The 57,514-nt window shown below is 44.5% G+C and carries 60 protein-coding genes, 1 tRNA gene and 1 pseudogene (2 of these 62 only partly in view); 40 read left to right on the forward strand and 22 right to left on the reverse strand.

The features are described 5' to 3' along the window. The 13 genes from K2Q13_RS04090 to K2Q13_RS04150 all read left to right on the forward strand — a co-directional run. Nucleotides 1–814, forward strand: the 3' portion of a protein-coding gene (locus tag K2Q13_RS04090; RefSeq protein ID WP_292919392.1) for a hypothetical protein. Its footprint begins 935 nt before the window's first position; the window shows 814 of its 1,749 coding nt (coding positions 936–1,749); the start codon falls outside the window, past its left edge; its stop codon occupies nt 812–814. A gap of 65 nt (nt 815–879) precedes the next feature. After that, a complete protein-coding gene (locus tag K2Q13_RS04095; RefSeq protein ID WP_292919393.1) occupies nt 880–1,092 on the forward strand; it encodes a hypothetical protein in 213 nt (70 codons plus the stop codon). Continuing rightward, nucleotides 1,089–1,328, forward strand: coding sequence for a hypothetical protein (locus K2Q13_RS04100; RefSeq protein ID WP_292919394.1), 240 nt, complete (start codon nt 1,089–1,091; stop codon nt 1,326–1,328). The genes K2Q13_RS04095 and K2Q13_RS04100 overlap by 4 nt, the downstream gene beginning before the upstream one ends. A 1-nt stretch (nt 1,329) precedes the next feature. Continuing rightward, entirely contained in the window at nt 1,330–1,701 is a 372-nt protein-coding gene (locus K2Q13_RS04105; RefSeq protein ID WP_292919395.1) for a hypothetical protein, read from the forward strand. Nucleotides 1,702–1,838: 137 nt separating this feature from the next. Then, the gene (locus tag K2Q13_RS04110) at nt 1,839–3,386 is read left to right on the forward strand and encodes a hypothetical protein (protein ID WP_292919396.1); all 1,548 of its coding nucleotides are present in this window, start codon (nt 1,839–1,841) and stop codon (nt 3,384–3,386) included. A gap of 1 nt (nt 3,387) precedes the next feature. Next, nucleotides 3,388–4,578 (forward strand): hypothetical protein, encoded by a 1,191-nt coding sequence (locus K2Q13_RS04115; RefSeq protein WP_292919397.1) that lies wholly within the window; start codon nt 3,388–3,390, stop codon nt 4,576–4,578. Between the two features lie 8 nt (nt 4,579–4,586). Continuing rightward, complete coding sequence (locus K2Q13_RS04120) at nt 4,587–5,198, forward strand: glycoside hydrolase family 19 protein (RefSeq protein WP_292919398.1); 612 nt, start codon at nt 4,587–4,589, stop codon at nt 5,196–5,198. Beyond that, nucleotides 5,185–5,652, forward strand: coding sequence for a hypothetical protein (locus tag K2Q13_RS04125; RefSeq protein ID WP_292919399.1), 468 nt, complete (start codon nt 5,185–5,187; stop codon nt 5,650–5,652). The genes K2Q13_RS04120 and K2Q13_RS04125 overlap by 14 nt, the downstream gene beginning before the upstream one ends. After that, a complete protein-coding gene (locus tag K2Q13_RS04130; RefSeq protein ID WP_292919400.1) occupies nt 5,640–5,840 on the forward strand; it encodes a hypothetical protein in 201 nt (66 codons plus the stop codon). Before K2Q13_RS04125 ends, K2Q13_RS04130 begins: the two co-directional genes overlap by 13 nt. Then, nucleotides 5,764–6,153: a hypothetical protein gene (locus K2Q13_RS04135; RefSeq protein ID WP_292919401.1), complete on the forward strand. Its 390-nt coding sequence runs from the start codon at nt 5,764–5,766 to the stop codon at nt 6,151–6,153. The genes K2Q13_RS04130 and K2Q13_RS04135 overlap by 77 nt, the downstream gene beginning before the upstream one ends. 9 nt (nt 6,154–6,162) lie before the next feature. Further along, a complete protein-coding gene (locus tag K2Q13_RS04140) occupies nt 6,163–7,338 on the forward strand; it encodes a hypothetical protein (protein ID WP_292919402.1) in 1,176 nt (391 codons plus the stop codon). After that, nucleotides 7,335–7,625 carry a hypothetical protein gene (locus K2Q13_RS04145; protein ID WP_292919403.1) on the forward strand — a complete coding sequence of 97 codons (291 nt, stop codon included), beginning with the start codon at nt 7,335–7,337 and terminating at the stop codon, nt 7,623–7,625. Before K2Q13_RS04140 ends, K2Q13_RS04145 begins: the two co-directional genes overlap by 4 nt. A gap of 6 nt (nt 7,626–7,631) precedes the next feature. Continuing rightward, nucleotides 7,632–8,156, forward strand: a complete 525-nt coding sequence (locus tag K2Q13_RS04150) for a DUF4224 domain-containing protein (protein ID WP_292919404.1) — start codon at nt 7,632–7,634, stop codon at nt 8,154–8,156. 28 nt (nt 8,157–8,184) lie between these two features. Here the strand turns inward: K2Q13_RS04150 and K2Q13_RS04155 are convergent. Next, a tRNA-Leu gene (locus tag K2Q13_RS04155) sits at nt 8,185–8,271 on the reverse strand. A 118-nt stretch (nt 8,272–8,389) separates the two neighbouring features. On the opposite strand from K2Q13_RS04155, the gene queA reads away from it, so the two are divergent. The 15 genes from queA (at nt 8,390) to yut (ending at nt 23,013) form a co-directional block, all read left to right on the forward strand. Next, complete coding sequence (queA, locus tag K2Q13_RS04160; RefSeq protein ID WP_292919453.1) at nt 8,390–9,424, forward strand: tRNA preQ1(34) S-adenosylmethionine ribosyltransferase-isomerase QueA; 1,035 nt, start codon at nt 8,390–8,392, stop codon at nt 9,422–9,424. Continuing rightward, a complete protein-coding gene (gene tgt / locus K2Q13_RS04165; protein ID WP_292919405.1) occupies nt 9,421–10,506 on the forward strand; it encodes a tRNA guanosine(34) transglycosylase Tgt in 1,086 nt (361 codons plus the stop codon). Before queA ends, tgt begins: the two co-directional genes overlap by 4 nt. A 43-nt stretch (nt 10,507–10,549) precedes the next feature. Next, entirely contained in the window at nt 10,550–11,008 is a 459-nt protein-coding gene (gene yajC, locus K2Q13_RS04170) for a preprotein translocase subunit YajC (RefSeq protein ID WP_292919406.1), read from the forward strand. A gap of 85 nt (nt 11,009–11,093) precedes the next feature. Continuing rightward, entirely contained in the window at nt 11,094–13,172 is a 2,079-nt protein-coding gene (secD, locus tag K2Q13_RS04175; RefSeq protein ID WP_292919407.1) for a protein translocase subunit SecD, read from the forward strand. A 24-nt stretch (nt 13,173–13,196) separates the two neighbouring features. Continuing rightward, complete coding sequence (secF, locus tag K2Q13_RS04180) at nt 13,197–14,135, forward strand: protein translocase subunit SecF (RefSeq protein ID WP_292919408.1); 939 nt, start codon at nt 13,197–13,199, stop codon at nt 14,133–14,135. 328 nt (nt 14,136–14,463) lie between these two features. Beyond that, nucleotides 14,464–14,892 (forward strand): hypothetical protein, encoded by a 429-nt coding sequence (locus K2Q13_RS04185; protein ID WP_292919409.1) that lies wholly within the window; start codon nt 14,464–14,466, stop codon nt 14,890–14,892. 184 nt (nt 14,893–15,076) lie between these two features. Continuing rightward, nucleotides 15,077–16,444 (forward strand): hypothetical protein, encoded by a 1,368-nt coding sequence (locus tag K2Q13_RS04190; RefSeq protein WP_292919410.1) that lies wholly within the window; start codon nt 15,077–15,079, stop codon nt 16,442–16,444. 40 nt (nt 16,445–16,484) lie between these two features. Next, a complete protein-coding gene (locus K2Q13_RS04195) occupies nt 16,485–17,432 on the forward strand; it encodes an urease accessory protein UreD (protein WP_292919411.1) in 948 nt (315 codons plus the stop codon). Between the two features lie 97 nt (nt 17,433–17,529). Next, nucleotides 17,530–17,832, forward strand: coding sequence for an urease subunit gamma (locus K2Q13_RS04200; protein WP_106706367.1), 303 nt, complete (start codon nt 17,530–17,532; stop codon nt 17,830–17,832). Between the two features lie 34 nt (nt 17,833–17,866). Further along, nucleotides 17,867–18,175, forward strand: a complete 309-nt coding sequence (locus K2Q13_RS04205; RefSeq protein ID WP_292919454.1) for an urease subunit beta — start codon at nt 17,867–17,869, stop codon at nt 18,173–18,175. Between the two features lie 32 nt (nt 18,176–18,207). Next, nucleotides 18,208–19,914, forward strand: a complete 1,707-nt coding sequence (ureC, locus tag K2Q13_RS04210) for an urease subunit alpha (protein ID WP_292919412.1) — start codon at nt 18,208–18,210, stop codon at nt 19,912–19,914. 136 nt (nt 19,915–20,050) lie between these two features. After that, complete coding sequence (ureE, locus tag K2Q13_RS04215; RefSeq protein ID WP_292919413.1) at nt 20,051–20,575, forward strand: urease accessory protein UreE; 525 nt, start codon at nt 20,051–20,053, stop codon at nt 20,573–20,575. 12 nt (nt 20,576–20,587) lie between these two features. Next, nucleotides 20,588–21,265, forward strand: a complete 678-nt coding sequence (locus tag K2Q13_RS04220; protein ID WP_292919414.1) for an urease accessory UreF family protein — start codon at nt 20,588–20,590, stop codon at nt 21,263–21,265. A 17-nt stretch (nt 21,266–21,282) separates the two neighbouring features. Then, nucleotides 21,283–21,918 carry an urease accessory protein UreG gene (gene ureG, locus K2Q13_RS04225; RefSeq protein ID WP_292919415.1) on the forward strand — a complete coding sequence of 212 codons (636 nt, stop codon included), beginning with the start codon at nt 21,283–21,285 and terminating at the stop codon, nt 21,916–21,918. A gap of 111 nt (nt 21,919–22,029) precedes the next feature. Next, entirely contained in the window at nt 22,030–23,013 is a 984-nt protein-coding gene (yut, locus tag K2Q13_RS04230) for an urea transporter (protein WP_292919416.1), read from the forward strand. 74 nt (nt 23,014–23,087) lie between these two features. Here yut and nikR read toward each other — a convergent pair whose 3' ends face one another. Further along, on the reverse strand, nt 23,088–23,549 hold the full coding sequence (gene nikR / locus K2Q13_RS04235) for a nickel-responsive transcriptional regulator NikR (RefSeq protein WP_292919417.1): 462 nt from the start codon (nt 23,547–23,549) through the stop codon (nt 23,088–23,090). Between the two features lie 76 nt (nt 23,550–23,625). After that, nucleotides 23,626–25,704 (reverse strand): TonB-dependent receptor, encoded by a 2,079-nt coding sequence (locus K2Q13_RS04240; protein WP_292919418.1) that lies wholly within the window; start codon nt 25,702–25,704, stop codon nt 23,626–23,628. Between the two features lie 128 nt (nt 25,705–25,832). On the opposite strand from K2Q13_RS04240, the gene K2Q13_RS04245 reads away from it, so the two are divergent. The 3 genes from K2Q13_RS04245 to K2Q13_RS04255 are packed head-to-tail and all read left to right on the forward strand — an operon-like array spanning nt 25,833 to nt 28,430. Beyond that, nucleotides 25,833–26,801 carry a metal ABC transporter substrate-binding protein gene (locus K2Q13_RS04245; RefSeq protein ID WP_292919419.1) on the forward strand — a complete coding sequence of 323 codons (969 nt, stop codon included), beginning with the start codon at nt 25,833–25,835 and terminating at the stop codon, nt 26,799–26,801. Next, a complete protein-coding gene (locus K2Q13_RS04250) occupies nt 26,779–27,597 on the forward strand; it encodes a metal ABC transporter ATP-binding protein (protein WP_292919420.1) in 819 nt (272 codons plus the stop codon). The genes K2Q13_RS04245 and K2Q13_RS04250 overlap by 23 nt, the downstream gene beginning before the upstream one ends. Beyond that, complete coding sequence (locus K2Q13_RS04255) at nt 27,597–28,430, forward strand: metal ABC transporter permease (RefSeq protein WP_292919421.1); 834 nt, start codon at nt 27,597–27,599, stop codon at nt 28,428–28,430. Before K2Q13_RS04250 ends, K2Q13_RS04255 begins: the two co-directional genes overlap by 1 nt. 87 nt (nt 28,431–28,517) lie before the next feature. On the opposite strand, the gene K2Q13_RS04260 is transcribed toward K2Q13_RS04255, so the two are convergent. The 4 genes from K2Q13_RS04260 to K2Q13_RS04275 form a co-directional block, all read right to left on the reverse strand. Beyond that, a complete protein-coding gene (locus K2Q13_RS04260) occupies nt 28,518–29,216 on the reverse strand; it encodes an SDR family oxidoreductase (RefSeq protein WP_292919422.1) in 699 nt (232 codons plus the stop codon). Nucleotides 29,217–29,296: 80 nt separating this feature from the next. After that, complete coding sequence (locus K2Q13_RS04265) at nt 29,297–30,073, reverse strand: sulfite exporter TauE/SafE family protein (RefSeq protein WP_292919423.1); 777 nt, start codon at nt 30,071–30,073, stop codon at nt 29,297–29,299. Between the two features lie 102 nt (nt 30,074–30,175). Beyond that, nucleotides 30,176–30,703 carry a cupin domain-containing protein gene (locus tag K2Q13_RS04270; protein WP_292919424.1) on the reverse strand — a complete coding sequence of 176 codons (528 nt, stop codon included), beginning with the start codon at nt 30,701–30,703 and terminating at the stop codon, nt 30,176–30,178. A 148-nt stretch (nt 30,704–30,851) separates the two neighbouring features. Next, nucleotides 30,852–32,183 carry a DUF2254 domain-containing protein gene (locus tag K2Q13_RS04275; protein WP_292919425.1) on the reverse strand — a complete coding sequence of 444 codons (1,332 nt, stop codon included), beginning with the start codon at nt 32,181–32,183 and terminating at the stop codon, nt 30,852–30,854. Between the two features lie 663 nt (nt 32,184–32,846). Between K2Q13_RS04275 and K2Q13_RS04280 the strand changes: the two genes are divergently transcribed. From K2Q13_RS04280 to K2Q13_RS04290, 3 genes are all read left to right on the forward strand, one after another. Further along, on the forward strand, nt 32,847–35,030 hold the full coding sequence (locus K2Q13_RS04280; RefSeq protein ID WP_292919455.1) for an OsmC domain/YcaO domain-containing protein: 2,184 nt from the start codon (nt 32,847–32,849) through the stop codon (nt 35,028–35,030). A gap of 320 nt (nt 35,031–35,350) precedes the next feature. Next, the gene (locus K2Q13_RS04285; RefSeq protein ID WP_292919426.1) at nt 35,351–35,587 is read left to right on the forward strand and encodes a hypothetical protein; all 237 of its coding nucleotides are present in this window, start codon (nt 35,351–35,353) and stop codon (nt 35,585–35,587) included. Between the two features lie 596 nt (nt 35,588–36,183). Further along, nucleotides 36,184–36,390 carry a cold-shock protein gene (locus tag K2Q13_RS04290; protein WP_292919427.1) on the forward strand — a complete coding sequence of 69 codons (207 nt, stop codon included), beginning with the start codon at nt 36,184–36,186 and terminating at the stop codon, nt 36,388–36,390. Between the two features lie 212 nt (nt 36,391–36,602). Here K2Q13_RS04290 and K2Q13_RS04295 read toward each other — a convergent pair whose 3' ends face one another. Next, nucleotides 36,603–37,091 (reverse strand): RNase H family protein, encoded by a 489-nt coding sequence (locus K2Q13_RS04295; RefSeq protein ID WP_292919428.1) that lies wholly within the window; start codon nt 37,089–37,091, stop codon nt 36,603–36,605. A gap of 101 nt (nt 37,092–37,192) precedes the next feature. Here K2Q13_RS04295 and K2Q13_RS04300 point away from each other — a divergent pair, with 101 nt between their 5' ends. Then, nucleotides 37,193–37,450: a hypothetical protein gene (locus K2Q13_RS04300; protein ID WP_292919429.1), complete on the forward strand. Its 258-nt coding sequence runs from the start codon at nt 37,193–37,195 to the stop codon at nt 37,448–37,450. Between the two features lie 68 nt (nt 37,451–37,518). After that, nucleotides 37,519–37,844 (forward strand): annotated as a pseudogene (locus K2Q13_RS13295) (tyrosine-type recombinase/integrase); the annotation flags it as partial. A gap of 113 nt (nt 37,845–37,957) precedes the next feature. Here K2Q13_RS13295 and oadA read toward each other — a convergent pair. From oadA to K2Q13_RS04315, 3 genes are all read right to left on the reverse strand, one after another. Next, entirely contained in the window at nt 37,958–39,784 is a 1,827-nt protein-coding gene (gene oadA, locus K2Q13_RS04305; RefSeq protein ID WP_292919430.1) for a sodium-extruding oxaloacetate decarboxylase subunit alpha, read from the reverse strand. A gap of 30 nt (nt 39,785–39,814) precedes the next feature. Next, nucleotides 39,815–41,233, reverse strand: coding sequence for an acetyl-CoA carboxylase biotin carboxylase subunit (locus K2Q13_RS04310; RefSeq protein WP_292919456.1), 1,419 nt, complete (start codon nt 41,231–41,233; stop codon nt 39,815–39,817). Between the two features lie 375 nt (nt 41,234–41,608). Next, the gene (locus K2Q13_RS04315; RefSeq protein ID WP_292919457.1) at nt 41,609–42,013 is read right to left on the reverse strand and encodes a YchJ family metal-binding protein; all 405 of its coding nucleotides are present in this window, start codon (nt 42,011–42,013) and stop codon (nt 41,609–41,611) included. A gap of 67 nt (nt 42,014–42,080) precedes the next feature. Here K2Q13_RS04315 and dinB point away from each other — a divergent pair, with 67 nt between their 5' ends. Together dinB and K2Q13_RS04325 are read left to right on the forward strand one after the other, a co-directional pair. Then, nucleotides 42,081–43,235, forward strand: a complete 1,155-nt coding sequence (dinB, locus tag K2Q13_RS04320) for a DNA polymerase IV (RefSeq protein ID WP_292919431.1) — start codon at nt 42,081–42,083, stop codon at nt 43,233–43,235. 82 nt (nt 43,236–43,317) lie between these two features. Next, nucleotides 43,318–43,983: a CAAX prenyl protease-related protein gene (locus K2Q13_RS04325; protein WP_292919432.1), complete on the forward strand. Its 666-nt coding sequence runs from the start codon at nt 43,318–43,320 to the stop codon at nt 43,981–43,983. A 36-nt stretch (nt 43,984–44,019) separates the two neighbouring features. Here K2Q13_RS04325 and K2Q13_RS04330 read toward each other — a convergent pair whose 3' ends face one another. Continuing rightward, a complete protein-coding gene (locus K2Q13_RS04330; protein ID WP_292919433.1) occupies nt 44,020–44,736 on the reverse strand; it encodes a flagellar brake protein in 717 nt (238 codons plus the stop codon). Nucleotides 44,737–45,143: 407 nt separating this feature from the next. Between K2Q13_RS04330 and K2Q13_RS04335 the strand changes: the two genes are divergently transcribed. After that, the gene (locus K2Q13_RS04335; protein ID WP_292919434.1) at nt 45,144–46,526 is read left to right on the forward strand and encodes a porin; all 1,383 of its coding nucleotides are present in this window, start codon (nt 45,144–45,146) and stop codon (nt 46,524–46,526) included. 54 nt (nt 46,527–46,580) lie between these two features. Here K2Q13_RS04335 and rluD read toward each other — a convergent pair whose 3' ends face one another. Further along, a complete protein-coding gene (gene rluD, locus K2Q13_RS04340; protein ID WP_292919435.1) occupies nt 46,581–47,612 on the reverse strand; it encodes a 23S rRNA pseudouridine(1911/1915/1917) synthase RluD in 1,032 nt (343 codons plus the stop codon). Between rluD and K2Q13_RS04345 the strand changes: the two genes are divergently transcribed. Continuing rightward, complete coding sequence (locus tag K2Q13_RS04345; protein ID WP_292919436.1) at nt 47,611–48,417, forward strand: outer membrane protein assembly factor BamD; 807 nt, start codon at nt 47,611–47,613, stop codon at nt 48,415–48,417. The genes rluD and K2Q13_RS04345 overlap by 2 nt on opposite strands. A 37-nt stretch (nt 48,418–48,454) precedes the next feature. On the opposite strand, the gene K2Q13_RS04350 is transcribed toward K2Q13_RS04345, so the two are convergent. The 9 genes from K2Q13_RS04350 to K2Q13_RS04390 form a co-directional block, all read right to left on the reverse strand. After that, complete coding sequence (locus K2Q13_RS04350; RefSeq protein WP_292919437.1) at nt 48,455–48,889, reverse strand: universal stress protein; 435 nt, start codon at nt 48,887–48,889, stop codon at nt 48,455–48,457. 104 nt (nt 48,890–48,993) lie between these two features. Next, a complete protein-coding gene (locus K2Q13_RS04355; protein ID WP_292919438.1) occupies nt 48,994–49,866 on the reverse strand; it encodes an alpha/beta hydrolase in 873 nt (290 codons plus the stop codon). A 202-nt stretch (nt 49,867–50,068) separates the two neighbouring features. Continuing rightward, nucleotides 50,069–50,617: a FecR family protein gene (locus K2Q13_RS04360; RefSeq protein WP_292919439.1), complete on the reverse strand. Its 549-nt coding sequence runs from the start codon at nt 50,615–50,617 to the stop codon at nt 50,069–50,071. Between the two features lie 156 nt (nt 50,618–50,773). Next, on the reverse strand, nt 50,774–51,571 hold the full coding sequence (locus tag K2Q13_RS04365) for a response regulator (RefSeq protein ID WP_292919440.1): 798 nt from the start codon (nt 51,569–51,571) through the stop codon (nt 50,774–50,776). A 684-nt stretch (nt 51,572–52,255) separates the two neighbouring features. Continuing rightward, nucleotides 52,256–52,774, reverse strand: a complete 519-nt coding sequence (locus K2Q13_RS04370) for a hypothetical protein (RefSeq protein ID WP_292919458.1) — start codon at nt 52,772–52,774, stop codon at nt 52,256–52,258. 606 nt (nt 52,775–53,380) lie between these two features. Further along, entirely contained in the window at nt 53,381–54,265 is an 885-nt protein-coding gene (locus tag K2Q13_RS04375; RefSeq protein ID WP_292919441.1) for a prephenate dehydrogenase/arogenate dehydrogenase family protein, read from the reverse strand. 25 nt (nt 54,266–54,290) lie between these two features. Continuing rightward, entirely contained in the window at nt 54,291–55,409 is a 1,119-nt protein-coding gene (gene hisC, locus K2Q13_RS04380) for a histidinol-phosphate transaminase (RefSeq protein WP_292919442.1), read from the reverse strand. Between the two features lie 78 nt (nt 55,410–55,487). Continuing rightward, nucleotides 55,488–56,558, reverse strand: a complete 1,071-nt coding sequence (pheA, locus tag K2Q13_RS04385) for a prephenate dehydratase (protein WP_292919443.1) — start codon at nt 56,556–56,558, stop codon at nt 55,488–55,490. 40 nt (nt 56,559–56,598) lie between these two features. After that, nucleotides 56,599–57,514, reverse strand: the 3' portion of a protein-coding gene (locus tag K2Q13_RS04390; protein WP_292919444.1) for a 3-phosphoglycerate dehydrogenase family protein. 281 nt of this gene lie beyond the right edge of the window; the window shows 916 of its 1,197 coding nt (coding positions 282–1,197); its start codon lies off the right edge, out of view — the gene reads right to left on this strand; its stop codon occupies nt 56,599–56,601.

Raw genomic sequence — 57,514 nt, forward strand, 5'->3', positions numbered from 1 at the left:
TTCAATAACGCCAGGGACAGAAAAAACCATAATCACCATAGCAAGCGCGAGCGGAGCGAATGGAACATCTCTGGCCGTTCTATCAGCTACCAAATTATTGCTTGCATACATGTACGGCGGCGCGTCATCAATATCAGAAAAAGTTCTCGATATCTCAGGCAGCACGATTGTTGATGGCACTGAGACCGTGGCCGATGCGTCATCATTCAATGTGGCATCTACGCCTTATTTGGTCACGAAGCCAATGGGATCGACAAAGGCTATCGTGGTCTTTTTAGGATCGTCGTTCCAAACAAACATAAGATTGCAGTCAATCTCCGGCGCGACGCCATCACCAACGGGGACGGTTTTATCAATACCATCTCCTGGTGTCACGCCATCGGCTGGCACCACTTTCGCTGTGTGTGCGATGAATGCGAATAGAACTGTGATTATCAGATCAGTTGATAGAAAATTTGGCGACATAATCGCATATCTAATCGATACATCGGGCACCACTCCAATCTTAGTCAGTAGCAAAAATATACCGCTCAGCTATAAAGATGACAATCTGCATCTTTCTGCTGCCAAGATTGATGCAGATAAAATCTACATTACATTCCCTGGCGGTTATAGCCTGGGTGCTGACTCTCTTGTTTTGACCGTCAGTAGCGATGATCGTATGTATGTCGGTAACGTTTCTGAGAGACTGGAGCCAGGAATAACAGCCGCAGCAGGTTATGTTGCTTGTGATGCCCTGGATTCTTCTCATGTGATGCAAGTGTGCCGCAATGCTTCAACTTTTTTGAGCGCAAAGACAATAGAAATATCATAACAAAAATAATTCACGAACCTTACAGGCCGCCATTGAGCGGCTTTTTTGTTTTTAAAAGGTTGCCAATGCTTCGTCGAAAATATGATGGGTGTCCGTATCTCACTCCGGAGGATCTGGAAAAAATAGCTGAACTGGCTGCCGAGAAAGCTGTGATCAAGATGACAGATCACGCATACAAATCAATTGGGAAAAGTGTTGTGAGTAGATTTCTTTGGGCAGTCGGGGTCGTCACGGTTGCTTTTGCTGCCTGGCTGCATTCAAAAGGGATGATTGGATGAACTGGTTCGGCAGGCAGCTTGAAGAACATCATTTGTTCCGGCGCTTAGTGATCGTTTTCTTTTTGTTCGTTTATCTGGAAGTGACGCGCGAATCATTCAGCTACGCCTATTTCGCAGCAGAGCTCGGCATATCAGCAACGGACACAGTTTTGGTTCTCGGCTCACTGCAAACACTCATGACACTGCTCATGGGGTACGCATTCAAAATTTACTCAAATTCAAGACTCAAGGATTGACATGGCGCTTTCACCTTATTTCTGGCTCGGCCTTCTGGTCGTGCTGTTGACCACGTTCGGCACCGGCTACTACACAGGATCAAAGCACACCAGAAACAGCATCGAAGCAGATCAGCTGCATGCTCAGTTAGAAGCCGAAGATGCGGCGGAAGAACAGGCTGAAAAGGACAACGTAACAGCGCAGGTATTTGAAAAAGAACGCGAAGTGATCAGAACGGTTTACATAAAAGTGAAGGAAAGGGTTGATGAAAACATTGATAAAAATACTGGTTATTCTGAGTGCGGTTTGGATGATGACGGCTTGCGGATCTACAACGAAAATCCAAGAAATAAAACGGATTCCACCGGCAAATTTAATCCAGCCATGCCCTGACCTACCAAAGGCAGCGAACGGTAAATTATCAACGATTCTGCGCAACAGCGTGCAGCGATCAGAGATGTACTACGAATGCCAGGCGCGGCATGAGGGATTAATAGATTGGGCGATCAACATCAAGGAGAGCAAATAGCATGGCCACACTTTTAGAAAACGTAATCCGCAAAATACTGCAAGAAGATTTTGTTCGCCTTTTGGGCGGCGCTTTAGTTGACGGAGACGGGAACCCGATTGATCTTGGAATTGGTTCTGGTAGCGGTATGGTTCCTTTTTATGCCTACGCTTCTGATCAAAACGGCACAGGGTTTACCTTAGCGAATAGCACTGAGCTTGAGTATGTGGCGGTCAAGGTTGCGGCTCCTGATGCAGTTCTGACCGTTGCTGATTTTGCTGGATTATGGTTTCACAGAAAGGGATTGCCTGGTACGAGCATACCTGGTGCGGATGGATTGGACGGAAAGAATGGGGGTTTCTCTGTTGTTTACAGTTCAGATACGGCAGCAACAGACCCAGGACAGGGGATTGTAAAATTTAATAATGCAAACCCGGCGCTTGCAACTGCAATGTATATCAGCGCACTTTCTCCATCCGGCACTGATTTGACTGGATTGATTAGCACCATACCAAGCGGCGCTAAGTTTGTATTAGAAATTGACTCTCCGGTCTCTGGTGCTCTTGCGGTTTTTCAGTTTACTAGTGTGCCGACGGACAATACAGATTGGTTCACGGTATCAATAACCAATCTATCAATGTCGTCGTCATCATTCACGCAAGATGATACCTGCGTGTTCCAGATTATGGGATTCAGCAATATAGCGATCGATCCAGTAACCGGCAGATTAATGGTTGATGGTGTCGACAAATCTGGCACAACTGAGGTTGCCACTTTTTCTGTATTGCCTGATCCTACCACGGTCCCGCTCAATGTTTATTACGTTGCAGCGCAGGATTGTTTTGTTTATGCAAACGGCTCGGAATGGTGGCCGGTAAACCGCAGGGCTATTGTTTACAGATCAGGCAATCCAACTACTGTCATCGCTCCGGCTTCGCTGGCTAGTGCAATCGCAGATAATGGATCGGGTAAGGTGCGCGTTACTGCTGCGGCACATGGATTAACGTCTGGCCAGAATAACGGCAAAATTTACATATCAGGCGGAGGCACATGGACAGCCGGTTTGTATAGATTCACTTATGTCAGCGCAAGCACTTATGATCTTCAAGATGTTACGTATGGTGCCGGTCTTGGAGTACCAACAGTAGCTAGAGGCAACGCAACCGATGAAATTGTAGTGCAGACAATACACATCCCACCACTGACCACGCAATCATCCATCGAACTGTTAATTGCCAGCCTTTACAACGACAGCACTGAAACCAAGCGAACGATAATTGACTGGGAAGGTGTCCGGTTTTATAACAGGAATGACAATACATCTGGTAATGACGCGTCTTTTCATGGCCCAACGATCATTAATCTGAATAGCAACACATTGAGGAAGTCTACGCTTGGCCTAGCGTTTGTTGGTGGAAAATCTACGAGCGGATCTGTTCCTATTGAGGGTACGTTTAATACCGCTGTTGGAACAACCATGATATTAAAAGCCCTGCTTGGTAATTCTACAACGCCAATTGGCACTGAATCAATCACATTCAACGACATTCGAGCAGTGTGGGAGTCGTAAGATGAATCCTTTTTCTCAATCTTACGTCAAGCTACCAACATCGATAGCGGCGCAGCCTTTGAAATGGCATCCTGGACATGGTATTTGGATGGCACCTGGTATGTGGTCAAGCAATCAAAGCCGTGATCAGTTATTTAATATTGACATCCCGGCAATTGTTGCGGCAGGTGCTCCGGCTCCACATATCCAACTGGAGATTCAGTGGAACGATTTAGAGACGGCTCCCGGCGTATACAACTGGGCAGTGATCGACAATAAAGCTGCAATAGCGATTGCTGCTGGTTGTAAGGTCATCATTAAGATCATATGCCGCACTTACGGTGGGTTCAGTCCATCGGTTCCTGCCTACATGACATCTGCTGCCGGGACTGATTACGCCGGAACAACGGGTGAAGATATTCTCAATGGTGGCACAGGTGAGTCACAAAACGGAGAATATAAAGGCGCTAATTTAACTAATGCTCAGGGTGTTATTACCGGAAAGCAATTCCAGGCTAAGTTATGGGTGAAAAGCGTTGCTGATAAGTATAGAGATATGCTAATTGCAGTTGGCCAGCGGTACGATCCAGATCCAAACTTTGTCGGCATTATCATTAACGAGACATCACAGCTGGCCGGTGTCGGCACGGGCATGACTACTGTGGACCCTAAAACTAGCGTCCCTTTAGTCGATGCTTTTTTTCGGAGATGGCTCAATGCAATTATTGAAGCTAAGCCTTATTTCTCGACAACTCCGCTCACGTGGATGACGAACTTTCCTGCTGCGGGGATTCTGAGTATTTTTGACCAGGCTGAATTTAATCCTACGGTGCAATCAGAAATGCTGAAATATGGCATCGGTGGACATGAGCAGGATTTTTACCGGCGGTCAGGAATTGTCGGACAGACGCTTAACACCAGTTATGACGCATTTGACGCTATGGTAGGAATCACGCCGCGCGTCACGAACATGTCAAACGGCGGCTCTCTATTTTCCAGCAACGGCGATAAGCAAAATCCAACGCCACCAGGAACAGCGTCACAACTCGCACAAGAAGCCAGGGCAAGGGGAGTGAACATAATTCTTTGGCATGTGGTTGCCACAGTGTCGGGAACTGGTGGCGCCACGTGGCGGGATAGGATATTGCCTTTGCTGTTGGCCAATAGAACCTCTGAGCGCCCGATGGATACTTTCCCTTCGTTTTATTTGTAGAGGCTAAGATGATTAATTATTCATCGTTACGAGGTGTAATTCCTGAATCTGTTTTTGATGAATTGCTGGATACAGCAACCAGGTTTGGCTTGAATAATCGACTCCGCTTGGCGCATTTCCTGGCACAAGTAGCCCACGAATCAAACTACTTCTCAGATCGTGAAGAAAATCTCAATTATTCTGAGGATGGTTTAAAGAGAGTATTCAGGAAATATTTCCCCGATGATCTGGCTAAATTATATGCGCGCCATCCGCAGAAAATAGCTAGCAGGGTGTATGCAAACAGGATGGGAAATGGCAGTGAAGCAACCGGAGAAGGTTGGATATATCGCGGCAGAGGATACATTCAGTTGACCGGGAAAGATAATTACGCTGCGTTCCAGTTGGCGGTTCCAGACAATGTGATTGTCAATCCTGACTTGGTGGCTACAAAGTATCCGTTATTTAGCGCGGGATGGTTCTGGAATTCCAATCGACTCAATGATCTAGCAGACAAGGGCGATGACCAGATGGTTGTCACTGAAATCACCAAGAAAATTAATGGTGGTTACAACGGACTGGAAGATCGTCTAAATAAATTTCACCATTTCAATGGCCTGCTAAAAAATGATAATAAGTAAAGTCAGTTTCAGAACTGGGAACTATAAATATCAGTTGACCGAGCGGGTGTTTGTGCAGACTTCGATCCGTCTGGATGTGGACATCATTACAGAGTACGTGTCGTTGCTAAAAAACGGTCTGATGATTCTTGAAAAGGGATACGCATGGAACGGACCTAACTTCCCGGCGATACATACCGAGCGCAGCATTATTGCGTCTTTGCCGCACGATGGTGGGTATCAGTTGATTACGCTCGGTTTGTTGGATGTTAAGTTCCGTATCAATCTGGATTGGTTGCTGGGTGATCTTGTGTCGCAACCGGCCGCAGGAAAATCACTGAAAATATTTTTGCTCAATCACTGGCGCAAGATTCGTGGAGGTTACTATTTTACTGTGGTGGATTTGTTTGGCGCTAGATATGCGCATCAGGGAAATAGCTTGCCCGGCATTGGAGAAAAGATATGTCGGATTTAAACGGTCAGGAAGGCGAGCTTAAATTTAGATTAAAGATAACTCGAGCGGCCACCGGAAATGTTGAGATGTATGATGTGGTTGGAAAAATCAGTGATAATTTAGGAGAACAGCATGGCAGTAACACACTCGACAGCAGCGCGCAATGCGGCAACGGATGCGGTAACAGCCCTGATAGGGGTATCGGGTAATTTAAAATTAAGACTGGCTGGCAATATCGGTGCGCCTGGCACGGTGGTTGCAACTTTGCCATTGTCAGAGGATGCATTCGGCGATGCATCAAGCGGAACGGCTACGGCGAATGCAATCACATCAGACACCAATGCGGCCGGAAATGCATCGGAGGTAGCTAATGCAACGCTTGAAACTTCGGGTGGTACCGTGGTTATTCACTGCGCAGTCGGTGCATCCGGATCGGATATCAATATGACTGGTGGGCTAACGATTGCGGCAGGTGATACGGTCGAAGTATCTAGTCTTACTTATACTGCATTGTCTGCATAGAGAAAATCGGTGGCAATAACTGAATTAACAGCGCAGCGCAATAGCGTAGGCGCTGGTCAGTCAACAACTGTCACATTCAATTATCCGAATACTCCGACGCAAGGTAATCTGCTTGTTGCTGGGTTTTGTTGGCGTGGCGATGTAACGGTAACCGGTGCGCCGTCCGGCTGGAATCTTGCTGCGAGTACAGGCAATGGCACCAATATTGACGGCGCCATTTATTACAAGATTGCCGGGTCATCAGAACCAACCGCAGCACAATTCACTTTATCTGGAAGTCAGAAAGCGAGTGGGGTGGCAAGCGAATGGTCGGGCATACATGCGACGCCTCTGGATAAAGCAAACGGATCAAGTGGTGTCGCTGGTATAACATTAAATACCGGGGCAACCGGCACGTTATCGCAAGCAAACGAGCTTGTGATTAACCTGTTCAGTTCGCGAGACACAGTTAATTTTACCGTATTCGGCCAGAGTCAAAGCACGATTGGTACAGCGCAATCGACCGGCGGCACAACGGCATCCAGAAACACTACCGTACTGGCTGCCCAGGTTGCAAACGCAGCCACATCGGTTGATTACACCGCGCAAATTGATAGTGCGCAAACCTGGGTTGCTGCTGTCGCCACATTCAAGCAAGCGGCCGTAACACACGCAGCGAGCGGATCACTAGCTGGCCAGGTTGCAGTCGTTGCCGGAATAGCTACGCATAGAGCCAAGCATACAATAAGCGGCACTTTATCCGGACAGGGTTCCCAGTTATCCGGTGTATCAGAACGATACAGGCATCATGACGCATCCGGTAATCTGGTAGCGAGCGGAAGTAATATCAGTGGTGATGTTGCACGGTATCGATCGCATGAATCAAATGCTGACCTAATCGGGCAAGGCTCAGTCGTAGACGGAGTTGCAGTAAGATACCGGTCGTATCATGCGGATGGCGATCTGGTCGGGCAGGGCGCACTATTAAGCGGTGATGCTGACCGATCTGACTCGGTTGCTATTCACAGCGCCGCTGGTGATTTATTCGGTCAAGGATCAAGTATCTCGGGCAGATCGAGAAACGGTGAGATTGTTGCATCAGGAATAATCGTTGCAACTTATCAAACGCAATCAATCAATGCCACGCTTCCTCATCATGAAATATCAGCAACATACGAATCGTATACAATACAGGCCACTATATGAGCATAAAAATATTTAAGAATACGGACGTTGATTTAACTATAAACGTGACCGGAATAGATGTTGCTGATATTACTGCTATGTCGATTTCTTTGGAACCTCAATCTGGGGCTGCAATAACCTTCACGCTTGCTGATGGCAGTATCACGAAGGTTGGGGATAGTGTTAATCTTCGGATTGAGGATAACTTGCTTTCCGTGACCGGCTCTTATGCGCTTAGAATAACCGCCACAGAGAGTGGTAATATTCGCGGTCTTACATCGAATCCCGAATATATTTTGGTGGTATAGAAAACGATGTCATTATTTTATTCAGAAAGAGAATTGGTTGATCTAACCGGCAATGTATTGCCTTCAAAGCAAATAAAGTGGCTAAAAGAAAATAATATCCGATTTATCATAAACGGGTCAAAGAAGCCGGTTGTATTTAAAACCCAGGTTGAAGATAGTACGAATGATGATGACGGACTACTTACTAGAGTTCAGATCATAAGAAGATCAAAGCCTGTTAAGCCATTGTGCGGAATATACTTTTTATTGTGTGGTTCGGAAATTGTATATGTTGGGCAGTCGATAAATTTAGTTGAAAGAATAGGAAATCATTTGAGAAATGATGAAATGTTATTTGATTCCTATTATTATCTTGAAGTTAAAAGAGAAAATATGCTGCTAATGGAGAGGAAATATATAGAGAAGTTGTTTCCAAGAATGAATAAGAAAAAATTAAAAAAAGGGCTTAAGCCAAATTTGTGCGGTCAACTAATTGTGGAATGGCGGAACGTTCCGCAAAAGAGTTTTTTGAATGGCTTATTTATTTCTTAAAAATGACATGCAACTATTTGATTTTACTTGGTGCCGAGAGGGGGAATCGAACCCCCATGATGTCACCATCGCGGGATTTTGAGTCCCGTGCGTCTACCAATTCCGCCATCTCGGCCCAGCTATTTGACTGTTCTTGAGTGCTTGAAGAAACAGAAGGCGCAATTATCACTGAAAACCTGGCGTACAGCAAGCAGCATGGGCGGAAAACCAATCGCGCCGGTATAATATGTAGCATGAAGACTCAGGATTTTGATTTTTATCTGCCCCCCGAACTGATTGCACAATTTCCCGCTGAACAACGTAGTGGCAGTCGCTTACTCTATCTGGATAGTATCAAAAATCATTGGCAGGATGCTTTGTTTGCGAATCTTTCCAATTTCTTGCGAGCTGGGGATGTTTTGGTTTTTAACGATACGCAAGTGATCAAAGCGCGTCTGCTGGGTAAAAAAGCCAGTGGGGGCAAAGTGGAAGTAATGGTGGAGCGCGTGTTGGACGACCGTCATGCTGTGGCAACAATCCGCGCCAGTCATGCGCCGAAACTGGATTCGCAACTCATTCTGGCTGATGCGATTCCATTAACCGTAATTGCACGTGAGCAAGAATTTTATACGTTACGCTTTGATCATGAAAAAACCGTTGTAGAATTATTGGATTGTTATGGTCGATTACCGCTGCCTCCCTATATTGCACGTCCCGCTACAATGACTGATGAGGCACGATATCAAACGGTTTATGCCAAAAACTCCGGAGCTGTTGCGGCACCAACTGCCGGTTTGCATTTCGATATCGATATGCTGGCACAATTGCGAACTATCGGTGTAATCATTGCCTATGTCACTTTGCATGTGGGCGCAGGAACATTTCAGCCGGTGCGTGTTGAAAATATTGCCGATCACACGATGCACAGTGAAACTTATCACATTCCACAAACCACTGTTGAGGCAATCCAGCATGCCAAATTGTCAGGCAGACGTATTCTCGCGGTTGGCACGACATCTCTGAGAGCACTGGAAGCCTGCGCTTCCCTTCATCAGGGTGGGTTAGTTTCGGGTTATGGCGATACGCGTATTTTTATCACGCCGGGATATCGCTTCCAAATAATTGATCGATTATTAACTAATTTTCACCTGCCATGTTCAACTTTACTTATGTTGGTTTCGGCTTTTGCCGGTATGGAGAATATTCGCCATGCCTATCAACATGCGATTAAAGAGCAATATCGTTTTTTTAGTTATGGAGACGTCATGCTGATTGAGAAAGACTCATGAAATTTCAGCTGCATTCCACCGATCAAGCAGCCCGCCGGGGCACACTGACTTTGGCGCATGGCACAATCGAGACACCAGTTTTTATGCCCGTGGGGACATATGGTGCGGTCAAAAGCATGTCGCCCGCGGCGTTGCAAGCAATTCATGCGCAGATCATTCTAGGCAATACGTTTCATTTATGGTTGCGGCCCGGATTAGAGGTTATCGAGGCGCATCAAGGGTTACATAACTTTATCGATTGGCATAGTCCAATATTAACCGACTCAGGTGGATTCCAAGTATATAGTCTAGGAGAGTTGCGCAAAATCACCGAACAGGGTGTCCATTTCAAATCACCGGTCAATGGCGATAGTTGTTTCTTGTCTCCGGAAGAATCGATGCGAATCCAGCGCATCTTAGATTCTGATATTGTAATGATTTTTGATGAATGCACACCGTATCCAGCCGATGAGAACGCTACTAAACTATCGATGGAGTTGAGCCTGCGCTGGGCGGAGCGTTCCAAACAAGCACACGATGAAAATCTAAATGCATTGTTTGGCATCGTGCAGGGAGGCATGTATGAGCATTTGCGCGAGCATTCGCTTGCCGGTTTGAACCAAATTGGTTTTGACGGTTACGCCATCGGTGGATTATCCGTCGGCGAGCCCAAAGCAGATATGCAGCGGATTTTAAAACACACTACACCGCTGTTGCCAACTGATAAACCACGCTATTTGATGGGCGTAGGAACCCCTGCGGATATTGTTCATGCAGTGGCGCAAGGTATCGATATGTTTGATTGCGTGCTGCCAACCCGCAACGCCCGCAACGGCTGGCTGTATACGCGCAATGGTATCATCAAATTGCGTAATAGCCGTTATCGCTTGGATACATCACCTCCCGATGAACATTGTGACTGCTATACTTGCCAGAATTTTAGTCGCGCCTATCTGCATCATCTGCAGCGTATCAATGAAATGCTCGGCGCACACCTGAATACTGTTCATAACCTATTTTATTATCAGCAGCTTATGTCTGAAATTCGCGATGCTATTGAAAATCAGCGATTTGAAGAATTTGCACAAGAATTTATGGCATAAGCGGTCATCATGCTAATATGTGCCCTTTTAATAAAGGGAGAATATGATGCTGATTAATGATGCATTTGCACAGGCTGCTTCTTCGACAGCCCAAAGTGATGCCGGCTGGGTCACTTTATTACCGATGATCGGTATACTCGTCTTATTTTATTTTCTGCTCATTCGTCCACAAGCCAAACGAGCCAAAGAACATAAGTTAATGGTGGAAGAGTTGCAAAGAGGCGATGAGGTCATTACCAATGGTGGTATTTTGGGGCAAATACTCAATGTCAGCGAAGCTTATGTCATTATCGAAATTGCTCCAGCTATGGAGGTCACTGTACTGAAATCCTCGGTGCAAACTTTACTACCCAAAGGAACGCTGAAGAGTATTGAGCCTAAAAGTAAAACACCTAGAACAAAAACAAAATCAGCTGCGTCAGAAGGTAATAAAGCTGAAGCTGCTGACGAATCTACAGAAGCCATTGCCGCTGAAGCTGATCAAAATATCGAAAAGAAATAATTACGTTTGACAAGGAAGGAATTAGCTATTTAACTTCCTGCCTTTGTTTGTTTTTTACTCATTACTTAATACTTAACTGATACCCATGAACCGCTACGGACTTTGGCAGTACCTCATTATTGCGGTTTCACTGCTACTTGGCTTGCTTTACACTTTGCCGAATTTTTACGGCGAATCTCCGGCAATACAGATTTCTCCTTTACGGATTTCTACAAGCTCTGATACCGCATTGTTGCAACGAGTTGAAGAAACATTGAAACAAGCCGACCTTGAAATGAATGGAATTTTACTTGAGGAAGGCAGTATTAAGGTTCGTTTTGCCGATACCGATTTGCAGATGAAGGCGAAAGACTTACTTGAATCTGTGCTGGGTAACGAATATATAATTGCCTTGAACCTGCTGCCCAATTCTCCGCAATGGCTGACAAACCTTGGTGCTTTGCCCATGTATCTGGGATTAGATCTGCGTGGCGGAGTACATTTCATGCTTGCGGTTGATATGGAGGGAGCGCTTGAGAAATCACTCGATCGTTATAGCATCGATATTCGCAGTACATTACGCGAAAAAAAGATTTCGTACACCGGACTTGAGAAGCAAGCTAAGAAACTGATCATAAAGTTTCGCGATGTTGAATCACGTTCAAAAGCAGAAGCAGAATTAAAATCAAATTTTGCGGATTTCGCATTAAGTACAGAGGAAGCTGATAATCGCTATCATCTGATAGCTGAAATCAAGCCTGAGGTTCAAATACGCATGCAGGATTCGGCTGTGATGCAAAACATCACAACATTGCGCAATCGTGTCAATGAATTAGGTGTTGCTGAACCTATCATACAAAAGGCTGGTGCAGATCGCGTGATTGTTCAATTGCCGGGTGTGCAAGATACCGCCAAAGCAAAAGATATTTTGGGGCGAACAGCTACGCTGGAAGTGCGTATGGTCGACGATGAACATGACCTTGATGCGGCTTTGCGTGGCAGAATTCCAGCTGGAACAGAGCTGCACCAAGAGCGTGGCGGAAGTCCGATTCTCGTTAAAAAACAGGTTTTGCTCACGGGTGAACGCATTACTGATGCACAACCAGGATTTGATAAGGATAATCAACCGGCAGTTCACGTCAGCCTGGATAACAATGGATCGCGTATTTTTAAACAATTAACGCGTGAGAATGTTGGTAGAAGAATGGCGATTCTGCTGATTGAGAAAAATACAGCCGAAGTAGTTACCGCACCGGTTATTCGTGAGGAAATCGGTGGCGGACGCGTGCAGATCAGTGGACGCATGACCAGTTTGGAAGCGCGGGATGTCGCGCTATTATTACGTGCGGGTGCATTGGCGGCACCTATGGATATTATCGAGGAACGCACTGTTGGCCCCAGCCTGGGTGCGGACAATATTACCCGAGGGTTTAATTCAACTCTTTATGGATTTATCGCTGTTGCCATTTTTATAGCGGCCTATTACACAGCATTTGGCGTTATTTCTGTCATTGCGCTTGCATTCAACTTGCTGCTGCTGGTTGGTTTGTTATCCATCATGCAAGCAACATTGACATTACCTGGAATGGCGGCTCTGGCTCTAACAGTAGGCATGGCAATCGATGCTAATGTACTTATTAATGAGCGTATTAGGGATGAGTTACGTGCGGGCGCTTCCCCGCAACTTGCCATTCACTCAGGATATGAACGCGCATTTGGCACCATTCTGGATTCTAACATTACCACCTTGATTGCCGGCATTGCCTTATTTGCGTTCGGTTCGGGGCCGGTTAAGGGCTTTGCGGTAGTGCTATGCCTGGGTATTATGACATCCGTGTTTACGGCAATTTTTGTGTCAAGGGGTATGGTTAATTTTATGTACGGAAGCCTTCGCAAACTCGACAATATTCCCATCGGGATAACCTGGGTGCCGGAACCTAGTTTAGTGACTGGAAAATCCGATCTTCTTTCCGAAAATGAAATTACTAAAACTACAGGTAGTACAGAACCTAAACGCAGTGAACAGACTAAAGAGAGTAGTATAAAGCCGGATATCGTCAGTCAAACATCAGTCATAAACGAAGATGAAAGCGTAGTAGAAGATTCGGCGAAAGCCAGAGCGATAGCTAAAAATAAAGCTAAAAGCAAACGTAAATCAGCTGACACCAAAAAAACCAAACAGTAATAACCCGCATTAAGGAATACCATTATGGAATTATTTAGATTTGAGCGTGACATCCCCTTCATGAAATGGAGGCGAGCGGGGGCAATCGCTTCAATCGTAACATTTATTCTTGCAATCTTTTTTATCTCGACAAAAGGACTCAATTTGGGAGTGGATTTTACGGGTGGGACAGTGCTTGAAGTTGGCTATACTCAAACAGCAGACTTGGAAAAAATACGCGGTGTATTAGTCGGTCTTGAGATGCCGGATGCGAGCGTGCAAAACTTTGGCACCTCGCGGGAAGTTTTAATACGATTGCCCATTAAGCCAGAGTTTTCCAGTGCCCAATTATCGGAAATTGTTTTAGATGCACTGCGAGAAGCTGATTCTTCAGTTGAAATGAGACGGGTAGAATTTGTGGGTCCGCAGGTAGGACAGGAATTATTGGAAAATGGCGCTCTCGCCTTGTTATTCGTTTCATTAGGCATCGTGGCATACTTGGCGATACGATTTGAATGGAAGTTTGGCATAGCCGGTATTATTGCTAATTTGCATGATGTGATTATCATTCTCGGTTTTTTTTCATTTTTTCAATGGGAGTTTTCATTGACTGTCCTCGCTGCGGTTTTGGCAATACTGGGCTACTCAGTGAACGAATCGGTTGTCATTTTTGACCGTATTCGAGAAAATTTCCGTAAGCTTCGCAAATCTTCAGTGACACAAGTAATTGATAGTGCGATCACGCAAACCATGTCGCGTACAATCATCACGCATGGCAGTACACAAATGGTTGTAATCGCAATGCTTTTATTTGGCGGTGAAGTGCTTTATTATTTCTCGTTAGCTTTGACAATCGGTATACTATTTGGAATTTATTCTTCAATTATGGTGGGCAGCTCTATCATCGTGCTTCTTGGTGTCAAGCGCGAAGATCTAGTTAAGCTAGAGAAAAAGCCACTGGAAAATGACGGAGCAGTCGTATAAGAAAGTTTCCTCGCTTGTCGCCCCGAATAAGCTTGTAATAGGCTGAGATAGTTGGGAATATTTTTATTATCTGTTCATAATTGATTGCTACTCAATTCTTTCTGTGTCTTTTTGATTAGAAAAATTGATAGCAGATGTTAAATGCAAGATCGCAAACCGTAGCTTCCACCAGTAGAGGCTGCGGTCCATATTTCCTCGTTTTTTTGTTGCATAATCTCGCTATTCCCCGCAAAATCACAACCATCTGCACACGTTATTCTGCATGACTCGCTACATTTTCTTGAGTCGGGCAGGCGGCTGTTAACAACCAAGAGAGAGAAAAGAAAATATGTCCACAACGAATAATGCTGCACCGGAGAAGAAAAATATTTGGCCTAAACTGATTACATTTTCATTGATATTGCTGGTGATCTTCATTGCAGTGAGCTTATTGCCACGAAGTTTTTCACAGGATCTTTCGGTCATAGGCCAGGGGACTAACGTGGTTGTATTGGTGCATGACGGCAATATACTTCAAAGCACTGACACCATGGCTGCCATGAATGTAGTCAGAGATGATTTCGAAGAGCGTGTTGCATTTATTGTGGCTGATATCAATACGCCAGAAGGCAAACGGTTTGCGGACAGTCATGGGTTCGGTCAGGCGGCTTTGGCATTTTTTGCAGCGAATGGTGAACGATTACAAGTGTTATATTCAGAACAAACGGGTGAGTCCTTGAGACAGCATTTGAATACAATCTTTAACTATAACTATTAACCTAATTTCATCAGATTAATTGATGGCCTGTAAATAAATTTCATACGGAAATTATTAAAAGTGTTACAAAATGCGATCATAGGAATTCCTATGCGAGAATTGCACCACTTGTTTTTTGTATTTGCATTTATCGATAGGCTAATTAGCCAATTTGGGTAGTCCATATTAGGAGACGGGCAACATCATGTTTAAAGGCAATAGCAACTTTCAACTAAAAATTAACAACACAAGTTTGGAATCTTTTATCGTTCCTGGTCAGCTTGGTTTCTATACAGCTAATAAAAGAACGACGAACCCTGTATGGATGCATTTTTTTCTGATGGCTTTGCTTATGAGCGTTTTTATTTTATTTGCATCGGATGCATTTTCGATGGCGGGTGCAACTGCACCCATTAAAAAAATGCTCAAAGTGCAAACGAATGAACACAGATGGATCAGTTTAGGTGCAGGGTATCGTGGCTCAGGCGTATGGGTGGAAAATCCAAATTCCGGGAATTTGAGAGATGGTGCCTACAGCAACGACAATGCGCGTCTTTATCTCAATGGACAGTTTAATGAGCATTTCAAATTCGAGGTCAATACCGAATGTTTTTTCTGTAACAATACGGCTTCGGGTGAAAATCCAAGAATGTCGTATAACATCCTCGATGCAATAGCTAAATTCGAATACAACCGCTATTTCAATATTTGGGGAGGCCGTATGTTGGCACCCACAGAGCGGGGGGAATTAAGCGGTCCTTTCTTTCAGGCCACCCATGATGCATTCAAAACACCATTCTTTTCTCAAGATTTCAGTGTCAAATTTGGCGATGGTGGCGCAGGCCGTTATGGTCGTGACGACGGTGTAACGTTTTGGGGTAATCTAGAGCCTGGCATTATTCCTGGTACACTTGGTTATGCAATGGGGGTTTTTCGTGGTTTGGAATCCTCGAAAACTGCGGGCCCGAATCCGGGCGGCACTATACTGACAGCTGCGCGCGTTACTTATAATTTTCTGAATCCGGAAAAAAATCCAGGCTACTACACTTCCAGTACGTATTATGGTAAAGCTGGTGATATTTTAGCATTGGCGTTTGGTATGTCTTACCAAAAGAATGGCGCAGGATCGTTTGCAAATCGTAGTGATTTTCTTGGTTTTACAGGTGACTTATTGTTTGAAAAAGTATTACCTAAAAATATGGGTGTTACTACTGTAAATGCTGAATACAAACAATTTTACGCGAATTATTCGACCGCCGCATTTTCTGATCGTGATTGTTTCTGCATGTTCGATGGCAAGTCGTGGACAGTAACAGGTCTTTATATGTTTCCGACTAAAATTGGCGTAGGACACTTTCAGCCTTACGGTAGATTTACCAGCATTCAGCCTAATCAGAGCAGTAATAGAGAAGAAATTGAAGCGGGTCTGAATTACATTATCGACGGATTTAATGCACGTATATCAGCGTATTATCAGCATGGAGATCTGCTGAGGAAAGGATTAAATTACGCACCCGGAGTTTCAGGTCCAACGCAAGATGTTTTCAAAATCTCTTTTCAACTACAGATTTAGTGACTATCTACAACCATTTCTCATAAATTCTGAAAAAATTATGCTGCTATCCACTTATCCAGAAGAATCAGCAATCAAACAACGGAGTTCTCCAATTCTGAATAATCCCCAGCAGGCAACGGATGCTGCTATATCCGATTCAATTGTGAATTCGGATCACAAGCCACTTCAAGCGAGATTGTCGCTTAAGTTTTCTGAGATTGATGGAACAACGCGTCTCGTGGAACGGGATCATTTCGGCCCTTTGTTGGTACAGAAACCTTTTTACCCAGAAAGCAAAAAGATTTGTCATGTGGTAATTATTCATCCACCGGGCGGAGTCGTAGGAGGTGATCAATTACAAATTTCGGCTCAAGTTGGTGCGTCCGCAAGTGCGCAAATAACCACACCCGGTGCTGCGAAATGGTACAAAGCAAATGGTCGCGTTTCACATCAAAAAATTAGAGTCAGCGTAAGCAAAGGTGGCTCTCTTGAATGGGTGCCACAGGAAACTATTTTTTACAACAATGCTAACGTCGACGTCGATCATCAAGTAATTCTGGAAGATGATGCAATTTATGTGGGCTGTGAAATATTATGCTTTGGTCGTACCGCATACGGTGAAACATTCAATAGCGGACAAATCAAGCAGCGCACTAGCATTCAACGAAATGGAAAGATGATTTGGCTTGAGCAAATACGTCTCCTGGGCGAGAGCTCTGCCATGAGTGGCCCTTTGACATTATCTGGGAAAACAGTCTGTGCTACACTCATTTTGACTGGAAAAGCGCTGCCTCAGTCTTTAATAGATTTGGCACGTGAAGAGGCAATGATAGTTACAAAAAGTGTGGGCCAAGTTGGTATATCCCAACTGAAATCGGTAATTGCGGTTCGCTATTTAGGTGATTCGAGTGAGATTGCACGGCACGTCATGCTGCGTGTGTGGGGTTTGTTCCGTCCAGAAATTCTTGGGTGCGCTGGAATTGTTCCGCGTATGTGGAATACTTGATTCAATGTATCATTGAATTGTTGTGTTTTTCTAAAAGAGTCATTCGGTTGCAGTAACTTAAGAAAATTGAAATGTTATTTTATTCAGGAGAAAAACTATGGACTTAACACCTAGAGAAAAAGACAAGCTACAGATATTCACTGCCGGATTAATCGCTGAAAGGCGTAAGGCACGTGGCCTAAGGCTAAATTATCCAGAAGCAGTTGCACTGATTACCTGCGCAGTATTGGAAGGTGCTAGAGATGGGCGAACGGTTGCGGAGATGATGACAGCCGGTCAAAAAATACTGACTCGTGCTGATGTCATGGAGGGTGTTCCCGAAATGATTCCGGATATTCAGGTTGAAGCAACGTTTCCGGATGGAACTAAATTGGTTACTGTGCATAATCCGATAGTTTAATCCTCAAAAATAGGAGATCGTCATGAGAGTACCAATGATTCCAGGAGAAGTGTTCACTGAATCGCGTGAAATTGAATTAAATGCCGGCAGAAATACTAAAACTATAACCGTTTCCAACGGCGGAGATCGCCCCATACAAATAGGTTCCCATTTTCATTTTTTTGAAGTTAATTCTGCCATGAAATTTGATCGGGAGGCTGCCTACGGTATGCGCCTAAATATTATGGCCGGGACAGCTATCCGTTTTGAACCAGGACAAGAAAGAACCATTGAGCTCGTTGATCTTGCGGGAGACCGAATTGTTTATGGGTTTAACCAAAAAGTGATGGGCAAACTTAAATAGTTTGTATCGCAATAATTTTACAGGAGTAGAAAATGAGCGTAAAAATTTCCCGTAAATCCTACGTTGATATGATGGGTCCAACGACTGGTGATCGCGTCCGTTTAGCCGATACGGAGCTTTTTATAGAAATTGAAAAAGATTTCACCACCTACGGCGAAGAAGTGAAATTTGGCGGTGGCAAAGTAATTCGAGACGGCATGGGCCAGTCACAACGTAATCATGCTGATGTCATGGATACTGTTATTACCAATGCAATTATTATTGATCATTGGGGCATTGTTAAAGCGGACATTGGTATCAAGAATGGCAGAATCGCGGGCATTGGCAAATCTGGGAACCCGGATATTCAACCTGACGTTACCATTGCTATAGGGGCAGCTACTGAGATTATTGCTGGCGAGGGACAAATCGTTACTGCGGGTGCGCTGGATGTGCATATACATTTCATTTGTCCGCAACAAGCAGAAGATGCCATGATGAACGGAATAACGACCATGCTTGGTGGTGGTACAGGTCCGGCTGTAGGTACGGCGGCAACTACCTGTACCCCAGGGCCCTGGCACATTCATTCAATGTTACAAGCCTCAGATGGCTTGGTAATGAACACAGGGTTTTTTGGTAAAGGTAATGTTAGTCTACCAACACCTTTAGAAGAACAAGTGCTTGCCGGCGCTTGCGGTTTAAAGCTGCATGAAGACTGGGGCACAACTTATGCTGCCATTGATAATTGTTTGAATGTTGCGGACAAATATGATGTGCAAGTCGCTATCCATACCGACACCATCAATGAGGGCGGTTATTTGGAAAACTCCATCGCTGCGATGAAAGATCGTACCATTCATACCTTTCATACAGAAGGTGCGGGCGGTGGCCATGCGCCGGATATTATCGCAGTCGTGGGCCAAGAAAATGTTTTGCCGTCATCGACTAATCCAACTCGTCCCTATACCGTTAATACCCTTGATGAGCATTTGGATATGCTGATGGTGTGTCATCATTTACATGCCAATATTCCAGAAGATGTTGCCTTTGCAGAGTCACGTATCCGTAAAGAAACGATTGCCGCTGAAGATATTTTGCATGACATGGGTGCAATCTCCATGATGTCTTCGGATTCACAAGCAATGGGGCGTATCGGTGAAGTTGTGCTGCGTACATGGCAAACTGCGCATAAAATGAAGATACAACGTGGCACATTGCAAGAAGATACCTCAAGAAATGATAATTTTCGCGTAAAAAGATATATTGCCAAATATACAATCAATCCGGCTATTACTCATGGTGTTGCACATGCGATTGGATCCATAGAGACTGGAAAATATGCGGATCTGGTGCTGTGGAGACCGGCGTTCTTTGGTGTAAAACCATCCATGATCTTAAAGGGTGGGATGATCGCTGCAGCATTAATGGGTGATCCCAACGCATCGATTCCAACGCCTCAACCCATGCATTATCGTTATATGTTTGGTGGCTATGGTGGTGGGATAAAAACATCATGTTTCACTTTTGCTTCGCAGGCAGCGTTAAATGCTGGGTTGGTTGATCAATTAAAACTAGACAAAGATATCATAGGGGTTAAAGATACCCGAAACCTGCGCAAGAAAGATATGATTCACAATGGCGCAACGCCTAAGATGGAAGTTGATCCGGAAACCTATGAAGTACGTGCTGATGGGCAATTATTGACCTGTGGTGCTGAAGACGTACTGCCGATGGCACAACGCTACTTCCTATTTTAAGTAATTATATTTTTTGCTTCGCCCTGTTAGGCGGGTATCACACAGGCAAAATGTTTTTTTCATTTTTTATAGTAGCTATCACAGTTTTTTTGCAGTGATAGTTACTATAAAACTAATAACTGATCATAATTATAAAATGCTTACGCTGAATACTAAAATAGATCATGCAGACTCAGTGTTTGCACAATTGGTTTTACCCTATGAAATGCGCGAGAACAGTCGGCTAAGGACGGTGCTTGCATCCGGTGAGGAGGTGGCAATTTTTACTTTGCGAGGCACAATACTGCGGAATAATGACTTACTCAAGAGCGATGACGGGCGTGTAGTGCAGATCATTGCCGCTCGTGAGCCTACTTATCGAGTCACTTGTAAGACACCACATGATTTATTGCGTTGTGCCTTTCATCTTGGTAATCGACATACGCAAACCCAGGTTGGCGAAGCTTTTCTGCGGATTCATCAAGATAGTGTCTTAAAGCAAATGTTGGAAGGACTAGGTGCTTCTGTCATAGAAGAAGATGAACAATTCGAGCCAGAATCAGGCGCTTATGGAGGAGGAGGGCACCATCATCATGACGATGGTCATTACCATGCACATGGTCCGCTTGCGCCCATACCAGCACGTCAAAAGATTCACAGACCATCCGACTCGCAATCTTAGGAGTCATTCATTGTGCAATCTGTTTTATTACTTCGCTTACTGCAACTAGCAAGTCCCTCGCTGCCAATTGGTGCATACACGTACTCGCAAGGTTTGGAGTCCGCCATTGAAAACGGTACCGTGCATGATGAAAGCTCTGCGCGTGCATGGATTTCAGAAGCATTGAATATCATTGCGGATTTTGAAGCGCCGATCGTATGGCGCTTGCTTAATGCATTTGCCGAGCGCGATTTGGCAGCTGTCAGTTACTGGACTGAATGCTTTGTTGCAGCACGCGATACCACGGAGTTTCGCGCGGAAACAATACAAATGGGATATTCTTTAGGAAAACTCGTCACAGATCTAAAGATTGCGGACGATTCCCTGAGTGCAATATTAGCAAATCAATCCGAAATACCTTTACCTACTGCGTTTGCATGTGCCGCAGAAGCACTTGGGGTGCCACATGAGTCGGCACTGCTTGGCATGTTGTTCTCAATGGTCGAGAATCAAGTGTTAGTTTGCGTCAAATCAGTGCCACTGGGGCAGGTTTCCGGGCAGAGTCTTTTATTGTCGTTGCATGCAACAATCGAAAAAGTATCGCTACATGCACAGCAGCTCAATGATGACGAACTATCGAATTGGGCGCCAGGATTGTCATTGTTGTCGATGCAACACGAAACACAATATAGCCGAGTTTATCGGTCATAATTTTTGAGGTATTACACGTGAGTAAACAATCAAATCCGCTTCGAGTAGGTATCGGTGGTCCGGTAGGATCAGGAAAAACGGCCTTATGTGAGGCACTGAGCAAAAAAATGCGCGATCGTTACGAAATGGCGGTTATTACGAATGACATCTATACCAAGGAAGATATGGAGATTTTATTACGCGCTAATGCGTTACCTCCAGAACGTCTGATGGGTGTGGAAACAGGCGGATGCCCGCATACGGCTATCCGTGAAGATGCATCCATTAATCTTGAAGCCATAGCGCGCATGACAGCCGATTTTCCCAATCTTGACCTTATTCTGGTTGAGTCCGGCGGCGACAATCTAGCTTCTACCTTCAGCCCCGAGCTTTCCGATTTAACTATTTATGTTATTGACGTCGCGGCTGGCGAAAAAATACCGCGTAAAGGTGGTCCTGGCATTACGCGTTCAGCGCTGCTGATTATTAACAAAATTGATCTGGCTCCTTATGTTGGAGCAAGTTTGGAAGTAATGGCACGAGATGCAAAAAAAATGCGTGGCGATCGACCATTTGTGTTCACCAACTTGCAAACGGGTGAAGGTGTCGATCAGGTCGTTGAATTCATTGTGAAACAAGGATTGCTTGAAGAAGTGAAACAACGAGCAGGTTGAGAATATCTTTGCACAAATTTAATTTTTAACCCTAAGCTGAATGATTAAGTAGATTGTAGTGTTAGTTACCGTGGTTTCTTTTTTTCATACAAACTTTAGGAGCTAATCATCATGGATTGGTCTTTATCAATTGACAAGGCAATGCCGAAACCTTTGCGTGTAATATTCAGAGGTGTCGGTCAAGTATTTTTTTGCTGCAACGCAGTCACGGGTCTTATTTTCCTAATCGCCTTATATGTAGGTGGGATTACTGCAGGGCTCGCTGCGACTATAGGCGTAATCAGCAGTACAGTCGCCGCTTATTTATTAGGGTTTTCAGACGATGATATTGATGCAGGGCTGTACGGATTTAACGGCACTCTGGTAGGTCCCTGCTTATTTCTGTTCATGGAGAATACTCCGCAACTCTGGTTGTATGTGGTACTTGCTTCAGTTTTGTCTACGGTGGTGTTGGCTGCATTGATGCGGATCTTGCAACCTTATAACATTCCCGCATCTACGTCCCCGTTTGTTTTGACCTGCTGGATGTTTATGGTGGCCGTGTTTTCATTTGATGCGTTTTCGCGCGGCCCAGTGCTGCCCGCACCGGGAATTCCTATCGACATTGCCGCTGCCTCAGTAGTCGCGGCAGAGTATGCTACCTTTACGCAAGAAGCGGCTGAGGCTTGGTATACAGCCGTTACCAAAGGTGTTGGCGAAGTGATGTTCGCCGATAGCGTCATAGTAGGTATTTTGTTCTTGATTGGTATTGCAATAACCTCACTGCGTGGGGCATCAATGGCGCTGGCCGGCGCAATTGTCGGGGTTGCTTTGCCGATCTGCCTGGGTGCCGATAAAACGCTGATCGAAATGGGGCTTTATGCTTTTAATCCGGTGCTGACCATGATGGCGATCGGCTGGGTTTTTCTTAAACCTAGCACAGGCACTGCAATTCTTGCCTTACTGGCGGGTATTTTGACGGTTATTTGTCAGGCTGGATTGGCTAATTTCCTCGCGCCGATTGGCTTGCCGACGCTGACGTTTCCTTTTGTTCTGGTGATGTGGATGTTTTTATTTGCTGCTGGAAGATCTAAATATTGGGGTAATTTACACTAAAATTAGTTGTTTTTTGAGATTAAGCCCCGTTTAGAAGCGGGGCTTTTTATTGGTAGTGACAACACTGGAGATCATTAGGTGAGCGGACTGCAATGCGTATGAGGAGTCGCAGAATGTGGATGAAGCTCTTCTGATAGCTCGATCGGCACAATATGCAATTTGCCGTGACGCACGCCATTGGTGGCGATCATTTGATTGGCAAAGCGCCTAACATCTTGAATTGTGCCACGCAGAATAGTGGTTTCGAGACAGTTATCATGATCCATATGAACATGCATACTGGATAAAGATAAATCATGATGGTGATGGTGCGCAGAAGTTACCTGGCTGGCTAGGTCTCTTTGGTGGTGATTATAAATATAACTGAGTGTCGCAATACAGTAGCCTTTATTATCTTTTTCCAGGCGTGTGGTTTCCAGATAATCCCGAATGAGATCACGAATAGCTTCCGAGCGATTATCGTAACCGCGTGCATGGGAAACTTTATCAAATTGCTCAAAAAGCTGGTCATCCATCGAAATAGTAAAGCGCTCCATAAAATCTCCTTTGGGATTATCACTCAAAATCATTAATCTAAATACTGAATATACCATTACAAATTTATTGTATTGATCAAAAATTAGCGACTAAATTAACACGAATTGAGCGGCTTTCTATCGGATGAAAATGTAAGTCACTCACGCCGGCGGCGGGCTCACCCGGAAGTCGCGAAGTATAATAATAATCTATCGCATGCGCTTGTGTGTTGAGCAGATTAAATCCTTGTACGATTACGCGCACACTGTTACCGATCTTATAGCCAATTTGGCCATTGAGCGTAATGGTGTGATTGGACTGTACGCTGTTATCTTCGATCAAAGAACGTTTGCCGAAATAGCGAAACTGCATACTGCCAAATAAAGGGCCTATATTATCCACCGCTACTGCTAATTTTCCTACGCCTCGTATTGCTCCAGGTATTTGGTTGCCACTTGGATCAGCATCGCTGAAACGTGCGCGCGCCAACGCGTAATCCAGATCAACCATCAACCAATCTGTCGGCATATAAAACAGTGAAACTTCAACTCCTTCCCGCTTACTCGGACGGCTGGCCTCAGTTGTTCCGGCATCACCCACAAATAATAATTCCGAATCAAAATCCAGTCGAAACGCGGCAAAAGAAGCCTGCAAGCCTGGAACGATGGCGGTGCGAACTCCAAATTCATAACCCGTCGAGCGCACCAGAGGATTGACTCTGTTAATGGGATCTCCTGACTTTGGATCAACGGTAGAAGTCGCTCCACGTGCGTCATTGCTATGAAATCCGCTGCCATAGTTAAAATAGAGTTCGGTTTGCACCCAAGGTCCTAAAATTAGGCTGAGCTTGGGATTGGTCATGCTATCGTAACGGTTTCCCGAGTTAGCATTGATATTGCTATTGACATCAAACCAGTAATAATCCGAGCGCACGCCGGCTACGCTGCGGAATTTTTCCAGCCACTGTATGCTGTTTTGATAATAAATTCCTATACTGTTCTGATTTATATGATCTTTGCGGGTAGTCGATAAGGTTTGGCGTTCTTTGGTACTGAGCAATCCATTGTCAATGACATCATTCTGAAATTGAACGCCCACCATACTCTCGATCTCGATTCCACTAATATTGTTGGTCCAAAGATGATTTGCATTCATCGCCGATTGAAAGCGTTTATCAATCTGAGAGAATTGGTCTCCATTCACTGGGTCATCGAGAAAATAGGTGAAATTTGAGAATAATGCCAAATTACTATGCAGCGTATACAGATTCAACTGAGTGATGCCATAGCGACTGACATGCTGTAGTGCACTGGAGAGACTAAAGCGGTGAGATTCACCGCCAGAACTGGGATCAATGGCGCCCAGTCGTGGAACAAAACCGCTGGCTACACCTCTTTGCGGGATTTGATCGGTTGAGTTCCAGTTTCCACCATACCCCATTGCTGTTACGTTAAATTTAGTCGGGCCACTATCTTGGCTATAACGCAGTACCGCGTTAAATTTCTTGAAATCCTCATGTTTAACCCATGGCCCATCTTTTGTCAGTAGCTCCACTGCATACAATACATTGCCCGCGCCTACTTCATGTGATTTTGCCAGCAATCCCCGCATAAAGCCCTGTTGTCCAAGTCCATAGCTGGCAATGCCCTTCGGTAATTTGTCAACGTAGCTCATACTGACAGCGCCCGCTGAGGAAAAATCGCCTTGATTGGCGTAATAAGGGCCTTTTAAGTACAGTACATTGCCTGCCAATTCAGGAATGATAAAGTTAGTATCCGCCCAGCCTTGTCCGTGCCCATGCGAACGTTGATTGACCAGCATTCCATCTACTGAAATGCGTAAATCCGTGCCATGATCCAGATTAAAGCCGCGCAGAAAGTATTGGTTGGCTTTCCCCTCACCGCTATGCTGGGTAACAATTAATCCCGGTACTGTTTCCAGTAATTCTCCCGGACGATAAACGGTGCGTGAATCAAGTTGTTGCTTGATTACCGTACCTTCATTGGCGGAGTTGGCCGTGCCGATTAGCTCTCGCGCATTGGCGCGGATAATCATTTCCTTAAGGGTTGGAACTCCCGCAGCGTTGACTATTAATGGTATGCAACTAATTGATATAAAACTGCTACCTCCGATAAGCCACTGCAGTGTGATAGCCAGCTTAGTTTTTATTTTCACGTTCTTTTTATCCTAAAACTACGTGTCATTTTCTTAAAAGCCGCATGAACACTCATAATAAATCAAAATGTATGATAAATTGTTTTTTTTTCATAAAATCTAGCGCATTAATTGGGAGAAATTTTGTTATGAAACTAGCAACCTTAAGAATTGCAAAGTTTTTTTTATGTTTATTACCACTGTTCTTACAAAACCCTATACTCGCGGCAATTGCTGACAAGAAGACTGAAATTGTTACAACTGTTTCACCGATCACGAATATTGTTCAGAATGTTGGCGGAAAGCACATTAAAGTAACCGGTATCGTGCCAGATGGAACCGATTCCCATACCTTTGAGCCCATCCCTTCGGATGTAAAAATATTACAAGCAGCCGACATGATTATCGTGAATGGCCTTGACCTGGAATTACCGACATTAAACTTAGCGAAAAAAGTAAAAAGACCTGAAACTCCGATTCTGCAATTGGGAAACCTCACTCTTAAAGAAGCGGACTGGCAGTATGATTTTAGTTTTCCACGTGAACACGGGCATCCTAATCCTCATTTATGGCTGAACATTGAGCTGGTCATGCGTTACGCAGAAATAATTAGAGACAATCTGATTATGCTTGATGCGGCGAATAAGGTGAGCTACCAGGAAAATACCGCAGCATATTTGGCTAAACTAAAGAAATTGGATCAGGCAATTTTCAAGTGTGTTGAGACAATTCCTGAAACAAATCGTAAGTTAGTCACGTATCATGATTCTTTTGCCTATTTCGCACCGCGTTATGGCATGGTAGTCATTGCAGCGGTACAACCCTCTGATTTCTCCGAGCCGGGTCCCCAGGAAGTCATCAGTATTATTAAACAAATTAGAGAAACCGGGGTGCCGGCAATATTTGGTTCAGAAGTGTTTCCCAGTAAAGTGATGAAGCAAATTGCCCGAGAAGCAAAGGCCCAATTTATTGATCAACTTGCGGATGATGAGCTTCCAGCCGCGCCTAATAATTCTTTCATCGGTATGATGGCCAGTAACATGGTCACCATGACCAAAGCACTGGGCGGTAATTCAGCCTGTATGGCCAATATCGATGCCAGCAACATTGCATTCTGATTCACCTTTAGTTCCTGCGGTAAAGCTAACCGGCGTCACCGCGCGTTATGAACAAAACGTGGTATTTGACGATCTTTGTCTGGAAATTGCTGCGGGTCAGTTTGCCGGAATTGTCGGTCCCACGGCTTGCGGTAAGTCGACGTTGCTGAAAATTGTTTTAGGAATCCACGCGGTTAGTGCGGGTCAGGTGGAACTCTACAACTATCCAGTCAACAAGGTGAGGCCAGGCACGATTGGTTATGTACCGCAGCTTGGCAGTGTCGACTGGAATTTTCCGGTAACGGTTGAAGAAGTAATTTCCATGGGACTTTATACCAATGGACGTATATGGCCTTGGCTCAGTAAACAGGAGCGCACTTGCATTCAAGATCTTGCGCATCGATTAGGCGTTGATGATTGTCTGAAAAGCCACATTAGCGATATATCAGGCGGTCAACGGCAACGCACGTTTCTGGCGCGCGCCTTGATCAACAATCCCAAGCTTCTGATACTCGATGAGCCGACTTCTGGCGTTGATATCAAGACTCAGCATGAGGTATTGCATTTGCTGAGTGATATCAATAGAGGAGGCATCACCATATTATTAACCACGCATGATTTAAATGCGGTGGCTTCTCATTTGCCCTGGGTGATTTGTTTTAATCGCGGTGTTATTGCCCAAGGTCGACCGAATACTATCTTTACCAATGAAATCCTGACTAAAACATATGGAGGTGATATTGTCATTGTTAAATCCGAAGGACATCTCCTGATTGCTAACAGTACCCCTCTCAAATTTATTGATGAGACCCCCTGATGGAGTTTCTACTTGAACCGATCGAATATGAGTTTTTTCGTCATGCTTTACTTGCAGCGTTGATGGTAGGTGCGTCCGGCGGTTTAATCGGAGTATATGTAGTGCTGCGCGGCATGAGTTATGTTGGCCACGGATTGTCTCATGCGGCAATTGGCGGCGCAGTGATCGGCATTACACTGAATTTGAATTTTTATGCGGGCGCATGCGCGATGGGATTACTCGCCGCATTCATCATCAACAAAATTACTAAAAATAACAAAATCAAACTGGATGCGGCTATCGGGATTGTAACCACGGCTATGTTCGCCTTGGGTGTGGCCATTGTCAGCAAGATGCGTAATTTTAAACAAAACTTCGAAGCTGCCTTATTTGGCAATATTCTTGGAATCACCGAGCAAGATCTGATGATCATCGGATTGGTCGCTCTCTTTACACTGATTACCATGTTCATCACATACCGTACCTTACTTTTCTCAACGTTCGATAATGAAGCGGCGCGCGTATTCGGTATTAAAACTGACTCTGTGCAATTGCTGTTTTCATTATTGCTCACATTCTCGGTCATTGCATCCCTGAATGTCATTGGCGTCACGATGGTCGCCGCCACGCTCATTGCCCCAGCCATGACTGCGAGAATGCTGACGGATCGTTTTAGCCGCATGATTATTTATTCAACTATCATCGGTGCGGTGACTGGTGTAATTGGTATGTACTTAAGTTACATTTTTAATGTCGCTTCGGGTACAACCATAGTGTTGTTTAGCGTATTGGTGTTTGCCTTATCAATGCTGGTGAGACCCTTACGAAACCTCTATCGATCACGACAATATTGAATTGGCGCAGATAGTCAGTTTTTAGTCAGCTGCAAAATCCGAGATAATTCAGGCTGTGGAACGAGAGCTGTCCATCGGAATCTGTAGTTACCAAGGCACTATCTGCCCGTCAAAGGCGTAAAACTTTCCGGAATCTTCGAATGTTAAGTTGCTGATCACGCGACGCATGCCAGTGACGCTTTGCTCGGTTGAGATCAATCCATTCGGCCCACCCATGTCTGTTTTGACCCAACCGGGGTGCAATAGCACCGTAGTGATTTGTTGGGGACTCAAATCTATCGACAAGCTTTTCATCACGATATTGACACCTGCTTTACTGGAACGGTAGATGTAACTGCCACCGCCTCGGTTATCTGCAATACTGCCCATTTTGCTGGTAATGGTGACAATGGTTTTTAGATTGCTACGGGCAATAGGCCGCAGAAACGCTTCAGCCATTTTCAGCGGTGCCATGGTGTTAATTGCAAAAGTATGCGCCCACGCCTCGTAATCCGTCATGCCGAAAGCATCGCCCGATTTTGGCGGATAAACGCCGGCGTTATTGATTAATAAATCAATGGTCTCACCGGATAACGTTTGCGCCAGCTGTTCAATCTGCGAATAATTGGCAACATCCAGCGAAAAAATGCTGATTCGGTCTGGATGTTGCGCAACTAAACGGTTCAAAGCATCGGCAGACGTCGGATTGCGGCAGCAAGCAATGACACGCCAATCATCCAAAGCGTATTGGCGCACAAATTCCAATCCAATGCCACGGTTAGCGCCTGTGATGAGTACTGTTTTCATAGTATCTTGCCTGGAAATGAGAAGTTTTACGTTTCAATGATACCGCGATTCAACAAAAATAGACTTAATACATTAGGAAATTACATTAAGAAAAAACCTAAAGACATGATAAAGCCGACAGCCACGATAAAGACTTGCAATACCTGTTTAGAAAAACGGTATGCGAAAGCCGCGCCTGCATAGCCTCCGACAATCGCAGCGGCGCCCATGATCAGCAGTTGTTCACTCGCTATGACGCCACCAATGGCATAGATTACAACTGCAATAAATGTAATTAGAGACGAGACGAGGTTCTTTAATCCATTCATCCCGTGTAAATTCGTTTGGCCCATTAGTCCAAGTACAGCGAGTAAGATTATACCCAGACCACCATTGAAATAACCGCCATAGACGCACACGGAAAACAGGCAAAAAATCGCTATTGTCTTTCGGTTGCAATATCCTGAGCGGGTAATAAGCGGTTTTTTTGATGAAAGAACTCCACTGTCAAGCAAACGAGGGCCGATGAAAAACATGATCGTGGCGAACAGGATTAACCAGGGTATCAAGATCGAGAATACCTGCTCATTGGTATGCAGCAGAATGCTCGCACCTATGCAACCACCGAGAATAGTAATCAACACAAGAGTCGCGAAATTTAAGCCGGTAGGCAATTCAATCTCACGCCTGAACCGCCAGGTGCTGGCAATATATCCCGGTAGCAGTGCTGCGGTGCCGGTTGCATTTGCTGATACCGGCGGCACTCCTACCAAAATCAGAGCCGGAAGCGTGATAAAGCTGCCGCCTCCGGCCACAGCGTTGAGCATTCCACCAAGGATTCCGGCCGCAATCATTATGACCCATTGAGTTATTTCCAAAATTTTAATTCCACATAATTACAGGAAGCGCTTGCTTCGCCCGATATTTAAGTTATTAAATATCAATGAATTAAAGAATGGCGCATTAATTTGTGAAAATTATTATTTTATTTGGACTTCGACAACCCTGGATCCGCCTATAATGCGTCGGATTTCCGCCAGCTCTTCGGATGTTATCGGCTTGTCGGGTTGAGATGCTGCTCTTTTCTGAATGGCTCTAAATTCTTCAACTAGCTCAGGGCTATCCATGAAGAAAACAACCACTAATGGCAATGAGTTCTTCAGATTCTCAATTTTGTGAGCTACTCCTGCGGGCACGAAAATAACATCGCCCGCACTAATTTCTTTGATAGTAGTACCGAGCGTTGCTAAACCATTCCCAGAAACGACATAAAATAATTCATCTCCCTGGTCATGGATATGCAACCCGGTGGTACTCCCCTTCTGGAAAGTCTGCTCCACTAAGATTGAGTTGGATGTTCCAGTTGATGGAGATGCTTTAATGACCATTCCATTCATTACTGCTTCGCCTTCACCTGCTTTTAAGACAAATCCATCAGAACCGTATACCGTGTTGAAGAAAAAGGTAAATAAAAGAGTAAGAAGACATATAGTGATGATCTTTCTCATTCGTGTCCCCCAGAATTTATGACTATTAAAAACCAAAAAGTGATAAGTCTTGCAATGTAATGCTTGTCATTTCTTATAAAGCTAAGGGGCGACGCCATTAGTCGGTTGTTTTTGATTATATGGGTTGTGAGATAATGATTCATGGCAGTTAATGGTCATGATTTTCATCACTGGATAAATCTCTCGAATTCTTCGAAGATGTATCTGTCTTTACAAATGCAGCAGCATGACGTACGACCGCTAAATCTTGTGCCAGGTTTAGCGCGAGTCGTGCACGTTCCAGCGCCAGCCGTGCGTGATGCTTGGCGGCTTCCTTCATCGGCGCATCGCCAATCAAAGCCAGAGATTGAAGCGCCTTTTGCAGCCGAACCATTACTTCCACCGTGCCGGCGCCGTCACGAGCGATTCCAGTGAAGGCGTCATCGAACATGTCTCGCACCAAGATCTCAGGCACTTCCACGCGGTCATATTTTGGGATATGTTCGTCTGCTGCCTCAGCCTTTGCAGGCTCATTCCATAGAACAAAAAGCCGCACTAACGTTCCAATAATATTGATAGCCGTGCCGGGATCGTTAACCGCGGGCGACAGCGCGCGACAGGCAATCTCCGACAAGACCACGAGGCCAAATCTTGGATCATCGTCGAAAATTCGATCATTCCCGATTTGAAACGATTGAATAATTTGTTCGCGGTCACTCTCTGCTATTTCTCCTGAGCGGGAGCTGATGCAAGCCAATTCCCGCCCGGGTGCGGCAAATGTGCCTGGTAAGGCCGCGATCATGACTCGGCCATCAGTTTTTTCCGCCCATGCTTGCAGTGCTGCAAGGTCAATATGCTGGACGTAACCTACACTGGGCGCGAATACCGCCCATCCATGAGCTTGTGGCAGCACCGGTACACCATGGAGGGTTGGTGCATCCTTGCGACGCATCAAAGCCTGGGTGGTTGCTTGCTCAACCTTGGTGATGGTTGTTCCAATGCGGCCAAGGCGGGCGATGCTGTCCACCCAGCGCACAAACGTTATGATTACAACGCCGAACGCAATGGCCGTAAGAACGAAGAGCGTAAAATGTCCCGCTGCTTTGAAATAACCATTCTTCAGCGCTGTCAATGCCACGATACTGTATATAAATGCGCCAATGAACGTCGATAGCGCGTTCTGTGACTTATCATCGCCGATAATTAGCGAGAACGACCGCGGTGTTGCTGTGCTGCTTGCGGAGGCATAGGCCGATACCATGGATGACACTGCAAAGGTGGCAATGACCAGCATGCTGGCAGCCATGATGGAGAGCATGGTTTCAACAGGCTCGGGTTTAATGGCTGGAAGAATTGCCCCTAGTTCAGTGCCGTCTGCGAGTTTAGCCGCGAGCGCCGCAGCGATCGACAGCAGGCAAGCCGCCAATGGCCTTACCCAAAGCCGTTCGTTCAGCCGATTGATAAAAAACCTAAGTCTCTGTGTTGAAATGAAAGATGGCATTTTGTGCTCCCTGACGCCGCCACACAATGTTGTAGATAAGCCTGATTATTGCTTGGTTTGTATTTGTATACAAATAGAATGCATTATAACGCCGATAGCCTTGGATCTTTGAAAGTTGGTTGTTACTGTGAAATACAATCGAAAATTTCAATATAAAGACTTCAGCGTTCTCTGTGTTTTCAAGATAGTGGCGGTGGTTGGTTGTAATTGTGAATAACATCAAATCTTGCCTTGGCCGCGTGTCATACGATGAGGAAATCAAGACGTATAAAGTGTAAGGCCAGACCCAAAGATTGAGTAATGGCAGTTGGAATCATTGAGGTGATTACATTCGGCAAGACCAGATAGTCACTACTTTGAATAAATCTCCGATAATCTAGCCAAATAAAATGAGAGGGCAGTACAATCATAATCTTCATATCTGTATATCGTTTCATTTAGGATGATATATAGTTAGTTGTGGCAGCTTGCAAACATAACAGTTAGCATAAAGGCAGCAATTCCAGTATTTTTGTGCCGTTTAAAAATTAACTTCGCAATACCAAAAAAAACAGATAATTCCCCCAATTAAGATCAATCCGTCGTTGGCAGCCGCTAAAAACATCAAGAAGAAAAATGTTTAAAACGCTTCCGGTTGCAGCGCACGACTCTGGAAACTATTCAATGGAAATCAAAGTTAATTTTCTCGACAATCTCAGACTTGAAGCTAAGTTTGATGACTTTACTGTCATCACCGATCAGCCTATTCGCTACAAAGGTGATGGCTCAGCACCAAGTCCTTTTGATTATTTTTTGGCTTCATCGGCTCTTTGTGCGGGCTATTTTGTGCGAGTGTATTGTTTGTCCCGTGACATTCCTACTGAAAACATCAGGCTGTCGCAGAACAATATTATTGATCCTGAAAATCGTTATAACCAAATCTTTCAAATTCAGGTGGAGCTGCCAGAAAGTATTTCTGATAAAGATCGCCAAGGCATCTTAAGATCAATTGACCGTTGTACAGTAAAGAAAGTAGTGCAAACTGGCCCTGAGTTTAAAATCGAGTCGGTTAAAAACCTCGACGAAGACGCACAGGTCATGCTTATGGGTCAGTTGGAAGGCAACTCCAGCACTTACATCTTAGGTAAAGACCTGTCACTTGAACAAACCATCACGAACATGACTGGCATTTTGGCCGACCTTGGCATGAAGATTGAGATTGCTTCCTGGCGCAATATCGTACCCAATGTATGGTCACTGCATATACGCGATGCAGCTTCGCCTACGTGTTATACCAACGGTAAAGGTTCCACCAAAGAGAGCGCACTTTGTTCGGCGCTAGGTGAGTTTATCGAGCGCCTTAACTGCAATTTATTTTACAACGATCAGTATTTTGGCGAAGAGATCGCCAGCAGAGATTTTGTGCATTATCCCAATGAAAAATGGTTTAAGCCGGGGCCAAATGACGAGCTGCCAGCAGGCATTTTGGATGAATATTGTTTAGATATCTACAATGAAGACGGTGAACTGTGTGGCTCAAATCTTATTGATACCAACTCGGGGTTGGTTGAGCGTGGCATATGCGCTATTCCCTATGTGCGTCATTCCGATGGAGAAACCGTGTATTTCCCATCCAATCTGATTGAGAACTTATTCGTAAGTAACGGTATGAGTGCGGGCAATAACCGGTATGAAGCGCAAGTGCAATGTCTATCGGAAATCTTCGAGCGTGCGGTAAAAAAACAAATTATTGAAGAAGAAATTGTCTTGCCAGACGTACCGCAACACGTGCTTGAGAAGTACCCCGGCATCTTAGAGGGCATTAATGCTCTGGAAAAGAATGGATTCCCTGTGGTGATCAAAGATGCTTCATTAGGCGGTCAATTTCCGGTGATGTGTGTGACGTTAATGAACCCCAAAACGGGTGGCGTATTTGCATCATTCGGCGCCCACCCAAGCTTTGAAGTGGCGCTGGAGCGCAGCCTGACTGAATTACTACAAGGGCGCAGCTTTGAAGGTTTAAATGATGTGCCGCGACCAACTTTTAATAGCCTGGCGGTGAAGGAACCAGAAAACTTTGTTGAGCACTTTATTGATTCAATGGGTGTTATCTCTTGGCGCTTTTTTAGTAGCCAGCATGATTATGAATTCTGCGAGTGGGATTTTTCCGGATCAAACAAAGAAGAAAAAGAGTACTTAATGGGTATTTTAAAGAATCTGGGCAAAGAAGTTTATATTGCCGAATTTTCCGACCTGGGTGCCATTGCTTGTCGCATCCTAGTGCCGGGTTATTCAGAAGTGTATCCAATTGAGGACCTTATTTGGGACAATACCAACAAGGCGCTGGATTACCGCGAAGATATCTTGAACATTCATTCTCTGAGTGATGACGCTTTGGTGAGTTTGGTCAATCGTTTAGAAGAAAGCCAGCTAGATAACTACATGGATATTAGAACCCTGATTGGCATTGAGTTCGATGAAAATACTGTTTGGGGACAGCTGACCATTCTTGAGCTGAAAATTCTTATCACCCTTGCCTTAGGCAAGCTTGATGAGGCCATTGAGTTAGTAGAAGCATTCTTGCAGTACAACGACAATACTGTCGAGCGTGGCTTGTTCTATCAAGCGGTTCATGCAGTACTTGAGATCACTCTGGACAAAGAATTAGCGCTTGATCATTTTGTCGCCAACCTAAATAAAATGTTCGGTAAAAAAACCATGGGCAATGTGATCGGTTCTGTAACCGGAGAAGTGAAATTCTTTGGCTTAACCAAAACTAGCATGAAGCTAGAAGGCTTAGACAAACACCTAAGGCTAATCAGAAGCTACAAAAAGCTTCATCAAGCCCGCGAGGCGAATAAAGCATAACGGGTCAAGTGACTTGAAATTCCTGGGATACAATACTTAATTGTGCTGAAATTCAATCAAACTCAAAACAGATGGGATCAGTTGCAGAATAGCGGATATAGATTACAAAACAAGAATTCATGCAATCCATCGAAAATATTCTTAATTCTAGACCTGTCTCCATGTTTCTCCGGTGCGGTCAAAAAACATGACTAATGCATCGGTGGAATTCTCAATTCGCGACCTGCCCCCAATTCTTTTTGTGACCCCAATTCTTTGCAATTCTTTGTGAAAAAGCAATAGAAATTGCAGATCAGGCATTTGAGCGATTCGAGCTGGTAATGCGTTACATCATTGGCAATACAACATCTCGATTTGAAGTTGGTGTACTAAATTACCAAGGTTGGAGGCATCGAAGAGCATATATTTTTTCTGATGATGGCCAAGCATCAAGTTCAGCGAGCAATCATGGTTCCTTTGAACCAATACCACTAGATAATCCATATTTCTTAAATGAAGAGGCTGGTTATAAATACGCTTGGAGTATTGCAAGCAGCAATAACCTAAATCAATTTTAAAAACGAATACTTTTAGCAATTGAGTGGATAGGGCAATCAATTGCTGATCCATTACCTCAAAGTGCATTTCTTAAATCAGCAATAGCACTAGAAATTATCTTCACATATAGTGAAAAAAACATCATCACTCCATCAATTCTTAATCAAATATCAGAGGGTGTTGCACTTATTCTTGGTAACGAAGTTAATGAAAGACTAGAAATTGAAACAAAGGTTAAGAGGCTATATGGGCTACGTTCCGCGATTGTGCATTCAGGGAACAAGAATATAAGTGAATCCGATCATCAGCATATGCTGGGAATATCGCGCGCTGTGGTTGCCAAGATTCTAACATCGGAAGCACTTATAAAAATTGGATCTGTTGAAAAATTGTATGATTTACTTAAAAGCACAAAGTATTCAGGAAATGCAATATAACAAACGCCTCAAACATCGTTCGCTTCACTCACTGGACTTGCGACAAGCCGAAAGCCGTTTAGGCGGGCGTTAAATAATGATTAGCACAATTCAGTTATAATGCGGGTTATTAAATAATTTTGTAAAAAAGCAGGATACGGAAGGTTGTTGAATATTAAATTTAAGAGGAGAAATAAGGCATGAGTACAGGTACAGTAAAGTGGTTCAATGCAAGTAAAGGTTTCGGTTTTATTACCCCAGATGATGGAGGAAAGGATCTGTTTGTTCATCATTCTGAAATCCAAAGTGGGGGTGGTTATGCGACACTCAACGATGGTCAGAAAGTGGAATATGAAGCTGGGCAAGGCCAGAAAGGTCCATGCGCTAATAAGGTTGTGCCTGTATAATCCCTTAAATTACATCTGCTTGGTCAGGTTTTTACACATAACAAGTCGTATCGGCTCGGACAGCTCGCCGCGGTTTTTGGATCATGCTCTGGGCTGACGGTTATGCTGAACGTTATCTCTGATAAAATGAAATTTGCACTATCTCACCGTCTACTTCGGGTCGCGTCGAGCCTAATTGTTCGTTACAATTCCGCTCTCCCACACGCCGTAGACTAAGAATATTCTCGCAACGCACGCCTAGATGCCTGATCTACCAAACCAAATAGTCTATCGATCTCATCTTTCTTGCTGGATGCTTGGTGGCCTACTATCTTAACTAATTCGCAATTTAGCCTGGCGGTCAATCGGTAAAATTCCTGGTATAGCTCATAATTATTCAGCGGTCTGTTTTTGCTCGAAAAATAATTGCTTTGTTCAAGACGGGCCCGCCTTCCTGGCAGACCAATAATATTTTGAGAATCTGTATACACCGTCAAGGCAATATCGCACCCGTTAGCCAAAGCAATCATCTCATTCAGTGACCACAATAGCGTTTGCAATTCCAATTTAGTCGAACTGGTTTGTTCGAAACGTTTCACTTTCACCCTGTATTTAAGCGAGTCTATAGATACTTTCAAATCAGACACAACAAGATAAGCGCCATACCCTACCTTTAACTGAGTATTAACACTACCGTCAGTAAAAATCCGTAAATGAAGCATTTTTTAAAATCCGTTCAAAACCAAGATGCCGTTTCATCATGATCGATCAATCACTTAGTTCTACACTACTGATTCCATAATCCGAAATAAGGAATCAAGCTATGATGAATACTACACAAATTCGGAACCATAGAGAACCTTGGAACAAATGCAAACCTGTGAGGCAGAAGGCTCCGCTTAAACTAAGGGTTCGAGATGTTTCCCAGGGTAGTCAAATGTTAAGTCGAGCTATGGTTGAACAACAAAAAACTCACGAGCCAGTGCAATTTGAGATCACCGAACTGACTAGCAGGCTGTTGAAAAACGTTTTCGAAGCAGCTGATCCAAGGCAAAAGCAGGTGAAAAAGCGCAATGCCTAATAAATGAGCATTTTGAACCTGTTTTTAACACCGCAGCGTCAATGCAGATAGTTTTTCAACAGCCTGCTAGGGATGCTGTATCAGATTGGATCAACCACGCTAGGCTTAAAAACGAGAATTATCTATTGCCGAGTAGAATCAAATTATCACCACACTTATCTACGCGGCAATATGCGAGGATTGCCCACTCCTGGATAAAACTGATTGGACTTGAATCTGCCGCCTACGGTACGCATTCGATGCGACGAACCAAAGCTTCACTGATTTAGAAAAAAACCAAGAATCTAAGAGCCGTCCAGCTTTTATTAGGCCACACAAAACTGGAGAGTACTTTCGGTATTTAGGAATTGAGGTCGATGATGCATTGGAAATGGCCGAACAAACTGAAGTATAACTTTGGATATCAGCGGCCACTTTGTGGTGGTAGTTGTTCGGCCGAATTCAGTCAGTCAAATTCAATTCAGATTAATTTCTAAAGCTGTCAGCTTAAATTTTAGCTAATACAACTTACCCCACCACAATCTCAATCAACACTTCATTCGGATTCACCGATTCGCCTTTCACCACATGCACGGCTTTGATGGTTCCAGCAATCGGTGCGGTGATTTCCGTTTCCATTTTCATGGCTTCGGTGATTAAGACAGGTTGTCCGGCGTTGACTTTTTGGCCGACTTTGACTAACACGTCCAGAACATTGCACGGCATGCTCACAACGACATCGCCTTCGCCAGCAGGACGCTGGCGTTTGCTGGCGATGTTGCTTTTGACAGCGCCTTGCGTGCCGCCGTCCAGCACGATTTCATCGAGCGTTTCGACGACAACTTCTTCCGGGACGCCGTCCACCATAAAATAAAAATGGCGCAAGGTTTCATTTTTAGGGCTGGTGCCGGTGACTCTGATGTGGTACGACTCGCCATGCAGCGCTACGTTGAATTCGGTCGGCGCTTTTTGCTCGCCACCGACCGTTGTTGAAGCTGTTTCCAAAGGTTCAGGTATCAGATGGCCGGTTGAACGGAGTTCCAGGAATTGTTTGCCGACTTCCGGGAACATGGCGTAGCTGAGAACGTCTTCATCATTATTCGCCAGATGGCCGATTTCCCGGCGTAGCTGTTCAAATTCCGGTTTCAATAGATCTGCGGGGCGGCAATCGATAATATCTTCCTTGCCAATTGCGCGTTTTTGCAAGTTGGCATTCATTGGTGCCGGTGCTTTGCCGTAGCCGCCTTGCAAATAGCGCTTTACTTCGTTGGTGATGGTGGAATAGCGTTTTCCAGTCAGGACATTGAGTGCTGCTTGCGAACCGACGATCTGCGATGTCGGCGTGACCAAAGGCGGATAGCCCAGATCTTTGCGCACGCGGGGGATTTCTTCGTAGACTTGATTGATCCGATCCAGAGCGTTTTGTTCTTGCAATTGATTGGCTAAATTCGAAATCATTCCGCCTGGAACCTGAAACACGTGAACCCGGGTGTCGACGCCGGTGAACTCGCTTTCAAAGCGGTGGTATTTTTTGCGAATCTGTACAAAATAATCGTTCACTTCCTGTAATTTCTGCAAACTCAGGCCGGTATCGTATTCTGTATCCTGCAGTGCCATGACTAGGCTTTCAGTGGGTGGATGGCTGGTGCCGCCCGACCACGATGACAATGCTGTATCGATATACCGGCAACCGGCTTCGATGGCTTTCAATTGGCACATTTCTGCGAGCCCGGAAGTGGCATGGCAATGCAAGTGGATGGGCAGATCGACCGCTTGTTTCAGGGCGCTGACCAGTTCATAGGTGACATACGGTGTTAGCAGACCGGCCATATCTTTGATGACAATCGAATCACAGCCGAACTCAGCCAAATCTTTGGCCAGTGACACGAAACTATTGACATCGTGCACCGGGCTGGTGGTGTAGCAAATGGTTCCTTGCGCGTGCTTGCCGTATTCCTTGGTGGCTTGGATGGCAGTTTCGAGATTGCGCATGTCGTTCAATGCGTCGAAAATACGAAAAACATCCATGCCGTTTTCAGCTGCTTTTTTCACAAAGGCTCGCACCACATCATCGGAATAATGACGGTAGCCGAGCAGATTTTGTCCACGCAGCAGCATTTGTAATGGCGTATTGGGCAGGGCGGCTTTAAGTTTGCTGAGACGTTCCCAGGGATCTTCCTTTAAGAACCGCAAGCAGGCGTCAAACGTCGCACCGCCCCAGCATTCCAGCGACCAGTAGCCTATGCTGTCAAGCATTGCGCAGGCGGGTAGCATGTCTTCCGTGCGCAAACGAGTCGCGATCAGAGATTGATGCGCATCGCGCAATATGACATCGGTAATATGAACTTTTTGCATGATTTTTCCTTGATTAACCCGTAAGTATACTCACAGACCTGTGTGCGAAGCCATTGCGGCAGCTATGACGCTAGCGAGCACTTCGGGTTGTGGCTTATCGGAATAATTGATCAAAGCGGGGTTTTGCTCAACAAAACCGGTATTGAACCGGGCTGCGCGAAACTGCGGATGTTTCAGGATCTTTAGATAGTATGGAATCGTGGTTTTGACGCCAAATACGCCCATGTCGCGCAACGTACGCTGCCCGCGCTTAATCGCGTCTTCCCAGGTCAGTGCGCTGACGATGACTTTCGCCACCATGGAATCATAAAAAGGCGGAATTTCATAACCGGTGTATATCGCGGTATCAGTTCGTACGCCGGGGCCACCAGGCGCATAATAACGGGAAATGCGGCCAAAGCTGGGCAAGAAATTATTTTTTGGATCTTCGGCGTTGATCCGGAACTGAATCGCATAACCCCGCCGCACAATCTCTTCCTGCTTGGAGCGTAGCGGCAAACCAGCCGCCACGCGAATTTGTTCCTCGACAATATCGACGCCGGTGATTGTTTCAGTAATGGTATGCTCGACCTGCACACGCGTATTCATTTCCATGAAATAAAACCGGCCGCTGTCATCCAACAGAAACTCGACTGTGCCGGCATTAGTGTAGCCGACCGATTTCGCGGCAATGACTGCGAGACCGCCGATGTACTGACGTTGCGCTTCGTCCAGTTGTGGCGATGGTGCAATTTCTATCAGTTTCTGATTGCGGCGCTGAATCGAGCAATCCCGTTCGTAGAGATGAATCACGTTGCCATGATGGTCTGCCAGAATCTGCACCTCAACGTGTATTGGGTTGACGATGCACTTTTCCAGAAAAACATCAGCGCTGCCAAACGCCTTTGTGGCTTCGGAAATGACCCGGGTGTAATTGCGCTTCAGTTCGTCAGCATTATCACAGCGCCTGATGCCGCGGCCGCCGCCGCCAGAAGTGGCTTTCAACATGATCGGATAACCAATCTGTGCTGCGATTTCCTGGGCTTGTTCTACCGACTGCAAATTGCCATCCGATCCGGGCGTAACCGGTATACCGGCAGCTTTCATCGCTTTCCGGGCTTCGGTTTTGTTCCCCATGCGGTGGATGACGTCCGCATTGGGTCCAATGAAAATAAGTCCACGCTTTTTACACGCGCTTGCAAATTTCGCATTTTCAGAAAGAAATCCGTAACCCGGGTGCACCGCATCGCAACCGGTCGCGAGAGCTAAGTCAACCAAGGCATGAATGTTCAGATAGCATGCTACGGGGTCGCTACCGATACAATAAGATTCATCCGCTTTTTTAATATGCAACGCGAAACGATCGGCTTCCGAATAAATGGCGACCGAGCGAATGCCCATTTCAGAACAGGCGCGAATAATGCGAACAGCAATCTCACCGCGATTGGCAATGAATATTTTACGTAACATCATATTGGTATTTGGAACACTTTGAAAAACGATAATGCGCGTATTCTACCCGATCAATTCTGGAATTTTATCCAGCATTGACTGAAGGTGATCATTTTTCGTCGAGAAATGATGATTCAATACGGGAGCTTGATGGATGTTTGTAATATATAATAATTTAATAACAATGTGTTATTTTTGTTGGTTGTCTTGAATTGATGGGTTTGGCACGGATTTCACTTTTGAGATGAAATAGGTCGGACTGTTTGAAGATATGGTTTGTCTGTCTATCGGCCTGGAGCAGGTGTTGGTGGCAGTTTGACTTTTTCATGCGGCTGAAATATATGATTTGATACTTTAATACACAAGCATCATGCTTTTTACTGTTATTGCTTGCTACAGAATATCTCCGTCAACATAAAACCATATTCCAGCTTCGCGAACAAATCGGCTGATTTCGTGTAGCCGGTGGGCTCGCCCATTGATTTTGTAGCGTGCGATAAATTCAACCATGGCGTTATCCGCCGCAGATTGTTCGTGGCGTTTGATTGCCAGTCCTAGCCATTTTTTGGACAATTGATCGGTTAATCCTAGGGAAGTGGGGCGTGTATCGGGGTGCCAGGTTGCTAGTAGATAGTCTTCACAATTCAGTGTGTATGCCGTGTAACGTGAACGCATCAGGATTTCTGCGGTGGTGGCTGGTTCCCCTTGATCGAGGTAACGGCTGCAGCAATCAGCGTATTGTTTGCCGCTGCCGCAAAGACAAGCCAATGTTTCTAAATGAGTGGTTTGGGTATTCATATACAATGCGGTTTGTCTATCGGTGTAATTTATCACAGTCTGCATGAATATTGCCCTGAACCCAACAATGAACGTCTCATCGCGTCGTATTGCGCATTTGGACATGGATGCTTTTTATGCCTCGGTTGAGCTGTTGCGTTACCCTGAGTTGCACGGTTTGCCAGTTGTGATCGGTGGACGCAACGAGTACCAGCCGGTGATGCAAACGGATGGCAGAAGGAATTTTTACCGTTTGCGTGATTATGTTGGTCGCGGAGTTATTACGACAGCTACGTATGAGGCGCGTGCTTTGGGAGTCCATTCCGCCATGGGTGTCATGAAAGCCGCGCAGCTGGCGCCGGACGCGATTCTACTACCGGTGGATTTTGCTATTTACCGGCATTATTCGCGTTTGTTTAAAGCGGCTGTTGCGGGCATTTCTCCACAAATTGAGGATTCTGGTATCGATGAAATATACGTTGATCTGAGTAACTTTTCGGATGAGATATTGCCATTGGCAAAATGTATCAAACAGGCGGTCAAGGATGCGACCGGACTTTCTTGTTCGATTGGGATTGCGCCGAATAAATTATTATCTAAAATTTGTTCGGATTTGGAAAAGCCCGATGGTTTGACCATCCTAGAGATGTCTGACATCCCGCAGCGAATCTGGCCGTTACCGGTACTTAAAATCAATGGTATTGGACCTAAAGCTGCCACTAAACTGGCGTTACTGGGTATTACTACGATTGCTGAATTGGCACAAGCTGATTTAAGTTTTCTCCGGCTTCACTTTGGGCGCAGCTACTCAATCTGGCTATATGAAGCATCGCGCGGCATCGATTCACGTCCTGTCATTATCGATGCGGAACCTAAGTCCATCAGCCGGGAAACTACATTTGAGCGTGATTTGCACCCGCAGCAGGATCGTTCCGAATTATCTGCAGCATTTACTGCATTGTGTATCCAAGTCGCTGATGACCTTAAACGCAAAGGTTATGTTGGTCGTACTGTTTGTATCAAGTTACGCTTCGAGGATTTTCATACGCTTACACGTGATTGTTCATTGACTGCACATACCGGTGATCCAGCTTTGATACGTCATGCTGCCGGAGAATGTTTGCGACGTGTGCCATTGCAGAAAAGAATTAGATTGCTCGGCATAAAAGTCACTACGCTTTGCTCCGTTAACGCCGCTGCTGAAATTGAATCTCGACAAAGAAAATTGCCATTGCTGCCGTAATACGCTAAAAAATAATAACTATAATAATTAGTTAGTCTGGTAGTTACATTGCGACTTGAAGAAAATTTGAAAAGGAATTGTTATGTTTGATCGCGCTGATTTTTGCCGCATAGCGCCATTCGGCGCTTATGTTTTTTTCATGGTATTGGAGGACGTGTTATTAAAATTTGGCTGGGAAGCTAATGATTTGCGTATGCTCTATGTGGTCAAAATAGCCGTTGTGGTTGGGCTGCTTTGGGTGATGCGAAAAGCTTATAGCGAATTGCGTTGGTCGGTCGACAGCAGTCTTCGCACCTGGATGGTTGCAATATTTTCTGGTGTCATAGTGTTTATTGCCTGGGTTAATTTGACCGCAGATTGGATGGTGATGGGAGAGGCCGTTGGTTTTGATCCACGCGATAATGATGAGATTGATTGGTTTCTGGTAACTGTGAGATTGATTGGCGCGGCTCTGGTGGTTCCCGTAATGGAAGAATTATTTTGGCGATCCTTTCTGATGCGCTGGATTGATCACCCAAATTTTCTTACTGTTAATCCCGCGCAAGTCGGATTAAAAGCTTTCTGTATCACGGCAGCACTTTTCGCACTTGCACACAGTTTATGGTTTGCCGGATTGTTTGCAGGTATTGTTTATAATTTACTTTATATGCGTAGTGGAACGCTATGGTCTCCCATTCTTGCTCACGCTACGACCAATGGAATTTTAGGCATCTGGATTATCTATACAGGTAATTGGGGTTTTTGGTAAGAGAATTTGATGGCGCGATTATTTTCTTACCTTCATTTACATCACGCTTTCAGGATGCTCAACTATTTCTTGATAAATTAGGTGTCTTAACGTAAACGTCTGGTCTGGTTTCATTTCAGTAAACTCAACCCCTGAAAAAATTACATTTTTATTCTTTTGTTTAGAAGATCTGATGATGGCCCTAATAGATAAAGGAATTTCTTTGTCATCTACTATGATAGTAAAAGATAAGGATACAACTGAACCTGGCGTTCCCAAAGGAGCTGTTGAATTGATTCCAGCGCCATAAAAACTAAGATCTACGATATTGATTGGATTAGTTTCCTCGGCGAGAGTCGCTTGATAATTACATTTAATTCTTCGTGATTTTCGAAAACACTGCCTCTGTATATTCTGAGGAAAAGATAAATGTAAAAATTTATAGGGTATTTTTATAATTTTATCGACATAAGTAAAGAATTTATAGGCATTCTGCCCGGAAATTAAGCGTGCGCTAATCTGATCGCCTTCAACGAAAGGCGAGCCAGTTAACTGACCAGATGTTGGCATAGTCACAATTAAAGTGCTGCCTGGCACATAGCCGATCATCGATGTTGCATGTGCATTGTTTGGTTCATCAGAATTCTTAGCATATGTGGCTAAAGTTAAATACATTTTATGGCCTACCTGAAGATGCATGTCTTCAAATTCGATCTTTTCTGATGAATCGCTAGTTGATTCAGTCGCTTCAGTTTTAGTATTTTGATTGTGCATTTTATAAGTTGTTGATTATTAGAATTGTATTTGCTCTTATTTAACGACGCTAATAGTTAGATCTTTAGCAATATCAAAAGCATTTTATGATCGATGCGTTGAAATAGTACTTTTAAGATTTTCTAATTATCGAGTTGAGTTTCTTCCGGGTTTAATTCCCTGCAGCAAGCTACAGGTGCTTTATTAATTTAAGTTGCTGTAGATAAATGGGTATTCAAAATGATCTCAGATTTAATTGATCAAACTAATACATTTGTTGTATTTTTTCCAATAAAGCAAATATCCACGGAGTTCGCGTTGACCCTTCACGTTATTCAGTGTTAGAGTTCTGTCCATGTGAAGATTAGGGTTTTTAGTTTCTGCTTGTGTTTGTATCTTTTGTATAAACATTTTTAAAGGGGGAGTTGATGAAAGATAAAACGATTAATAAGCGCCAGATGCTGCGTGCCGTTACAGGAGGACTGTTACTAATCGGCATGAGTGCGTCTGGTGTTTATGCTAACAGCGTGACAAGTAGTAATAGTTTCATGGAAGCACTGAAAAGAACTGGTATCACGGCCGGGGGTTGGGTTCATGGTGGTGCGACATTTAATCCTAGTTCAACGCATGGCTTCAACGGTCCGGTCACTTTTACTGATCAGGCAAACAGGTTTCAACTGAATCAGTTGAATCTTTTCCTAGAGCGCGCAGTAAAAACAGAAGGCACAGGCTGGGACGTTGGTTTCAGGGCTGATTTCTTATTCGGTACTGATGCAATTTTTACTCAAGCCTATGGTAATCCGGCATTTGATGTGCATAACGGTAGGCCTTTGGCAGATCGGGGTAATTGGGATCTGGACATATGTTGTAATTCCAGCCGTACCTATGGCATTGCAATCCCACAGGCTTATGCAGAAATATATGCACCTGTTGGTAATGGATTGAATGTGAAGGTAGGCCATTTTTATACACCGATTGGTTTTGAATCGGTTCCTGCTCCGAACAACTTCTTCTATTCACATGCCTATACCATGCAGTATGGGGAGCCTTTCACGCATACCGGTGTATTGGGTAACTACACAGTGAATAAGAATTTCACTGCTATGGCCGGTACAATCGGTGGTAGCGGAACGGGTGGTTGGGACGGCAATTTCGACAAGCAGATGGAAAATTGGGGCGGCATTGGTGGTGTTACCTGGACCAGCAATGATAGCAATACCTCCTTCAATGTCAGTGGTACCGGCAGCACGGCATCAACTCGTAACAGTAGCTTCTGGGGTATGTATAGTCTTGTTTTGCAGCACAAATTTACAGACAGAACGCATTTAATATTACAACATGATCACGGTTTTGCTGATAACGTAATGCTCTTTAATAATGTTTATAATGGCGTTATCAAAGATGCGGAATGGTATGGAGTCAATTCACACTTGTACTATGATGTAACTCCCAATGTGTCTGTGGGTGTACGTGCTGAATGGTTTCGCGATCGTGATGGTTTCCGCGTTTTTTCACCAGGCAGGGTAACTGCGGCAACCAATCATCTTGGAAATAGCTATGCGAGTAACATTGGATTGCTTGGTACTAGCACACCTGCAGATTATTATGCGGTAACTATCGGTGCTAACTGGAAAGCGCTTAGAACGCTTAAAATGGGTTGGCAAGGGATGAGAGATTTGAATATTCGCCCGAATATCCGATATGACCGCGTAGATGCACTTCATGAGTCACTCCAGGCATCTGCTTACCGGCCTTTTGGTGGTAATAAAGATCAGATTCTTTTCTCGTTGGATGCAATACTGCCTTTCTAATGTGACATGCATTATGTAGCAATTATCAAAAAATGCGCTTTCGGGCGCATTTTTTTATTCTGCTCTGATCGATTTGTTGTTCTGCCGCAACATTAGCAGCAAATCAGTGATGTCATCCGGAGCTGCGATCTCCCACTGACTGATTTGTTCGGTTTGCGGATGGGTCAATGCAAGTTTTTGAGCATGCAGTGCTTGCCGAGGAAAGTTTATCAATAGTTGAGCAATGGCTTGCGCTGTTTTTCCAGGTTTGCCTCCATAGACAGGATCGCCTACTAAGGCATGTCCGATAGTGCTTAAATGCACCCGGATTTGGTGCGTGCGGCCGGTTTCAAGGCTGCACTGAAGTAATGTGCAGCCATCAAATCTTTCAATAATTTGATAGTGCGTGCGTGCGGGTTTGCCTTTGGGTGTAACGGTCATTTTTGTGCGATGAATCGGGTGACGGCCAATCGGTGCATCGATATTTCCCGCTTGTTTAATTTCTCCTAGAACCAATGCCAGGTAGTCGCGTTTTACAGTGCGCTGCTGTAGCTGGCGCACAAGGCTTGTTTGTGCTGCAATAGTTTTTGCAACAACTAATAGCCCAGTAGTATTTTTGTCCAGACGATGAACAATACCAGCGCGCGGTACATTCTTCAGTTCTGGAGCATGATGTAGTAATGCATTTAGCAAGGTACCTTGCCAGTTGCCATTACCTGGATGAGTTACCAGTCCAGCGGGTTTGTTGATGATAATGAGCGTTTCATCTTCTTCAATGATGTTTAAATGGATCGCTTCAGCCACAAAAGGTGATTCAGCTGCGATATTCAGCGGAGAAACCTCGACAAGCTCATTTCCCCATACAAGCTGTTTGGCAGTAGCTATCTGCTCATTCACAAGGATTCTTTTCTCAGCAATCCAGGTTTGCAGACGACTACGTGACCAATGAGGAAGAAGCTTTGCCAAAGCTCGATCAAGGCGCAAGCCTGCACAATCAATCGGGATCGTTAAGTATACAATGTCCGTTGCTAATTTGTCGCTTACTGCCGTATGAGGCTTTACGCTATAATCACTCGTTGTATCTTTGTTTTCTACGGAATTTATCATGTTACATAGTTTAGCTTTATTTCTGGTTTTAGGGTTATCAGCATGTGGTTTGTTGTCAGATCGTACAGATGATCAAACGGATTGGTCTGTCAATAAATTCTATTCGGAAGCAAGAGAAAAATTGAATGATGGTAGTTACGCTGCGGCTATTAAGCTCTATGAAACTTTAGAATCGCGCTATCCTTATGGCAGGATTGCTCAACAAGCGCAACTTGAAATTGCTTATGCGCATTATAAAAATGATGAACCCGCTTCGGCAATTGCAGCAGCTGATCGATTTATTAAATTGCATCCCAATCATGCGAATGTAGATTACGCATATTATATCAAGGGATTGGCGAATTTTAACGAAGGTTGGGGTATGCTGGGTTTTTTGCTGAAGGGGCCGTTTAAGCAGGATATGAGCGAGCGTGATCCAAAAGCCTCGTATGAGTCGTTTGAAGTTTTTAAGGAATTGGTTGCCCGTTTTCCAGAAAGTAAATATGCGGCAGACTCTAGGCAGCGTATGGCGTATTTGCTTAATTTACTTGCCATGGGTGAAATTCATACTGCGCGATACTACATGAAACGCAAGGCTTATATTGCAGCTGCTAATCGGGCGCAGAATGCCGTCAAGGAATATCCCCCCACACCGGCGACGGAAGAGGCCTTATATATCATGATCAGAGCCTATGAAGCACTAGAAATGTATGACTTAAGGGACGATGCAGAACGTGTGATGCGAATTAATTTCCCTAACAGTATTTTTCTCGCGGAACTACCTGAAGTGGGTGCTAAAGCATGGTGGGAATTTTGGAAGAACTAACAGCTCTTGACTCTGCTTGAATTGTTTACTCGTGAACTTAAAGGTGAACCGCCAAGATATCGCATTTTGCATGATATAGAACTCCCTTTGCTGTGGAGCCCATTAATACAGCAAGACCGTGCCGCCCATGGGAGCCTACCACAATCAAATCAATACCTTCTTTCACAGCAAGCTGAGTAATTTCTTGCTGCGGCTCTCCCCATATCATCCAACAGCGCTCTGGCGCAATGTTCAGTTCATTGCTAATTTGAATCAATTTTTCTTTTTCAGCTTCCAGCAGATCATATGATGAATTTTTATTCAGGGGGATTACTGTCCCGTAGGGGGTGTCTGGCATGGGAATATTATCTAATACATGAATAATGTGAAGCTGTGCGTTAAATTGTGTTGCTAGAGATTTCGCTTTATACGCAACTGAGTGCACGAATCCGGAGAAATCAACAGCGAGTAAAATATTCTGATAATTGTTCATAGGGAGTATTTTTCGATTATGGTAATAAACAAGAAAAAGTGTAAATTCTACAACAGCGCTGCACTGTACCGCATCTGTGCTGATCTTTATTTGTATGCCCAGAGCTATTGCTGGTCATGTCGATGTAGGTATTTTGATAGAAAGGCAATAACACGTAGTTCATATTCTCTGCCAGCATAAGTATGCATATTGAAATGTCTTGCGCCAGTTACAATCCATAAATCTTTAGGGATTCTCGCAGCCTCAAAGAGTCTTTCGGTTTCCGATTGAGTGGTATGCATATCATTGGTTCCAGAAATAAACAGCACTGGTGAGTTCAGGTTATTAATCTGAGCAATTGGGCTTAACGCGTCCATAGAAGTATCCAGATAAAAAGATAATTGCCATAGCATCAGCGGTAGCAATAGTACTCCAAATTCCCCAAAATGCAGTTTTAGACGATTCTCAACAGCTTCTTCAATAGTGGGGTGAAGTGACTCGAGAATAACCGCATTCAAGCTCAAATCTTGCTTAGCTAGCACTATCGCTGCGGCCCCCAAAGATGTGCCGATTGCACCTATCCGTTCGGCTGGAAATGTTTTTCGTAAGAAAGTAACTGCCGCTTCTACATTCTTAGATTCGCGCAAACCAAAAGTAATATTATCTCCGGCTGTTTCTCCATGTGCTTGTAAGTCAATAAATAAAACAGTAAAGCCCTGATCCTTTAGAAACCGGGCTCGACTTAGCATTTCAAGTCGGTTGCTGCGCATTGAATGAACCAGTAATACCACGCCATTCCCTGACTTTCCATAAACCAACCAGCCATGCACGGTTGGCCCATCTGTATCAGGAATCTGTACTGATTCAACTGGAAAATCCGTAGTTAATACTCCTACAGCAGTTGGTGCCGATGCGGTCAAAATTGTGCCTATAGCAAATATGCTGAGCATGATTACGAATATAAAAACCAATATTTGAATGAGTAGTTTGTGCAGCATGACATTTGGTTATTAATTGCATTGATAATAATTAACCACTGAAAGTGATTTTTTTGGATTATCGAGAGCTATTACTATCTCCTGATGTGATGTATGAGGACAATTTGTTGGTATTTACAGGAGGGCGCGCGAGAATTTACATTTCCATCTTTTTGATTCTTTTGTTTTTTTGCTATAGGGCGCTATTTCTAACGGTTGTGTACTATAGGGGCGAACGCCAAGGTGCAATATCACGCGCAGTTATCAACCGGTGCTTGCTAATACCAGCATCATCAAAATCAGCTTGTTCAAACGCACTGATCTGATAAACCCCAGAAGCCACGTGGATCTTGATATTTCCATCGGCAACTGCAATATGGCTGCCGCCGCCCTTGTGCAATTGGATACTAAAGCGAGTCCCATAATTTTTAATGATGGCATTGCCGACCTTTACTTCAAGCTGATTGACGGCATTTTTATGTATGTCAAAATAAACATTTCCTTTGAGCAACTCAACTTGCAGCGATTGATTATATTTCACTGTTACAGAGCTATGCATATCCAGCGTCATGTCAATACCCGGTGCTATCGAAGTGGCAAGTTGTGCATCACTGTTGGTTTCATAGAAACGGATACTCTGGGGTTTGCCAAAATGCCAAGTCATCAGACCTAGCAGTACACAAATGCCGATGATCGCGCAATGTACTAAGAAGCGCCGCCAACTAAAAACAAAATTAAAGGGTTGTATTAAGGGTGGCTCAGGTTCCTGCATTTGTAATTAGCAAGCGGCAAGTGAACGGAAAGTATAAATTATATACCGTGAATAGTTTCTTTGCTTTGTCATTTAGAACTAGATTAAGTTTGCTGCGGATGAAAGTATATTGAGGCGTTGCTAATTATGTTAAGGAGCTCAGGTTTCTGACTATCTTTAGGCTGCCAGGATACGCGAAATATTTTGCTTGAGTGTATCTGGGTAGAAGGGTTTTATGATAAAACCTACAGCTCCTGCGCTAGTAGCTTGTTTAAATAATTCACGGCTAGCTAAGGCTGTGATCATCACGATCTTTGTTGCATCATTTTGACTCTTGATGATTTTCAAGGCTTCTAATCCATCCATCATTGGCATTTCAAAATCTATGCATGCAATGTCAGGTTTGTGTTCTGCTACCAGTTCGGTGGCTTGCATGCCATCATAGGCTTCCCCGATTACTTCAATTCCCATTTGTGTCAGAATTGCTATCAACAGTCGTCGCATTACCAGACTATCATCGGCAATAACTGCCTTTGCGTGATAAGTACCATTCTCGAATAAACATTGCTCTTCAGTCAGGATGAGTAGCTGTTTTTTTGCATGGGTCACTTCTTGCAGTACATCAAAGATCTTCTTCTGAGAGAATGGCTTATAGATAAATCCATCAACACCCAACATGGCTGCAACCTGTTTCAGCATGGCATCTTCACTGCCGGTAATCATTACCACGAGGAGGTCTGGATATACAGCGCGAATCTCACCCAAAAGATGCATGCCATCTTTATTGGGCAATAAGTGGTCAAGACAGACGACATCTGGATCAAGCTTCTCGATTGCGGGAAGAAGTTTTTCACCACTATTAAGTTCTCCTACAACTAGATATTCATTGCTGTTTAGCATCGCTCGTAGCGTAGTGCGCATGACTACACAATCGTCGACGATAAGAACTCTAGTTCTTTTGTATAATTGATTCATGTTGGTTATCTTATTTATAACATAGGAGACTTTTTCAAAAGTGTACTTTTTAATTCTCAACACACTGTATTGAATGAATAAAAATATCCAGAATTAGGGTTTTGCAAAGGTCTCCATAGTTCTTAACAAGAAAATTGTTGTAATCATTCTGGAATAGATTAAATGACATGCATGGGGAGACTTATTCTAAGTTTCCATAATGAAACAATTGCTGAGTAATTTTGTGTAAGTGACTAATATGTTTAATTAATAAATATTGCGGCATAATAACGAAAAAGTATAGCAAATATGGTGCTTTATGTGTAGGAATATTCCTATATTTTATGGGAGATATTGACATTGAGATAAAGAGGATTCCTGCCAACCTTCCTGTTAGCAAAACAAATGACTAGAAAGGCGTAAGGTTCAGGTAACGGAGGAGTGGAACATAGATACAGATGAGTTTTGGTTTAATAGAGCTCATTATCTGAAGATAGGTAGCGTGTTGCTGAAGAATTACGCATTGATGATTGAATGCAATTACGACTGAGCCTAAGGGTTTATACAGCGTGAGCTATTGAACGTGAGTTTCATCGGTGAGCAGAAGTTGTCGTTAGTAGCTTTCTGAAAATTAAATTTGACTCCTTGGTTTTGCTATTATTATCCCTCTGGTGTCTTTTTATTATTTGCTTGATTCCCAACAGATCATTTAAAAGCGCCAATTTGTGGTGGTGAGATCAGATCGGTCCTCTTAAATGTAAATAGAAGAAACACGGTATAATCGTTGTAATGCGTTTCAGCAAAAAATGGTGCGCTCGATTTAACAAATCGATTTGATGGTAATTCATAAATGTCAAAGTACAATTTTACAAATCCTGTTTGGTATTGCGCTTTAAAAAGCGCTAACTCGGGAGTGGAAAAAGGAATGATCGCGCTCTGGATTGGTGGTAAGCCAAAAAAGGTTTCCCCGAACTCGGTCCCCAAAGAACTCACAATTACACTAATACGATGTGTGGCCTTATCAATATCACCCTGCACATGATATCCCTCTTCTCCAAACCAACCAGCCATGACATTGTAGCCCTGCTTTCCCAACCAACCAGCCATAATTTGACGTACGATCTTTTGGTCTTCGCTAACCCCAGAAGTATCAAGTACGACACTCGCTCCATGAGGAATCGGTAATGGGCTTTCGAGCTGTTCAGGAAGGCTTTTTATTACCACATCACTCAACAATAATTGCTCAATTGCTGACCTGGCAGACGAAGTTGGTTTGTGCATCGTTGAGCATGCTGACAAAATTCCTAGTGTAACTAAGCTTAAAGTTAAGGTTCGTATTATCTTAAACATCAATCTTTTATGACCCCGTGTTTTTATAATGGCAGAAGAGAAGTAGTAATATCCTCCATTATTTATAGTGTAACATGCCTTGAAATCCGCACTGGGTAAAGAGGGCATATCAAACAGGATTTAATGATAAAATAGATTTATTAATCAATGTATTGTGTTTATAGTCTTTCGTATTCCACGTCTCCTACCTTACCCATAAAAATAATTCAAAGAATTAAGCCTCTAACTATGCCGGGAGGAAGTGGAGCTTCACGGGCGAGCACTTTTGGGCACGTGGGTCTTTTGTTTCGATGGTTGAGCTAGATGAAAACATTATTTGAGCATCCGTAACCAGGAGAAAGAAGATGCGAGGTATAACAAAAATGAAGCTAAAGATGGGGTAAGTCGCCCAAGGCGATCATTATTACAAGCCACCGGATTTGTCAGTGGTATTTTTTTACTCTAAACTTGTTTTTCCCTGCGACAAGTCCATGGTGTTGTTTATTCCTTATCTTTCAACCAACTTTCCCGAATACCTCTTGCTTGCGAAAAAGACTTCTCCAGCGCGCTACCATCATGTCTTTTTAACATTTCCCGCAATTTATTCAGCTCTTCCTGATATGTATCAATCTGCCCAAGTAAGGTTGCGTGATTTGCTAAACAGATATCGCGCCACATTTCCGGGGAACTGCTAGCGATGCGGGTGAAGTCACGGAAACCGCTGCCTGCGAAACGAAGCATATTTTCAGGTTGATTAGTGCTGTTGAGGTGATTCATTAACGTGAAAGCGAGAATATGTGGTAAATGGCTAGTTGCGGCGAGAACTTGATCGTGTTCATCGGCAGGCATCAGCGAGACTTGTGCGCCGCAGGCTTGCCATAATTGCTCGACTCGTGCGACAGCGTCGGTGCTGGTTTCCGGTAGAGGAGTGAGGATGACATGTTTGTTAAGATACAAATCAGGTTGCGCGGCTTTTACACCGCTTTGTTCGGCGCCGGCGATCGGGTGGCCAGGGACAAAATGATGCCGACTTTGCATCGAAAGATAGTGGCGTGCTGCAGCCATCACATCCTGTTTGGTGCTGCCGGCGTCGGTAACGATGGTATTGGCGTGCAAATGTGGAGCGATTCTCTCCATGATGTACCTGGTTTGACCCACCGGCATCGCAAGGAATACCAAATCTGCATTGTGCAGAGCCGAAGCGATATCACTTGCGATTTCATCAATCACGCCGAGCTCAATGGCGCATTGCATGTTTTGTTGGCTGCGGCCAACGCCGACAATATGTTTGGTCAGGCCGGCGTTGCGTAAGGCCTGTGCAAATGATCCACCGATCAGGCCAACGCCGATAATAACCAGCTTATTGAGTGTTGCGATATTTGTCATTAGCAGCGCTCGATCGAGTTTTTGATTAATTCAATTCGCTTAATGCCAGCTCCAGTGCTTCCAAGAATCGTTTGTTTTGCGATTCCAATCCAACGGTAACCCGGAGATGATTGGGCATTTCGTAAATACCGAGCGGGCGGACGATGATGCCTTGTTGCAGCAACTTTTGATAAACCTCCAAGGTGTTGGATGCGTCACCCTTGACGCGAAAACTGATGAAATTGCCATACGAGGGAATGCATTCGATGCTCATTTTGCGAAAACCATCTGTGAGTTGTAGCATGCCCGCACGATTTAGCGCATACGAACGCTGTACGAATTCGGCATCGTGTAATGCGGCCAAAGCACCTACCAAACCAATGCTGCTGACATTGAACGGCTGGCGTACGCGATTCATCAGGTTAGCAACATCCGGATGGGCCAGCCCGAATCCAACGCGTACACCGGCCAAGCCGTAAGCCTTAGAGAAAGTTCGTGTGATCAGCAAGTTGGAAAACCGTTTCAACCAGCTGATACTGTCCGGTTTGTTCGCCTCAGGTAAGTATTCGTAATAGGCTTCATCAATAACGACTAATACATCACGGGAGACGCGCTCCATAAATCGGAATAGCTCATCTTCGCTGGATAAGGTGCCAGTCGGGTTATTCGGACTGGCGATGAATACGATGCGTGTTTCCGGTGTGATGGCATCTAGCATCGCTGGCAAGTCATGACCATAATCACGGGCAGGAATCGATATGCCGTTGGCGCCGATCATCTGCACTACCAGTGGATAAACGGCAAAAGCATGCTGTGAATAGACAGCAGCGGCGCCCGGTTTCAGAAACACACGTGCGGCCAAGTCTAAAACATCATTGGAACCATTGCCCAGAATAATTTGTTCTGGATCAATTTCATAGCGTTTGGAAAGTGCGGCTTTCAATTCGTAGCCGCTGCCGTCCGGATAGAGCGCGACATCGTGCAACGCGTTTATTATCGCATCTAATGCGAGCGGGCTGGTTCCCAGCGGATTCTCGTTGGAAGCCAGCTTGATTACACGCGCTTCATCCAGCCCCATTTCTCGTGCCAGTTCGGAAATGGGCTTGCCCGGCTGATAGGGTTGGATAGAACGGATGTATTCCGGAGCAAAGTCACAAAGATTCATAAGATTAAGTGTGTTATTGAGTAAAAATATCGGGTGCCGAGTAATTCAATCGCGTGACTACGAGGTGATGGTAAGTCGTTACGTCGCCGGATACGATCCCAGGATTTTCAGAAAAGCTGCTTTGTTGCGTAATTCTACCAGCGCAGCAGCCACGTTTTGATCTTGCTGGTGTCCTTCAATATCCACAAAAAAAACATATTGCCACAGACCTGCGCGCGATGGGCGCGATTCCAAACGGCTCATACTGACACCATATTGCGCCAGCGGCTCAAGCAATTTATAGATTGCCCCAGAATGATTGTTGGTTGACATGATGAGAGAGGTTTTATCTTTTCCTGAAACATCTACCATCTGCTTACCAATAACTAGAAAGCGCGTAGTATTTTTCGGATCATCTTCGATGTTTTCAGCGCAGATGGAAAGTCCGAACAATTCGGCTGCTCTCTTGCTTGCTATCGCCGCACCATGCTCGTCTGCTGCTGCCTGTCGGGCTGCATCGGCATTGCTGGCGGAGGTGACAAAAGCAATATCGGAAATTTGTGGTAAATTGATTCTTAGCCACTGATGACATTGTGCGAAAGACTGCGGGTGAGTATAGATTTTTTTGATGTGCGATAACCCGGCTTGCTGTGCCATGAGAAATTGATGGATAGCTAGTTGGATTTCGCCACAAATGATCAGCGAGGTTTGCAGCAATAAATCCATGGTTCTGCTAACTGCGCCCTCGGTAGAGTTCTCCACTGGCACCACCCCATAATTAGCTGTATCCGATTCCACAGCACGAAATACTTCATCGATAGAATCGCACGCTAGGGTTGTAATGGCATTGCCAAAACGTTTTAGTGCTGCATCTTCAGAGAAAGTGCCGCTAGGCCCTAGATAAGCTACGCTCATTGGCTTTTCCAATGCACGGCATACCGACATGATTTCGATGAACAGTTGTTTGATTTGTTTGTTGCTGATGGGGCCGCGATTTTGCTCCTGCATGCGTGTCAGTATTTGCGCTTCACGTTCAGGGCGATAAATAATGCCGCTCTTTTTAATCTTGCCGATTTGCTGTGCCAGTTCGGCACGTTTGCTCACCCGTTGAAGCAGTTCATTGTCAATGGCGTCAATCTGGTCGCGTAAATTTTTGAGTTCTTCTGACATGAGCGGTGAGAATTTTAGCTGAACAATAAGGTATTGAAGTCTATTGAGTAAGTGGTAGATATCGCGCCATGAGCACGCCGGCTATGGCGGTGATTTCATCCAATGCTTGTTGTGGCACCGGGCTGTCGACATCGACCAGTGTGAAAGCCATTTCTCCTCGTGACTTGTTGATCATGTTGTGGATATTTAATCCGGCCTTGGCCATGCTGGTGGATATTTGTCCCACAATATTGGGCACGTTGGCATTGGCAACTGCCACCCGATAAGGTGATTCTCGCTCCATCTGTATATCGGGAAAATTGACCGTATGAGTGATGTTGCCGTTTTGCAGATAATCGATGAGTTGATCTGCAACCATAACGGCACAATTTTCTTCCGATTCCTGTGTTGATGCGCCAATATGCGGTAACGTAATGATCGATCTCTGATGTTGCAATTTCTGACTGGGAAAGTCACTGACATAAGTTTTGATTTTGTTTGTTGCAATACCGGTCAGAACAGCTTCTTCATCGACAATCGCACTGCGCGAAAAATTTAATAGAACCACATTATGTTTCATTAACTTGATGCTTTTGTCATCGATCAGATGACGGGTGGAATCGAGCAGTGGAACATGCACGCTGATGAACTCGCTGTGGCGCAGGAGATTTTCTATGCTATTGGCTTTCTTGACTTCGGCTGACAAGTTCCACGCTGAATCCACAGTAATTTGAGGATCATAACCGATTACTTTCATACCTAGCTTGAGCGCAGAATTGGCCACCAGCCGACCGATTTCACCCAACCCAATGATACCGAGTGTGCGTCCGGGCAATTCAATGCCGGAAAAAAGCTTTTTTCCATCTTCAGCTTGTTTGTTCAACATCACATCATCGCCTTGCAGATTCTCAACAAACTGCAACGCAGGCACCAGATTTCGCGCAGCCAAAAACAGGCTGGCTAAAACCAGTTCTTTA

The sequence above is a fragment of the Nitrosomonas sp. genome (genome assembly GCF_019752095.1).
Lineage (GTDB): Bacteria > Pseudomonadota > Gammaproteobacteria > Burkholderiales > Nitrosomonadaceae > Nitrosomonas.

What these genes read in the sequence shown, in the direction of transcription:
- K2Q13_RS04095 (WP_292919393.1), top strand. Translation starts at nt 880, where the DNA reads ATGCTTCGTCGAAAATATGATGGGTGTCCGTATCTCACTCCGGAGGAT.
- K2Q13_RS04100 (WP_292919394.1), top strand. Translation starts at nt 1,089, where the DNA reads ATGAACTGGTTCGGCAGGCAGCTTGAAGAACATCATTTGTTCCGGCGC.
- K2Q13_RS04105 (WP_292919395.1), top strand. Translation starts at nt 1,330, where the DNA reads ATGGCGCTTTCACCTTATTTCTGGCTCGGCCTTCTGGTCGTGCTGTTG.
- K2Q13_RS04110 (WP_292919396.1), top strand. Translation starts at nt 1,839, where the DNA reads ATGGCCACACTTTTAGAAAACGTAATCCGCAAAATACTGCAAGAAGAT.
- K2Q13_RS04115 (WP_292919397.1), top strand. Translation starts at nt 3,388, where the DNA reads ATGAATCCTTTTTCTCAATCTTACGTCAAGCTACCAACATCGATAGCG.
- K2Q13_RS04120 (WP_292919398.1), top strand. Translation starts at nt 4,587, where the DNA reads ATGATTAATTATTCATCGTTACGAGGTGTAATTCCTGAATCTGTTTTT.
- K2Q13_RS04125 (WP_292919399.1), top strand. Translation starts at nt 5,185, where the DNA reads ATGATAATAAGTAAAGTCAGTTTCAGAACTGGGAACTATAAATATCAG.
- K2Q13_RS04130 (WP_292919400.1), top strand. Translation starts at nt 5,640, where the DNA reads ATGTCGGATTTAAACGGTCAGGAAGGCGAGCTTAAATTTAGATTAAAG.
- K2Q13_RS04135 (WP_292919401.1), top strand. Translation starts at nt 5,764, where the DNA reads ATGGCAGTAACACACTCGACAGCAGCGCGCAATGCGGCAACGGATGCG.
- K2Q13_RS04145 (WP_292919403.1), top strand. Translation starts at nt 7,335, where the DNA reads ATGAGCATAAAAATATTTAAGAATACGGACGTTGATTTAACTATAAAC.
- K2Q13_RS04150 (WP_292919404.1), top strand. Translation starts at nt 7,632, where the DNA reads ATGTCATTATTTTATTCAGAAAGAGAATTGGTTGATCTAACCGGCAAT.
- queA (WP_292919453.1), top strand. Translation starts at nt 8,390, where the DNA reads ATGAAGACTCAGGATTTTGATTTTTATCTGCCCCCCGAACTGATTGCA.
- tgt (WP_292919405.1), top strand. Translation starts at nt 9,421, where the DNA reads ATGAAATTTCAGCTGCATTCCACCGATCAAGCAGCCCGCCGGGGCACA.
- yajC (WP_292919406.1), top strand. Translation starts at nt 10,550, where the DNA reads ATGATGCTGATTAATGATGCATTTGCACAGGCTGCTTCTTCGACAGCC.
- secD (WP_292919407.1), top strand. Translation starts at nt 11,094, where the DNA reads ATGAACCGCTACGGACTTTGGCAGTACCTCATTATTGCGGTTTCACTG.
- secF (WP_292919408.1), top strand. Translation starts at nt 13,197, where the DNA reads ATGGAATTATTTAGATTTGAGCGTGACATCCCCTTCATGAAATGGAGG.
- K2Q13_RS04185 (WP_292919409.1), top strand. Translation starts at nt 14,464, where the DNA reads ATGTCCACAACGAATAATGCTGCACCGGAGAAGAAAAATATTTGGCCT.
- K2Q13_RS04190 (WP_292919410.1), top strand. Translation starts at nt 15,077, where the DNA reads ATGTTTAAAGGCAATAGCAACTTTCAACTAAAAATTAACAACACAAGT.
- K2Q13_RS04195 (WP_292919411.1), top strand. Translation starts at nt 16,485, where the DNA reads ATGCTGCTATCCACTTATCCAGAAGAATCAGCAATCAAACAACGGAGT.
- K2Q13_RS04200 (WP_106706367.1), top strand. Translation starts at nt 17,530, where the DNA reads ATGGACTTAACACCTAGAGAAAAAGACAAGCTACAGATATTCACTGCC.
- K2Q13_RS04205 (WP_292919454.1), top strand. Translation starts at nt 17,867, where the DNA reads ATGATTCCAGGAGAAGTGTTCACTGAATCGCGTGAAATTGAATTAAAT.
- ureC (WP_292919412.1), top strand. Translation starts at nt 18,208, where the DNA reads ATGAGCGTAAAAATTTCCCGTAAATCCTACGTTGATATGATGGGTCCA.
- ureE (WP_292919413.1), top strand. Translation starts at nt 20,051, where the DNA reads ATGCTTACGCTGAATACTAAAATAGATCATGCAGACTCAGTGTTTGCA.
- yut (WP_292919416.1), top strand. Translation starts at nt 22,030, where the DNA reads ATGGATTGGTCTTTATCAATTGACAAGGCAATGCCGAAACCTTTGCGT.
- nikR (WP_292919417.1), bottom strand. Translation starts at nt 23,549, where the DNA reads ATGGAGCGCTTTACTATTTCGATGGATGACCAGCTTTTTGAGCAATTT.
- K2Q13_RS04245 (WP_292919419.1), top strand. Translation starts at nt 25,833, where the DNA reads ATGAAACTAGCAACCTTAAGAATTGCAAAGTTTTTTTTATGTTTATTA.
- K2Q13_RS04250 (WP_292919420.1), top strand. Translation starts at nt 26,779, where the DNA reads ATGCCAGCAACATTGCATTCTGATTCACCTTTAGTTCCTGCGGTAAAG.
- K2Q13_RS04255 (WP_292919421.1), top strand. Translation starts at nt 27,597, where the DNA reads ATGGAGTTTCTACTTGAACCGATCGAATATGAGTTTTTTCGTCATGCT.
- K2Q13_RS04260 (WP_292919422.1), bottom strand. Translation starts at nt 29,216, where the DNA reads ATGAAAACAGTACTCATCACAGGCGCTAACCGTGGCATTGGATTGGAA.
- K2Q13_RS04270 (WP_292919424.1), bottom strand. Translation starts at nt 30,703, where the DNA reads ATGAGAAAGATCATCACTATATGTCTTCTTACTCTTTTATTTACCTTT.
- K2Q13_RS04275 (WP_292919425.1), bottom strand. Translation starts at nt 32,183, where the DNA reads ATGCCATCTTTCATTTCAACACAGAGACTTAGGTTTTTTATCAATCGG.
- K2Q13_RS04280 (WP_292919455.1), top strand. Translation starts at nt 32,847, where the DNA reads ATGGAAATCAAAGTTAATTTTCTCGACAATCTCAGACTTGAAGCTAAG.
- K2Q13_RS04285 (WP_292919426.1), top strand. Translation starts at nt 35,351, where the DNA reads ATGCGTTACATCATTGGCAATACAACATCTCGATTTGAAGTTGGTGTA.
- K2Q13_RS04290 (WP_292919427.1), top strand. Translation starts at nt 36,184, where the DNA reads ATGAGTACAGGTACAGTAAAGTGGTTCAATGCAAGTAAAGGTTTCGGT.
- K2Q13_RS04295 (WP_292919428.1), bottom strand. Translation starts at nt 37,091, where the DNA reads ATGCTTCATTTACGGATTTTTACTGACGGTAGTGTTAATACTCAGTTA.
- K2Q13_RS04300 (WP_292919429.1), top strand. Translation starts at nt 37,193, where the DNA reads ATGATGAATACTACACAAATTCGGAACCATAGAGAACCTTGGAACAAA.
- oadA (WP_292919430.1), bottom strand. Translation starts at nt 39,784, where the DNA reads ATGCAAAAAGTTCATATTACCGATGTCATATTGCGCGATGCGCATCAA.
- K2Q13_RS04310 (WP_292919456.1), bottom strand. Translation starts at nt 41,233, where the DNA reads ATGTTACGTAAAATATTCATTGCCAATCGCGGTGAGATTGCTGTTCGC.
- K2Q13_RS04315 (WP_292919457.1), bottom strand. Translation starts at nt 42,013, where the DNA reads ATGAATACCCAAACCACTCATTTAGAAACATTGGCTTGTCTTTGCGGC.
- dinB (WP_292919431.1), top strand. Translation starts at nt 42,081, where the DNA reads ATGAACGTCTCATCGCGTCGTATTGCGCATTTGGACATGGATGCTTTT.
- K2Q13_RS04325 (WP_292919432.1), top strand. Translation starts at nt 43,318, where the DNA reads ATGTTTGATCGCGCTGATTTTTGCCGCATAGCGCCATTCGGCGCTTAT.
- K2Q13_RS04330 (WP_292919433.1), bottom strand. Translation starts at nt 44,736, where the DNA reads ATGCACAATCAAAATACTAAAACTGAAGCGACTGAATCAACTAGCGAT.
- K2Q13_RS04335 (WP_292919434.1), top strand. Translation starts at nt 45,144, where the DNA reads ATGAAAGATAAAACGATTAATAAGCGCCAGATGCTGCGTGCCGTTACA.
- K2Q13_RS04345 (WP_292919436.1), top strand. Translation starts at nt 47,611, where the DNA reads ATGTTACATAGTTTAGCTTTATTTCTGGTTTTAGGGTTATCAGCATGT.
- rluD (WP_292919435.1), bottom strand. Translation starts at nt 47,612, where the DNA reads ATGATAAATTCCGTAGAAAACAAAGATACAACGAGTGATTATAGCGTA.
- K2Q13_RS04350 (WP_292919437.1), bottom strand. Translation starts at nt 48,889, where the DNA reads ATGAACAATTATCAGAATATTTTACTCGCTGTTGATTTCTCCGGATTC.
- K2Q13_RS04355 (WP_292919438.1), bottom strand. Translation starts at nt 49,866, where the DNA reads ATGCTGCACAAACTACTCATTCAAATATTGGTTTTTATATTCGTAATC.
- K2Q13_RS04360 (WP_292919439.1), bottom strand. Translation starts at nt 50,617, where the DNA reads ATGCAGGAACCTGAGCCACCCTTAATACAACCCTTTAATTTTGTTTTT.
- K2Q13_RS04365 (WP_292919440.1), bottom strand. Translation starts at nt 51,571, where the DNA reads ATGAATCAATTATACAAAAGAACTAGAGTTCTTATCGTCGACGATTGT.
- K2Q13_RS04375 (WP_292919441.1), bottom strand. Translation starts at nt 54,265, where the DNA reads ATGACAAATATCGCAACACTCAATAAGCTGGTTATTATCGGCGTTGGC.
- hisC (WP_292919442.1), bottom strand. Translation starts at nt 55,409, where the DNA reads ATGAATCTTTGTGACTTTGCTCCGGAATACATCCGTTCTATCCAACCC.
- pheA (WP_292919443.1), bottom strand. Translation starts at nt 56,558, where the DNA reads ATGTCAGAAGAACTCAAAAATTTACGCGACCAGATTGACGCCATTGAC.